General features: G+C 56.2%; 44 protein-coding genes and 1 pseudogene (2 of these 45 only partly in view). 19 read left to right on the top strand and 26 right to left on the bottom strand.

Annotated features, from left to right (window positions below):
- Positions 1 to 251 carry the 3' end of a glycoside hydrolase family 3 N-terminal domain-containing protein gene (locus HPC62_RS07020; RefSeq protein WP_172354365.1) on the top strand. 1,396 nt of this gene lie to the left of the window's left edge, so 251 of the gene's 1,647 nt are visible here — the last part of the coding sequence; its start codon lies beyond the left edge, outside the window; it ends in the stop codon at positions 249 to 251.
- A gap of 41 nt (positions 252 to 292) precedes the next feature.
- Here the strand turns inward: HPC62_RS07020 and HPC62_RS07015 are convergent, their stop codons facing one another.
- The 3 genes from HPC62_RS07015 to HPC62_RS07005 form a co-directional block, all read right to left on the bottom strand.
- Positions 293 to 2,542, bottom strand: coding sequence for a hypothetical protein (locus HPC62_RS07015; protein ID WP_172354364.1), 2,250 nt, complete (start codon positions 2,540 to 2,542; stop codon positions 293 to 295).
- Positions 2,543 to 2,796: 254 nt separating this feature from the next.
- The gene (locus tag HPC62_RS07010) at positions 2,797 to 4,110 is read right to left on the bottom strand and encodes an NF041680 family putative transposase (protein WP_172353244.1); all 1,314 of its coding nucleotides are present in this window, start codon (positions 4,108 to 4,110) and stop codon (positions 2,797 to 2,799) included.
- 733 nt (positions 4,111 to 4,843) lie between these two features.
- The gene (locus HPC62_RS07005) at positions 4,844 to 5,761 is read right to left on the bottom strand and encodes a M23 family metallopeptidase (protein WP_172354363.1); all 918 of its coding nucleotides are present in this window, start codon (positions 5,759 to 5,761) and stop codon (positions 4,844 to 4,846) included.
- A 311-nt stretch (positions 5,762 to 6,072) separates the two neighbouring features.
- On the opposite strand from HPC62_RS07005, the gene HPC62_RS07000 reads away from it, so the two are divergent.
- Positions 6,073 to 8,406, top strand: coding sequence for a cation:proton antiporter (locus HPC62_RS07000; protein ID WP_172354362.1), 2,334 nt, complete (start codon positions 6,073 to 6,075; stop codon positions 8,404 to 8,406).
- Between the two features lie 34 nt (positions 8,407 to 8,440).
- Here HPC62_RS07000 and HPC62_RS06995 read toward each other — a convergent pair whose 3' ends face one another.
- Positions 8,441 to 9,130, bottom strand: coding sequence for a hypothetical protein (locus HPC62_RS06995; protein WP_172354361.1), 690 nt, complete (start codon positions 9,128 to 9,130; stop codon positions 8,441 to 8,443).
- Here HPC62_RS06995 and HPC62_RS06990 point away from each other — a divergent pair.
- From HPC62_RS06990 to HPC62_RS06980, 3 genes are all read left to right on the top strand, one after another.
- Complete coding sequence (locus HPC62_RS06990) at positions 9,129 to 9,368, top strand: hypothetical protein (protein ID WP_172354360.1); 240 nt, start codon at positions 9,129 to 9,131, stop codon at positions 9,366 to 9,368. The two genes, HPC62_RS06995 and HPC62_RS06990, sit on opposite strands and share 2 nt — an antisense overlap.
- Before the next feature lie 844 nt (positions 9,369 to 10,212).
- Positions 10,213 to 10,917 carry a hypothetical protein gene (locus tag HPC62_RS06985; RefSeq protein ID WP_172354359.1) on the top strand — a complete coding sequence of 235 codons (705 nt, stop codon included), beginning with the start codon at positions 10,213 to 10,215 and terminating at the stop codon, positions 10,915 to 10,917.
- A gap of 144 nt (positions 10,918 to 11,061) precedes the next feature.
- On the top strand, positions 11,062 to 13,356 hold the full coding sequence (locus HPC62_RS06980; RefSeq protein ID WP_172354358.1) for a peptidoglycan D,D-transpeptidase FtsI family protein: 2,295 nt from the start codon (positions 11,062 to 11,064) through the stop codon (positions 13,354 to 13,356).
- Between the two features lie 72 nt (positions 13,357 to 13,428).
- On the opposite strand, the gene HPC62_RS06975 is transcribed toward HPC62_RS06980, so the two are convergent.
- Positions 13,429 to 14,856: an ABC transporter substrate-binding protein gene (locus HPC62_RS06975; RefSeq protein ID WP_172354357.1), complete on the bottom strand. Its 1,428-nt coding sequence runs from the start codon at positions 14,854 to 14,856 to the stop codon at positions 13,429 to 13,431.
- A 204-nt stretch (positions 14,857 to 15,060) separates the two neighbouring features.
- Entirely contained in the window at positions 15,061 to 15,219 is a 159-nt protein-coding gene (locus HPC62_RS06970; protein WP_172354356.1) for a hypothetical protein, read from the bottom strand.
- Positions 15,220 to 15,498: 279 nt separating this feature from the next.
- On the opposite strand from HPC62_RS06970, the gene HPC62_RS06965 reads away from it, so the two are divergent.
- Complete coding sequence (locus HPC62_RS06965) at positions 15,499 to 16,647, top strand: DUF1517 domain-containing protein (protein WP_172354355.1); 1,149 nt, start codon at positions 15,499 to 15,501, stop codon at positions 16,645 to 16,647.
- A 40-nt stretch (positions 16,648 to 16,687) separates the two neighbouring features.
- Here the strand turns inward: HPC62_RS06965 and pcrA are convergent, their stop codons facing one another.
- The 4 genes from pcrA to HPC62_RS06945 form a co-directional block, all read right to left on the bottom strand.
- Positions 16,688 to 19,039, bottom strand: coding sequence for a DNA helicase PcrA (gene pcrA, locus HPC62_RS06960; protein WP_172354354.1), 2,352 nt, complete (start codon positions 19,037 to 19,039; stop codon positions 16,688 to 16,690).
- 367 nt (positions 19,040 to 19,406) lie between these two features.
- On the bottom strand, positions 19,407 to 19,781 hold the full coding sequence (locus tag HPC62_RS06955; protein ID WP_172354353.1) for a DUF2237 family protein: 375 nt from the start codon (positions 19,779 to 19,781) through the stop codon (positions 19,407 to 19,409).
- Positions 19,782 to 19,997: 216 nt separating this feature from the next.
- Positions 19,998 to 20,954, bottom strand: coding sequence for an agmatinase (gene speB, locus HPC62_RS06950; RefSeq protein WP_172354352.1), 957 nt, complete (start codon positions 20,952 to 20,954; stop codon positions 19,998 to 20,000).
- Between the two features lie 229 nt (positions 20,955 to 21,183).
- Positions 21,184 to 21,414, bottom strand: coding sequence for a hypothetical protein (locus HPC62_RS06945; protein WP_172354351.1), 231 nt, complete (start codon positions 21,412 to 21,414; stop codon positions 21,184 to 21,186).
- Between the two features lie 456 nt (positions 21,415 to 21,870).
- Between HPC62_RS06945 and HPC62_RS06940 the strand changes: the two genes are divergently transcribed.
- Positions 21,871 to 22,692, top strand: coding sequence for an ABC transporter ATP-binding protein (locus tag HPC62_RS06940; RefSeq protein WP_172354350.1), 822 nt, complete (start codon positions 21,871 to 21,873; stop codon positions 22,690 to 22,692).
- 542 nt (positions 22,693 to 23,234) lie between these two features.
- Here the strand turns inward: HPC62_RS06940 and HPC62_RS06935 are convergent.
- Positions 23,235 to 24,548, bottom strand: coding sequence for an NF041680 family putative transposase (locus tag HPC62_RS06935; RefSeq protein WP_172353244.1), 1,314 nt, complete (start codon positions 24,546 to 24,548; stop codon positions 23,235 to 23,237).
- Between the two features lie 139 nt (positions 24,549 to 24,687).
- Positions 24,688 to 24,849, bottom strand: coding sequence for a hypothetical protein (locus HPC62_RS06930; protein WP_172354349.1), 162 nt, complete (start codon positions 24,847 to 24,849; stop codon positions 24,688 to 24,690).
- A gap of 53 nt (positions 24,850 to 24,902) precedes the next feature.
- Here HPC62_RS06930 and HPC62_RS06925 point away from each other — a divergent pair, with 53 nt between their 5' ends.
- Positions 24,903 to 25,226, top strand: a complete 324-nt coding sequence (locus HPC62_RS06925) for a hypothetical protein (protein WP_172354348.1) — start codon at positions 24,903 to 24,905, stop codon at positions 25,224 to 25,226.
- A 40-nt stretch (positions 25,227 to 25,266) separates the two neighbouring features.
- A complete protein-coding gene (locus tag HPC62_RS06920; protein WP_172354347.1) occupies positions 25,267 to 25,575 on the top strand; it encodes a Mo-dependent nitrogenase C-terminal domain-containing protein in 309 nt (102 codons plus the stop codon).
- Positions 25,576 to 26,067: 492 nt separating this feature from the next.
- Here HPC62_RS06920 and HPC62_RS06915 read toward each other — a convergent pair whose 3' ends face one another.
- From HPC62_RS06915 to HPC62_RS06900, 4 genes are all read right to left on the bottom strand, one after another.
- Complete coding sequence (locus HPC62_RS06915; protein WP_225910614.1) at positions 26,068 to 27,054, bottom strand: YihY/virulence factor BrkB family protein; 987 nt, start codon at positions 27,052 to 27,054, stop codon at positions 26,068 to 26,070.
- A 260-nt stretch (positions 27,055 to 27,314) separates the two neighbouring features.
- Entirely contained in the window at positions 27,315 to 28,364 is a 1,050-nt protein-coding gene (locus HPC62_RS06910; protein ID WP_390820341.1) for an iron uptake porin, read from the bottom strand.
- Between the two features lie 136 nt (positions 28,365 to 28,500).
- Positions 28,501 to 29,814: an NF041680 family putative transposase gene (locus HPC62_RS06905; protein ID WP_172354346.1), complete on the bottom strand. Its 1,314-nt coding sequence runs from the start codon at positions 29,812 to 29,814 to the stop codon at positions 28,501 to 28,503.
- A 74-nt stretch (positions 29,815 to 29,888) separates the two neighbouring features.
- On the bottom strand, positions 29,889 to 30,629 hold the full coding sequence (locus tag HPC62_RS06900) for a hypothetical protein (RefSeq protein ID WP_172354345.1): 741 nt from the start codon (positions 30,627 to 30,629) through the stop codon (positions 29,889 to 29,891).
- Between the two features lie 251 nt (positions 30,630 to 30,880).
- Here HPC62_RS06900 and HPC62_RS06895 point away from each other — a divergent pair.
- Positions 30,881 to 32,192 (top strand): annotated as a pseudogene (locus HPC62_RS06895) (NF041680 family putative transposase).
- A 97-nt stretch (positions 32,193 to 32,289) separates the two neighbouring features.
- Here the strand turns inward: HPC62_RS06895 and HPC62_RS24135 are convergent.
- Positions 32,290 to 33,303 carry an iron uptake porin gene (locus tag HPC62_RS24135; protein WP_315872760.1) on the bottom strand — a complete coding sequence of 338 codons (1,014 nt, stop codon included), beginning with the start codon at positions 33,301 to 33,303 and terminating at the stop codon, positions 32,290 to 32,292.
- A 768-nt stretch (positions 33,304 to 34,071) separates the two neighbouring features.
- On the bottom strand, positions 34,072 to 35,511 hold the full coding sequence (locus HPC62_RS06885) for a uracil-xanthine permease family protein (protein ID WP_172354343.1): 1,440 nt from the start codon (positions 35,509 to 35,511) through the stop codon (positions 34,072 to 34,074).
- A gap of 627 nt (positions 35,512 to 36,138) precedes the next feature.
- Between HPC62_RS06885 and HPC62_RS06880 the strand changes: the two genes are divergently transcribed.
- Positions 36,139 to 37,035 (top strand): antibiotic biosynthesis monooxygenase, encoded by an 897-nt coding sequence (locus HPC62_RS06880; protein ID WP_172354342.1) that lies wholly within the window; start codon positions 36,139 to 36,141, stop codon positions 37,033 to 37,035.
- 41 nt (positions 37,036 to 37,076) lie between these two features.
- On the opposite strand, the gene HPC62_RS06875 is transcribed toward HPC62_RS06880, so the two are convergent.
- The 3 genes from HPC62_RS06875 to HPC62_RS06865 all read right to left on the bottom strand — a co-directional run bounded on the left by HPC62_RS06875 (position 37,077) and on the right by HPC62_RS06865 (position 41,220).
- Complete coding sequence (locus HPC62_RS06875) at positions 37,077 to 38,369, bottom strand: MFS transporter (RefSeq protein WP_172354341.1); 1,293 nt, start codon at positions 38,367 to 38,369, stop codon at positions 37,077 to 37,079.
- A gap of 482 nt (positions 38,370 to 38,851) precedes the next feature.
- Positions 38,852 to 39,622, bottom strand: a complete 771-nt coding sequence (gene aqpZ / locus HPC62_RS06870; protein WP_172354340.1) for an aquaporin Z — start codon at positions 39,620 to 39,622, stop codon at positions 38,852 to 38,854.
- Between the two features lie 254 nt (positions 39,623 to 39,876).
- Positions 39,877 to 41,220 (bottom strand): sensor histidine kinase, encoded by a 1,344-nt coding sequence (locus HPC62_RS06865; protein WP_228721717.1) that lies wholly within the window; start codon positions 41,218 to 41,220, stop codon positions 39,877 to 39,879.
- A gap of 1,048 nt (positions 41,221 to 42,268) precedes the next feature.
- On the opposite strand from HPC62_RS06865, the gene HPC62_RS06860 reads away from it, so the two are divergent.
- Positions 42,269 to 42,583: a DUF3155 domain-containing protein gene (locus HPC62_RS06860; RefSeq protein WP_068512609.1), complete on the top strand. Its 315-nt coding sequence runs from the start codon at positions 42,269 to 42,271 to the stop codon at positions 42,581 to 42,583.
- A 555-nt stretch (positions 42,584 to 43,138) separates the two neighbouring features.
- Here the strand turns inward: HPC62_RS06860 and guaD are convergent.
- The 3 genes from guaD to HPC62_RS06845 all read right to left on the bottom strand — a co-directional run bounded on the left by guaD (position 43,139) and on the right by HPC62_RS06845 (position 46,190).
- Positions 43,139 to 44,500, bottom strand: a complete 1,362-nt coding sequence (gene guaD / locus HPC62_RS06855; protein WP_172354338.1) for a guanine deaminase — start codon at positions 44,498 to 44,500, stop codon at positions 43,139 to 43,141.
- Between the two features lie 182 nt (positions 44,501 to 44,682).
- Positions 44,683 to 45,621 carry a ribokinase gene (gene rbsK / locus HPC62_RS06850; protein ID WP_172354337.1) on the bottom strand — a complete coding sequence of 313 codons (939 nt, stop codon included), beginning with the start codon at positions 45,619 to 45,621 and terminating at the stop codon, positions 44,683 to 44,685.
- Positions 45,622 to 45,728: 107 nt separating this feature from the next.
- Positions 45,729 to 46,190: an acyl-CoA thioesterase gene (locus HPC62_RS06845; protein ID WP_172354336.1), complete on the bottom strand. Its 462-nt coding sequence runs from the start codon at positions 46,188 to 46,190 to the stop codon at positions 45,729 to 45,731.
- Positions 46,191 to 46,636: 446 nt separating this feature from the next.
- Between HPC62_RS06845 and HPC62_RS06840 the strand changes: the two genes are divergently transcribed.
- On the top strand, positions 46,637 to 47,488 hold the full coding sequence (locus HPC62_RS06840) for a universal stress protein (RefSeq protein WP_172354335.1): 852 nt from the start codon (positions 46,637 to 46,639) through the stop codon (positions 47,486 to 47,488).
- A gap of 106 nt (positions 47,489 to 47,594) precedes the next feature.
- Here the strand turns inward: HPC62_RS06840 and HPC62_RS06835 are convergent, their stop codons facing one another.
- Both HPC62_RS06835 and HPC62_RS06830 read right to left on the bottom strand, forming a co-directional pair.
- On the bottom strand, positions 47,595 to 50,096 hold the full coding sequence (locus HPC62_RS06835) for a glycosyltransferase (RefSeq protein ID WP_172354334.1): 2,502 nt from the start codon (positions 50,094 to 50,096) through the stop codon (positions 47,595 to 47,597).
- A gap of 89 nt (positions 50,097 to 50,185) precedes the next feature.
- Positions 50,186 to 51,889 carry a potassium channel family protein gene (locus tag HPC62_RS06830; RefSeq protein WP_172354333.1) on the bottom strand — a complete coding sequence of 568 codons (1,704 nt, stop codon included), beginning with the start codon at positions 51,887 to 51,889 and terminating at the stop codon, positions 50,186 to 50,188.
- 511 nt (positions 51,890 to 52,400) lie between these two features.
- Between HPC62_RS06830 and HPC62_RS06825 the strand changes: the two genes are divergently transcribed.
- The 6 genes from HPC62_RS06825 to HPC62_RS06800 form a co-directional block, all read left to right on the top strand.
- Positions 52,401 to 52,715, top strand: a complete 315-nt coding sequence (locus tag HPC62_RS06825) for a hypothetical protein (RefSeq protein ID WP_172354332.1) — start codon at positions 52,401 to 52,403, stop codon at positions 52,713 to 52,715.
- 88 nt (positions 52,716 to 52,803) lie between these two features.
- Positions 52,804 to 53,121 carry a hypothetical protein gene (locus HPC62_RS06820; RefSeq protein WP_172354331.1) on the top strand — a complete coding sequence of 106 codons (318 nt, stop codon included), beginning with the start codon at positions 52,804 to 52,806 and terminating at the stop codon, positions 53,119 to 53,121.
- A gap of 80 nt (positions 53,122 to 53,201) precedes the next feature.
- Entirely contained in the window at positions 53,202 to 53,540 is a 339-nt protein-coding gene (locus HPC62_RS06815) for a hypothetical protein (protein WP_172354330.1), read from the top strand.
- 179 nt (positions 53,541 to 53,719) lie between these two features.
- A complete protein-coding gene (thrS, locus tag HPC62_RS06810; RefSeq protein WP_172354329.1) occupies positions 53,720 to 55,552 on the top strand; it encodes a threonine--tRNA ligase in 1,833 nt (610 codons plus the stop codon).
- Positions 55,553 to 55,837: 285 nt separating this feature from the next.
- Positions 55,838 to 56,248: a DUF4332 domain-containing protein gene (locus tag HPC62_RS06805; RefSeq protein ID WP_172354328.1), complete on the top strand. Its 411-nt coding sequence runs from the start codon at positions 55,838 to 55,840 to the stop codon at positions 56,246 to 56,248.
- A 1,247-nt stretch (positions 56,249 to 57,495) separates the two neighbouring features.
- Positions 57,496 to 57,671: the 5' end (the start) of a GAF domain-containing sensor histidine kinase gene (locus HPC62_RS06800; protein ID WP_172354327.1), read on the top strand. 2,617 nt of this gene lie beyond the right edge of the window; only the first 176 of its 2,793 coding nucleotides appear in the window; the start codon lies at positions 57,496 to 57,498; its stop codon lies beyond the right edge, outside the window.

Below are 57,671 nucleotides of genomic sequence, written 5' to 3'. Positions count from 1 at the left end.
CGCCCACACTGCTGCAACTCTTTGTGCGGGGCAACCCGTTTCGCGGCAGCGCTGGACTGAGCCAGCTTGCAGCAGGGTGGTTTCAGCATTTGCTAGACACGCAGCAGTTGGCGGGGCTGGTGGTCTACGGCAGTCCGTATATCCTGGAGCAGTTTTTGCCGCAGTTACCCGTTGAGGTTCCCTATGTGTTCACCTATGGGCAGATGGCGCAGGCCCAGTCGATCGCCCTGCAAACCTTGCTAGTCGATTGAGCTAGTTGATTGAGCTAGTCGATTGAACAGATTGAACCCCGCTACGTCCGCGTCTCGTAGCACAGCACCCGCCGCCTGACGCGATCGCGCTCTTGAGGATGTTGAATCAGCCCGGCCACTCGCAGCGCCTCTGCCTGACGAGCCAGTTGGGCATAGTGGATGGCAATCGCCTCGTAGGCGCTGGCGCGATCGCGGTCGTCGTCTACAACTGTGCCGCCTTCATTGCCAAAGGTGAAGGTGCGGATTTCGGGGTCGGGAATCGTGCGGGCGAGTTCTAGGGCGCGAGCGAGGTAGGCGATCGCCTCTTGCGGCTGGCCGTCCTGGCGGGCCCGCTCCACCAAAGACAGCAGCAACCCAACGCGGATTTCGGGCGTGCGGCTCTGGTCGATGACCTTTAGCACCTGATCTGTGTGCCCGTCCCGCAGGGCGGCCTCTGCCACCGTTCCCAGCGACATCTCCCGGCGGTCGGGGTCGGGCGTGGCCAGGGCAAGCTGCAAGGCCAGATCGAAATGGCGCAGGGCCACGGTTTGCTCCACTAGCGACCATAGATAATAGCTGCTGGTGGAAAAGTCGTTGATTTCAACTGCGCTGCGCCGAACCAGGTTGAGCATGGACGGATCTACAGGCTGGCGGGCATTGGCCACTTCCAGCGCCACCGCTGAGGCTGCTTGCAGGCGATCGATCGGGGTCGCTAGCCCGGCGGCAGTGGTTCGTGCCTCGTTAAATAAGTCCGTGGCGGGGTCAATATTGCCCGTGAGCAGGAGTTGACGAGCGATCGCCGCCGTCAGCCGCACCTGCGTTAGCCCATCGGTTGGGTGAACCGCCTGACGCAATTCCAGTGCCCGGTCTGCCTGGTTCGCATTCACATAGGCTGTTGCCAGCGCCATCATAGCCTGACTGCGAATCTCCAGATTTTCTGGCGCAATGCTCATCCATGCCTGGTCTGCGGCGGCCAGGGCTTGTCGTTCGGCAGCCCGCTGCACAATCAGCAAGAGAACGATATCGCGATCGCCCGCCAGAAAAGGATCGGTTGGCGCAGTGGCGATGCGGATGGCAGGGTCATAGGCCGAAACGGCGATCGCCCGCTGCACCAGGTGGCGAACCTGAAAGGCTTGCCAATCGGACGGAACCTGCCGTAGTGCAGTCTCCACCTGCTGCATCACGGCGGCTGCTTGGTCTGTCTGCTGCTGTCCCCAGAGTTGCAGCGCCAGGTTGGTCAGCACGCTCGATCGCTTCTCGGCATCCGTCATTGCCTGCGCCACCGCCAGCGCCGGGTCGATGCGAACGCCCGCGTAGGTGTTGACCACGGTTTCTAGCGTGAATTCGGTATCATTGACTGATTTTGCAACGGTCACGGCTTCCTGAAACAGGGCCTCGCCCCCGGTCAGGTTGCGGGCGGTGTAGGCACTGGCGACTTCGGCCAGGGCGATCGCCCTCGCGCTGGGGTCGGCAATGCTCCGGGCTGTGGCCGCCGCAGACTCCCACTGGCTTTGCGTCAGTTGCATCCGCACAATCTCCAGCTTGGCCTGCCCCTGGGCATAGGGCACGTCAGTAAGGCGCTGGGCAATTTGCTGCGCCAGTGTAATCTGTCCGGCTTTGGCATAGCTGGCCGCGACTTTGGCCAGGGCGCTGCGGCGGCGGGTTGGGTTGGGGTGAACAATGGCGCTGGCGTGACGGTTTGCCTGATTCAGCAGCGCGATCGCCCGGTCTACCCGTCCGGCCGATACCGCCGCATCGGCAATCGGCACTAGCGCATTGACCTTAAATTCGTCGCCTTGCACTGTCTGCACTGCCCGAGCCGCCAGTTCCAGCGTTGCCCCCGCCGCCTCCAACTGGTCTAGCGCCAGATAAGCACGGGCGATCGCCAGCAGGGTTTGCGATTTCAAAAAGCTGTAGCCTGCTCCCAACGTCCGGGTTTCCCGCACGGCTTCTGCCAGCATCGGCAACACCAGACCGGGCTGGTCGCGCTCGTCAGCCTTCTCGATCAGGGTTCGCCAGGGATTGGGGTTATAGCCCGGTTCTTCGGTAATCAAGCCCGCCAGACGCAGCGCTTTTTGGGGTGCGGGCAGGCTGCCAGCCAACTTCAGCAGGGCAGTCATCTGGTCGCTGGCGGACTCCAGCCGTTCGGCTGCCAAATCTGCTTCCAGGCGGCGCATCCGGCTAAAAAAGTGGCGATCGCTCTCTGTGTCCTGCTCTTGCAAACAAAACCCAGTCATGGCGCGGGTGGGCTGTGGCTGTGCCTGCGCTGGAGCAAGGGCAAATTGGTGCAAGTTTCCAAACACTAAAATCAACAAAAATCCGCTGGACTTGAGCCATCTAGAGGATTGAAAAAAGGGCGATCGCATAGGGAATAAATGATGACTAAAAATCGAAAGTTTCTTCATAGAAGCTGTACAGACATTGCCAAATCCATTTTCATCTCAACGTTCAAACTTTAGTTTGGACTAACTGGCATCACAATAATGCTCAACAGGATGCCATAAAGAATCTGCTCAACCGTTCATAACAGTTGAACTTAAGGAATTGGATACAATCCTGCTCGCAGTTAAGCTGCTGTTGCAACCGGACTGTTCAGGGATTGTTCGGATGTCTTGCGTTTCGAGGCTCGTTTTTTGACCATCGGATAGCAGGGACGAGGAGTTGGCTTGTGCCCCTTGCCTCGTCCTGGCGATTTACCACGAGGTTTAGGCGCAGGAGCAGGGGTGCCAATCGCTGCCAAAATGCCTGCAAACGCTTGTGCGACCCGACCCGGAGTCAACGTTTCTTGCGGTGCCTGCCAGGGCAAGGGGTGGTCAGTACAGTCCTTTCGCGCTAACCACAACTGCCAACTGAGCAACGGCATCAGGCTGCTCCACTGTTCGGTTGCCGATACAGAACTGAACTGGGGATGTGTCCAATATAGCCTCTGCTTGGCAAAGCGATACCAGTGTTCAATGGCAAAGCGACGGAGGTAGTGCAACCACAGGGTTTCTAACGGAGGCATCTGCTCACCCAGCCAAACTAACCACAAAGGAGCCAAGCGTCGCGTGCTGCTCTGTGTCTCCAGCACCTCCACGCGCAACACTTCCATTGCCCGTTTGGGGGATTTGCGGAAATGGTATGCACTCCAACGACTGACCCGCACTCGTCCCCAGTTGGGATCATCGACTTCAACGGTTTCGACCGGGACACTCCAAGTGTCAGGGTCATTGAGTTTCATCTTATGTCCATGCTTGGCAGGTGCGCCTCGCCCTCGATACGCTGGGGGCGCGCCATAGACACATCGATTGGATGTAACCCGCAGCAGCAAGTCTGCCTCAATCCCTGCCGTTTGGTTGACAAAACTGGCATTGCCGTACCCTCGGTCGTAGATCGCCAACGGACGCACCGCTAACTGCCGAGTCACTTGTTTGAGTTGGAATGCCGCTTTACTGGCGGGTGTTTCAAAGCTGGTGATGCGCTCATGCCGCAATGGTAATGCCCAACTGCCCCTGTCTTCAGCAATCCAGGCTAAGGTACTGTAGTTTTGTCCGGCTATCGGGGCATGTCCTGTTCTGCCTGATAAGGTGCGGTCTTTCAAACGCCTGGCAGCAGGACGGTTCCACCGACTCGCATCACCTGCCAACAACGGTTGCTGCTGAGTCGGTATCTGCTGCACCAACAGCTTCAGCACCTTTGATCGGGGTAGGCGGCTATCGCGCAACGCTTCATAGGTGCTCGACCACTGGCGACGAAAGACAGGACTCTGCGATAGCCTCACAAACGACACGATGCACGCACTCACTAACACGGCATCCATCAGATCAAACAGGGCATCTCTGGCGTTTCCCAAGCTGGCATACAACGTTTGGCGAAATTGCTGAAGTTCGTTGAAAATCATGGGGTCAATGTTGGTTGTACTTCATTGACCTTACGGCAGTCGGTGCTTCTCATTGACTGCCTTCCTCTTCACCATTAGTCCAAACTAAAGAAACTTTGTTCACAGGGCTTAAGCCTGGAGAAGCGCTTTGGAGAGGGCGATCGCCCTTACAAACCGGCTTCTCACCGATTCACTCGTCCATTGATTAAGTAGGGTTATGTCTAAAGGCAGGGATTGGCGTAAAGTTTTATAACAAAATTGCTGTGTCTCTTGTTACAATCTCCTATAGGGAGGAAAGCGAAATATTCCGTGCCTGTTTTGAGATAGCCTGTTTGGGATAGCTTATTTCAGGGCAGACTGCTCGGAATGTTTCCGGCTGTATTCTCACGCCCTTCTGCACGAATTGGGAACGCGCAGTTCGGGTTTTCTCCAAGCTAAAAAGACAACGTCATCAAACATGGTAGGGGCTGGCTCATTGGGTCAGCCTTTTTTCATGTTCTGAAATTTGCCTTGAAATCTGCTACTTGAACACCGCAAATTGCCACCGGAACGTCCACAAAAATCCTGCAAAAATCCTGTAAAAACCCTACAAAAACCTCATAAAAAGAAAGAAACCCCCGGCCGAAGCCGGAGGGTTCAATCAGGGTGCATCTACCTATAGCTTCAGAGTTCAGGGCAGCCTATCCGGAGAAAACGAGGCCAATCTCGCCAATTTTCTGGTCAATTTTGCAGAAAATCAGGCTGCACGGCAGGACTATTCAAACCCCTGATTGCGCCAGGGCACCGGATCGACGGACTTGCCATTGACAAACAGCCCCCAGTGCAAGTTGGGCCCGGTCGCAGAACCCGTCGCGCCGATCGCCCCAATTCGCTGGCCCGGCTGCACAAAGTCGCCCTCCCGCACGTCGATGCGGCTAAGGTGGATGAAGATGCTGCTAACGCCCTGGCCGTGGTCAATCCCAACCGAGTTGCCGTGCAGCACAAAGCCATCCTCTACGCGCCCCACCAGCACCACCCGTCCCGCCGCCGGAGCCACCACGGGTGAACCCTGCCCACCTGCATAGTCCACGCCGCGATGATAGTAGTTCTCGGCAAACACGCCATTATAGTAGCGCCGCACGCCATATTCTGAACTCACCCGTCCACTGGCGGGACGCGCAAATGCGCCACGCCAGTATTTCTCCGGCGATACGATTTGCTTTAGCGCATCCACGCGAGAAAACTCGTACTCGGTGCCGCCAGAGCCGCCGCCTCGCACCCGAATCCGCTGCACAGGAAACGAGCGATCGCGCAGCGTGATCGCCACATTTCGCGGTTCCCCCATACCCGACACCTGGATCACCTTGCGCCCCGGCCGGTCGAGCGGCGTGGTGGGCAGCAGCGCCCGATAGCGATTTCCACTCAGTGGAAACACGGGATAGGCCGTGCCGTCCATCGTCACAGTGGGTGCGACCTCACCAGGAACCGTGGGCCGCAGCACAACGGCGATGGTATCTCCCAGGCGGGGATTGGTCGGCGCGATTTGCAAATCGGTTGCCTGGGCAGGCGCGATTAGAAGGATGAGCAGGGCGATCGCCCCTAGCCCAGCCCCCAGAAGCATCTGACGGCCCTGACGGAGCTTGCGAAAGGCTGCGGTTACCGAAAGCGACCGGACTTTGAAGAGAGGAGTCATGGCAAGGCGCTAAAACTCGACAGTGGTTGCCCAGAAGGTTACCATCGATCGCCCGTCCAAGTCTAAGTCCGAGTCTAAAAAGATTGCGTCTGGCTGATCCCAGAGTCTTAGAAGCCATGCCAAAAGGCTCCGTCTAAAGCGATCTTAGAAAGATGTTAGAAATCTGCATTAGGAATCTGTGGGCATTGGGCGATCGCCGTTCCGCGAAATCGGAGATTGCCTTAAAGTGAAAGAAGGTTAAGTTTTTTATTTTTCTGAGTATTAGGTTAAGAACTCAGACACACTCGAACACACGAGGAACCCTTCAGTCCGTGCAAGAAGATTTTCGTCTCATTGTGGATTTAGTCGTGGTGCTGGCGGCGGCAGCCGGGGGTGGTCTGCTGGCGGCGCTTCTGCGACAGCCCGTACTGCTGGGATACCTGCTGGGTGGGGCAATCGTCGGGCCTGCAGGGCTAGGGCTGGTGAAGGAACTGATCCAGGTGGAAACGCTGGCCCAGTTTGGCGCGGCGTTTTTGCTGTTTGCGCTGGGGGTGGAGTTTTCGCTAAACGAACTGCGGAAGGTGCAGGCCATTAGCCTTGGCGGTGGGGCGCTGCAAATTCTGTCTACGATTGGCATTACGGCGCTGGTGTCAGTTGGCATTGGCTGGGTCACCTCGCCGACGCAGGGCATTTTCCTCGGCTCGATTCTGTCTCTGTCTTCCACGGCGGTCGTGCTGAAGTGCTTGATGGAGCGCAACGAAACCGAAACCCTGCATGGGCGCGTCATGCTGGGTATTTTGGTGGTGCAGGATTTGGCCTTGGGGTTGATGCTGGCAGTGCTGCCTGCGCTGGAGGCTCCATCGGGCGAAATTGGCGCGGCGGTGGGCGTGGCGCTGCTGAAGACCGCGATGATTGCGGGCGGGGCGATCGCCGCTGGGATCTGGCTAATTCCACCGCTGCTGCGCCTGCTAGCCCGCACCGAAAGCCGCGAACTGTTTCTGCTGGGCGTGGTGGCGCTGTGTTTGGGCATTGCCCTACTGACGGAGTATCTGGGGCTGTCGATTGAGATGGGCGCGTTCATCGCGGGTCTGATGATCTCTGAGGTGGAATACGCCGACCAGACCCTCACCTACGTAGAGCCGATTCGAGATATCTTCGCCACGCTGTTTTTTGCAGCCGTGGGCATGTTGATCGATCCCCGCTTCATTTGGGAGAATCTGGAGCTAATTTTGGGGCTGGTGGCGCTGGTCTTTGTTGGCAAGTTTTTAATTATTGCGCCCCTGGTTCGCGCCTTTCGCTATCCGCTGAAGACAGCGCTGATCACCGGCCTGGGGCTGGCGCAGATTGGCGAATTTTCCTTCGTGCTGGCAAGCAAAGGGCAGGTGCTGGGTCTGGTGTCGCGCCGGGTGTATCTGCTGATTTTGGGCACGACCGCGGTCACGCTGGTGTTTACGCCGTTTGTGCTGCGGCTGGTGCCCAAAGTGTTTGCCTGGGCAGAGTCGGTTCCGGCGCTTCGCAACTGGCTGGAGGGCGGCGAAGGCCCCCAGGAGATTTCCGAGGCGCTGCCGCAAAAAGATCACGTCGTGGTCTGTGGCTATGGGCGGGTGGGTCGCACCATCGTCCGCCTGCTGCGGGAGAACAACTACCCCGTGGTGGTGATTGACCAGTCGGAGCAGCGGATTCAGAAACTGCGAGAGGAGCAGATTCCCTATGTCTATGGCAATGCGGCCAGTGTGCATGTAATGACGGCGGCGGGCGTAGAGCAGGCGCGGGGGATGGCGATCGCCCTGCCGGATGCCATGAGTACACGCCTTTGCCTGAAGCGAGCGCTCGAACTAGCGCCCGATTTAGACGTGGTGGTTCGCGCCGCGCAGGACAAAGACATTGAACTGCTGTATCAGCTTGGGGCGCGAGAAGTCGTGCAGCCAGAGTTTGAGGCCAGCCTGGAGCTTTCGGCGCACCTGCTCATTGGCACAGGGCGATCCACGACCGAGGTGCTTCAGGAAGTAACCGAAATTCGCAATAGCCACTATCGAGAACTGCGCCCCCAGCAGGATTCCAAAGACGTATCTCGCGATCTCCAGGCCGCCACACAGGACATGAACAGCAGGTGGTATGCCCTGCCTGACCAGTCTCCGCTGACGGGTATGACGCTCGAAGAGGCAGACCTGCGGCGGATTGCAGGCGTGAGCCTGATGGCGATTCAGCGGCGAGAGGGCGATCGCATCGACTATCCCGACGCGCAAACCGTTCTGCAATCGGGCGATCGCCTGCTGCTGGTGGGCGATGCGTCAGAAATTGCCACCTTCAAGGATCTGGCCACCGGGGAAGTGCCCGTGCCCGCCAAAGACCTCTCCTGCCAGTGGGTTGCCGTACCCGATGCCAGTCCGCTAGCGGGGCAGACCCTGGGCGACCTGGATTTGACGCAGACCTACGCTGTGCAAGTGCAGGCGGTGCGCCGAGAGGGACAGTTCATCCGCTTTCCCGACGGCTCCATTGAAATTCAGGCGGGCGATCGCCTGTTGCTCTGCGGCACGCTCTATCACCTCAACCACGCCTACCAGTGGATCACTGCCGCCTCGCCCATCTTGCCTGCGCTGTCTCCGCCCACGCTCAGTGTCCCGGTGATGGATACCGTCCCACGGGGCGATCGCGAGGCTTCTTAAATCAAGCGCAGTTGCAGTTCAACGCGGTTGAACCCTAGCTGGCCCGTGAGCTAACCTGCGGCCCCGCCCAGAGATGCGTCTTGATCAGCCCAAAGGTCAGAGGCTGATCTTCCGTGGCGACGTGCGTTCGTCCCCGCAGATCGACCGTGCAGTAGTGAACTTCGGGATCGCCCAAATTGCAGCAGCGAAACAGCGCTCGATCAGGATATTGCTGACTCCAGCCCAGCAACACTGCATTGGTATAGTTCACAAAGCTGGGCGCAAGCGTGTAGACATTGCCCGAAAACTGCTCCCACACCACGGCATAGTCCGATGCATGGCTGGCAGCAAAGCGCGATTCAAACTCTCGACACAGGAGGCGATCGCCCGTTTCTGACCAGGCAATTGGAATGGCGATCGCAATACTGCCCGCCAGATCCGACTCACCCTGCTCAGCAAAAGGATTATTCGACAGGGGCGAAGTCGGCGATACGGTTCGCAGCTCGCGGGTCTGCAAATTTTCCACAAACAGGGCGCTGCTGACCCGGCTGCGGCTGATATCCGTGCCGACCTGCATTTGCAATCGGCTATAGGCGATGTACTGACCATCTGGCGACAGCAGCGCCGACGTGCGATAGGTGTGTAGACTGGCGGCTGGCGCTTCGGTTTGGGTCGTCAGCACCCAGTTCCAGGGGACGGGAAAGGGGCTGTCGATCGGGTCAAGCTGGACAGGCGGTTGGTTCATGGTGGGCAAGCAACTCAAAAACGGTGTTTTCAAAAAGGCAATTCAAAAAGGCAATTCCTTAAAAAAGGAGCAAACTGCTGAATCACAATTCAATAGAGAAGTCCGGATGATTGCCTGTTTTAACCCAGCGCCGCAAGCACTTGTTAGCACAAGTGTCAGCATGGGGCTGCAATCAAATCGCTGCTTGAACCTGATCCAAATCCAGTCCCAGCATCAACGATTTGTCCAGTTGGATTAAACAAATTGGGTTAATAAAAAGTACAAGAATGCCGGGTTCAAACCCATACAGGTTCAACCCACTTGGAGCAAAAGCTCAGGTGTACTCAGGCTTTAGGGTTTGTTAGACCTAACACGATTGAATGATTTCTGGCAGGCACAGCCTGTGAGCAATCCGTGAGCAATCTTTCAAACCTTAAGCACTAATTTCAAGCGCGTGAATCCTCTCTATTAGTCTGTTAGATTTTCGGCAAAAACCTTTGTCAGACTTTAAGCAACTGAAAGGAAGCAGCAGGGTGACAGGCGGTAAGGACGAATAGCCTCTGAACCTAAAGCTTCTAAGACCTGAGGATCAAAGGCAACAGATCAAATCGAAGGCAATAGATTCAGAGGTAACGGAGAAAATGAAGACCGTCTGCGAGTGTGCTACTGAGCAAATTCCACACACCATATCTTAGGTATAGCAACTCTTAGCAAGATTGATGAATGTCGCGTCGAACTTTGTAACAACTCAAAGTAATGCTCAAAGTAACAGCTCAAAGGCTGGTTGCCTGACACAAGTCCCGAAAGCCCAGAAAATTCGTTGTCTTGGGATCGAAGCCCATAGCTCCTGAGTTGGAGCCGGAGGGCTTGGTCAGAGGAGCTTTTGGGCCAGCGTCCCCTACGAGAAATCAGGGGTTTCCAGAGATGTGTCAGGCAGTCAGGCTCAAAGGCAAAGCTTGGAGTCACAGAGTCAGAATCGCGATTTTCGGAATGGAATTTTTAGAGAGATGCAGGGAGATTTTCTTGAGTGGGGCTTGTTCCGCTCCCGAATTCTTCCACTATGATTGGAACAACGCCGCGCTTGGATCGCCTGTACTTGAGTTATGACCGCTGCACCCCGTCCTCCTGCCAGAAGCCGTCGCCCTCCTGTGCCTACTCAAACGGCCCGTCGTCCAATTTCCAGGCGGTTTGACGCAGCATCGGCCCATAGCGGTGGCAAGCTTGCCCCATTTCCCCAGCAGGGAGAACTGGCTCCGCTGCCTCCGCGTCCTGTCCGAAAATCGCCGCCAGTGGAGTTGATTGCGTCACCCCGATCTGGGGCAACACTCCAGCCTGCTTCCCTCAATCCGCCGCCGAGGCTTCAACGAACTGCGCGGCGGCTGGCTCGATCGGCGCAGCGGCAGGGCGATCGCCCAGTGGTTCAGTCCATTCCGGTGGCTCGAAAACCGCGCTGGCTCAATCAGCTGTTGCGGACGCAGCGGGCCTCGACAGTGATTACCACAGGGCTGGTGACGCTGAGTTTCGCAATGTACGGCTGGACGGTCTATATCCAGCATCTCTGGCGCGGCGAATTTGACCGGATGCAAGCGCTAGAACGACAAGAACGCCAGCTAACGGCAGCCAGCGAAACCCTGCGGCAGCATCTCGCAAACCAGGCTGAGCGCCCCGACTCTGGGCTGATCTTGCCCACGCCCGAAAGCGCGATTTTCCTGCCTGCACCGTCGCCCGCTCCTGCCCAAAGCCCAGTCCAAAGTCCAGCCTCGGAGCCTGCTGCACCCCTGCCCGCAGAAGTGCCAATGGCCTATTAGCCGATATGAGCCAAGGCGACTTGGGTTGGCGCGGGATCGCTGGACAGACTCAGGCTGATGCAATCTGGCTTCCCGTCCCAACAGGGCATTTTCATTTTCAGTGTTTTGTCAGTATTTTTTGGCTCAGTATTTTTTGGCATTGTCATGACCCAATCGGTTCCCCCACCCTCTGGTCTTCGACGATCCCAGCGTGCGGCTGGTAAGCGTTCTTCTAGTCCTGCAAGTAAACCTGCAAAGACGACGGGACGACCAGCTACCAATCCGCCCCGTCGTTCTCCTGCCGTCTCTGTCCGCCGCCTGCTGCGACAGTGGGGGCGATCGCTGAACGCAGCCTGGCAGGTTCTCCATGATCTGGGCGAGGGGCGATTCCCACAGGGATCGCTTCGCAAATCTCCCGGACAAGGGGCAACTCGGTCTGCTGCCCAGCGGACGGCCCGTTCAGTCGTATCGCCTCAGCGGCCGTTGCGGCGTGCATCGCTGGCGGGCCCATCTCTGGCAGGCGCATCTCTGGGGGGTGCATCTCTGGGGGGTGCGTCCCAGGGGCGATCGCCCCGTCAGAGAACACCTGGTCCAGCAAGTCCGGGCCGTTCTGCTCGATTCCCCCAACCCCGTGTGAACCCGTCGGGATCGCGCCCCCAGCGGGGGAAACGGCAGACAGCCCCTCGATCGGCGGTTCGCCCAGCGTCGAAGTCTGTGCGTCTGCATCGGGTCGATCCCGCCAGCCATCCCTCAGCGGCGCGGATGCTATTGGTGTGGGGCGTGTTGACCCTTGGCGCAATCGGGCTGACGGCCAATCTGTTTCGCTTGCAGGTGCTTCAGGCAGATGTCTTGTCCAGCCGCGCCCAAGCTCAGCAGACGGTGAGGTTGCAGCCGATTTTGCCGCGCCGCCCAATTGTCGATCATCAGGGTACGTCGCTGGCGGTGGATCGGCTGGTTTACATGCTCTACGCCCATCCCAAGCTGTTCAAAAAGTCCAAGGATGAGGTGGCCGAGGCGATCGCCCCCATCCTCAACCAGTCCTCGGTAGATTTGGCTAATCTGTTCGACGAGCAGGACAGCGGCATCGAGGTTACCTTCGGACTCTCGGAAGATGCCGCCGACCGGATTCGGGCCCTGCGGCTGGACGGGCTAGAACTGCTTCCCCGACAGCAGCGCTTCTACCCGCAGCAAGACCTACTGGCGGAGGTAGTGGGCTATGTCAATCTAGATCGAGAAGCGCAGGCGGGTGTGGAGTATACCCAGCGGGCGGCCCTGGAGCGGTCGAACCAAGTGGCTCGCTTTTTGCGCCGCGGACAGGATCTCGTTAAGCCTGGCGAAATTCCCAACTATATGCTGAAACAGGACGACCTGCGGCTAAAAATCACGGTTGATCGACGGCTCCAGCAAGCTGCTCGCAAAGCGCTTAAACAAAAAATGGCTGAGTTTAGCGCAAAGCGGGGCGCGGTGCTAGTGATGGAGGTACAGACGGGGGCGCTGCGAGTGATGGCAATAGAGCCATCCTTTGACCCCAACCAGTACTACACCTACCCGATGGATCAGCTCCGCAACTGGCTGCTGACCGATCCCTACGAGCCGGGTTCAACCTTCAAGCCAATCAACGTGGCGATCGCCCTAGAAGCCGGCACCGTCCGCCCCAACGACAGCTTCTATGACGAAGGGCGAATCTACATCGGCCCTTGGCCGATTCAGAACAGCGACGGCGCGGCGCGGGGTTCCCAAACCGTCGGGGAAATCGTCGCCCACTCTAGCAACGTCGGCATGGTGCGAATCATGCAAACGCTGAAGCCAGAGATTTATTACGACTGGCTGGCAAAGATCGAACTGGCCAAGCCCACGGGGATCGATCTGCCGTTTGAAACAGCCGGCCAGGTGAAAAAACGGGATCAGTTCCTAGGCGATCCGGTGGAGGTGGCAGTGACTGCTTTTGGGCAAGGCTTTAGCCTGACCCCGGTGCAACTGCTGCGGCTGCAAGGGGCGATCGCCAACGGCGGTTTCCTGGTCACGCCCCACGTCGTCGAAGGCCTCTTTGACAGCAGCGGCAAGCTCCACTGGCAGCCCCAATACGCGCCGCCCAAGCAGGTTTTCTCGCGTGAAACGGCGCAGGCCGTGCTGGGCATGATGGAAAAGGCCGTCGAAGAAGGCACAGGCACGCCCGCCCAAATTCCTGGCTATCGCATTGCTGGCAAAACGGGGACGGCTCAAAAAGCCAGCGCCACGGGCGGCTACGACAACGTTGCCCGAATCACCAGCTTCGTCAGCCTGTTTCCGGTTGAGGCTCCCCGCTATGCGGTGCTGGTGGTCATCGATGAACCCCAGGGCGACAATGCCTACGGCTCCACCGTTGCCGCGCCCATCGCCCGCGACGTGATGGAAGCGCTGATCCGCATTGACCTGATTTCTCCCAGCAAGGCTCCGGATACGACGGTCGTGGAGCAGTAGCGCAATGTGGAGCAGTAGCGCAATAATGAGTGGCGCAAATGTGAGTGGCGCAAATGGCGCGTCCATTCCCCTTCACGGCTGAGACACGGGATAAAAGCTATACCCAAACTGGGACTGACTGGGGACGATTTCCACGAGCTGCATGGCCTGGTTGCGATCGCCCGATGGTAGGAACCGCACCACACCCGTCGCCCCTTCAATGGTATCAGCGTTGGAGCGCAGAGATTCCGCAATGGCAGCGCGATTGGTTTTGCCAATAGAAATGGCCCTTATAAGGGCGATCGCCGCATCGTAGGCCATAGCGGTGCGCCAGTTCACGTCACCCCCCCAATATTGCCGCGAGGAGCGCACAAAGGGCGCATTGGGGTCTGCCAGCAAGATCCACGGCACGGCGACCACCATGCCCACCGCCGACTCGCCGCCGACCTGCAACACGCGGGGATTGTAAAGGCTATCGCCCCCCAAAATCGGCAGCCGCCGTCGATTAATCGCCACAACTTGCAGCGCCGGGTCGAGCGTGGCTGTGTTGGCCGCCAGCACCAGCACCTCTGCACCCTGCTGGGCAGCTTGGTCAAACGAAGCCACCGAATCGAACCCCGCAGCCGACAGGTCAAATTCGCCCACAACCTGCCCCCCATCGCTAAAGACAGCCGTCGTAAATTCATTTTTGAGGGAGGTGCTGTAGGCGCTTTGGGAATTGTAGAAAACCGCAGCCCGCTGAACCCGCAGCCGCTCTAGCATATGCCGAGACAGGGCCGCAGCAGTAAAGCGATCGCTCGGCACGGTGCGAAAGATGTACTGCCCTGCGCCCGAAAGCTGAACCGACGTGCTGGTGGGCGAGATCATGACCAGTCGACCGGCTTCATAAACCGGGGCAGCCGCCAGCGTGGCATCGCTGCCAAAGTGCCCAATCACGCCCAGCACCGAGCGATCTTTGACCAGCGCATCCGCCACCTGCGGAGTCACATCGGGGCTATTGTCGTCGTTGACAATCATCACCTTGACGGGCACGCCGTCGATGCCGCCTGCACGATTCACCTCATCCTGAGCCTGGGCCACGCCCCGCAAGATTTCCAAAGCCGAATTTGCGGAGGTGGCAGTTGGGACGGCCACAGCAATAGTGTAGGAATTTTGATCCCCAATGCGGGCATTGTTTAGATAGATCAGCGCCTCCGGGTCGTTGCGGTTTGCCTGGAGGGAGGCCTCCAAGTTGGCGATCGCCCCCTGATAGTCTCGATTGGCCAGGGCTTGCACGGCCGCCTGCTTCTGAGAGGAGGCTCCTTCGGGAAACAGCAGTTGCGCCCCGGTGCTGAGGCGATCGCTAATACGCCCTGCCCCGCCGCCCTGCCCTGGACTGCTTGTGGAGGGAGAACCGCCCTGCCCGATGCCCACGCCACCAAAACCCAGATTTCTGCCAAACCACCAAATGCCGCCTGCTAGCAGCAACAGCGTCACCAGCAGCGACAAAATCAGAGGAAGCGTTTCATTTTTCTGAGACATAGGCGTTTGGGTAGGGCACTCAGCCGCAAGATAACCGCGTAAAATCCGTTCTTTTATCCGTTCTTTTATCAGTTCATACTTATCAGATTACGAGACCTATGACGAATTGGCGGCCGATTCTGCCGATTCTACGGAAGCAGGCAGCATGGGTAGAGAATGTTGCCCAACGCCCATCGTCGCCTACCTCCATTCTTCCCAAAAGCGCTACGGATAAAATCGCTGCAAGCCTTCCAGACGCTTTGGCTGGTAATCTAAAAATTGCTTGTAACCGTTGTAAGCCCTAATAAAAAGACCGACCCAAGCGGCTTCCAGACGCTTTGGCTGGTAATCTAAAATCGCCAATCTAAAATTCAGAATTGACATTAGTTTGAGATTACTTGACGTTCTCTCTGGCTCGTAGGATTATGCGAGACATCCCAGGCTCCGCGCTTCGCTGACTCCCCTCGGCTAGGCAGTGTCTTAAAACTTTCTAGGTCGTTGATTGCCTTGAGTCGATCCCCCTAAATCCCCCTTATTAAGGGGGACCTCCGGAGTGTTTCGGCTCGGTTCCCCCCTTTTTTAAGGGGGCTAAGGGGGGATCAAAAGGCTTTAAAACACGAACACGCCCTAGACGCGGCCAAGAATTCGCCAAAGACAAACATCATGGCTAAACACATGACCCGGTTTCGCAAGATTCGCCAGACGGTTCAATTTGGCGCAACGACGCTGCTGGCACTGGCGCTGGTCAATGGCCTAAGCGTAGACGGGACAGGCGGGCTAAGCGGGCGAGAGTTTCTAACGGGCAATCCCCTGCGGCAGGGCTTTGCTCGACGCGCTGAGGCGGCTTCGGGTGGTCGCTATCGCGGCGGCACATTCAACCGTCCGTCGGGCGGCGGATCGGCTGGGGGCGGCTATTCCGGCGGGGGGTATTCGGGCGGCGGCTACTCTGGCGGTGGCTATTCCGGGGGCTATGGCGGTGGCTACACCTCGCCTGACTATTTCCCCGTACCGGGGCGCTACTATCCGCCGCCCGGCCCCATTTATATTCCGTCCAATCGGCCACCCGTGATCGTTGCCCCCGGCGGCGGCTATGTCACGCCCGTTGGCGGCGGGGGCGGGGGTGGGCTGTTTCTGCTGTTTTTCCTGCTGCCTGCGGGGCTGATGATTTTTTCCACCGTGATGTCGGCCATGCAGCGCACGGGGCGATCGCGCATTCCGGCGGCTCGTCCGGGGCGCGGCGAACTGGAGAACGACATTGTGACGGTGACGCTGCTCCAAGTGGCGCTGTTGTCCCAGGCGCGATATATCCAGGAACGGCTGAACCAGTTAGTGGCAGGCATCAATACCGACACGAAGGCAGGGCTGTCGGAGGCGCTGCGAGAAACGGTGCTGGTGCTGCTGCGATCGCCCGAAAACTGGACCCACGCCCGCGCCCTATCCAAGACCGTTTCCAGCCGCGAGGAAGCTGCCCGCCTGTTTGAACAATGGTCTATCGAAGAGCGAGGCAAATTCACCTCCGAAACCCTGGTGAACGTGGGCGGCAAAATTCGCCGACAGCCGCTTGACCTCAACCCCAACGATGACCCCGCCGCCTACATCGTGGTGACGCTGATTGTCGGCACAGAAGACGACCGCCCCCTATTTGGCCCCATCCACACGGTCGAGGAACTGAAGCTTGCCCTGCGCCGCCTGGGGGCCATTCCGCCCGAATACCTCGCCATCTACGAACTGCTGTGGACTCCCCAAGACCCCACCGACAGCCTCAGCCGCGAGGAACTGCTGACGGGCTATGCCGATATGGTGCAGGTTTAGGGTCTAGCAGGTCGAGGGATTCGGTAATCAGATAAAGGGATTAAATCACTCGCTGCAAGGTTGTGATCTTCGGGTCAATGATCTTCTGCCCCTGCCCCGGAAACTTGATAGCAAGGCAGATTTTGTTGCCTGCGCCGAAGATGTGAGTCACCTGGCCCGCGCCGTAGGCTTTGTGAACGACGCGATCGCCCACTTTCCAATCATCCGCGTGGGTGTTGAGCAAGCTTTCCTGGGCCCGCTTCGCCTTCACCTCGCGGATGGGGGTTGCCAGTTTCTTGGGCAATGCGCCCACCGCGCTGGTTAGCAGCAGTTCTTTGGGCAGTTCTGCCAAAAACAGCGATGGTGCGGCGGGTTCCCGCGTGCCATATAGTCGCCGCTCACGGGCATAGCTGATGAACAAACGCTCCTTGGCGCGGGTAATGCCGACGTAGCAGAGGCGGCGCTCTTCCTCCAGCGAGGCGGGGTCTTCCATCGAGCGGAAGTTGGGAAACAGGCCCTGCTCTACGCCAACGAGGAACACCACGGGAAACTCCAGTCCTTTGGACGAATGCAGCGTCATCAGCGACACCTGGCGCTGGTCTTCCTTCGTATTGTCCAGGTCAGAGGCGAGGGACGCATTGGCCAGAAACATCAGTAGCGTCGCGCCTTCGTTCTCTTCCTCAAATTGCAGCACCGCGTTATAGAGTTCCTGCACGTTTTGCAGGCGATCGTCCGCTTCGTTCGTGCCTTGCGCCTTCAGGTCTGCTACATAGCCCGAATCCTCTAGCACCCCCTGCACGATTTCCGCGGGCGGCGTGTCTTCCAGCTTCGCTTGCCAGGTCTGGATAGTGTTGGTAAAGCCGCTGACCGCCTTGGCAGAGCGCCCCGCCAGCGTGCTGACTAGGGTTTCATCGGTCAATACCTCCCAGAGCGTGCGATCGAGGTCGCGGGCAGCAGACTCCAGCCGATCGATCGTGGTCTTGCCGATGCCGCGCCGGGGCGTGTTGATAACGCGCTTGAGGCTCACGGTGTCTTGCGGATTGGCGATCGCCCTCAAATACCCCAGCACATCCTTAATTTCCTTGCGGTCATAGAACCGCAGCCCGCCGACGATGTTGTAGGGAATGCCGTAGCGCCCTAAAAATTCCTCAAACGCCCGCGACTGCGCGTTCGTGCGATAGAGAATTGCAAAACTGCCCCAGTGCAACTCCGGGTTATTTTGCTCCAGTTGGCGGATCTGGTCGATCACGAATCGCGCCTCATCGGTTTCGTCTTCCGCCCGAAACAGAAAGATTGACTCGCCCGCGCCCCGCGTCGCCCGCAGCACCTTGTCGATCCGCTCGGTGTTGTTTTCAATTAGCTCATTAGCCGCTTCCAGAATGTTCGCCGTCGAGCGATAGTTTTCCTCCAGCTTTACCATCGTCCGCGTGTCGTCATCCGGCAGCCCATCGCCAAAATCGTCCTGAAACTCCAGCAAAATCCGAAAATCCGCTGCTCTAAAGGAATAAATCGACTGGTCCGCATCGCCCACAACAAATACAGAGCGGTATTCCCAGTCTTTGAAATTTTCCGTCTCTTCGCCGTTCGTCACCAATAGTCGAATCAGGTCATACTGCGTGCGGTTTGTATCCTGATACTCATCCACCAGGATGTGTCTGAAGCGTTTGTGCCAGTATGCCAAAACCTGTTCATTTTGGCGGAATAGCTGGACGGGGATCAGGATCAAATCGTCGAAGTCAAGCGCGTTATTTGCGGCGAGTGCTTTTTGATATTCAGCATACACATTGGCGATCGTCCGGCCGCGAAAGTTGGGCTGTTCCCGTTCCAAATCAGCGGGCGACCAGCCCTGGTTTTTGGCATTGCTAATGGCGTAACGGACCGAGCGCGGATCAAATTTCTTGTCATCTAGATTGAGCTGATTGATGACAATATCCTTCACCAATGCCTGCGCGTCGGATTCGTCAAAGATGGAAAAATTGCGGTTCCAGGAATAGCCACCAGGATGCCGAAACTTTTCAATGTCAAATCGCAAAATGCGGGAACAGAGCGCGTGAAACGTACCGATCCACAGGTCTTTGGTAATCGTTTTATAAACAAAAGACTTCAGCCGCGTTTGCTCATGTTCGGGCAGTGCCTCCAGGGGTTTACCGTGCTTGCTCTGGGCCTCGCGCTCGGCAAACAGCTTTTCAATCCGCTCCTTCATTTCGCGGGCGGCTTTGTTGGTAAACGTCACCGCCAGAATATTTTCGGGGTCTACCCGATGGGTCAGCACCAAGTTGGCGATGCGGTAGGTCAGCGCCCGCGTTTTGCCAGAGCCAGCGCCCGCCACCACCAGCAGCGGTCCACAGTAATGCTCGACGGCACGGCGCTGGGACGGATTGAGGTGGGCGAGGAAGTCGGCGGTTTTGGGCATGGGGTGAGGGAGGGGGAACAGGGAGCGCGGAATGCTGGAGGTGAGGGAATGTCGGGATGGAGCAGGGGTTAAATCCAAGACCCCAATGTCTTTCACCCGTCGATCTGACGCATTTTCTGAGGTATTTAATGATTAACCATTCTGACCCGATTCGTGAAACTTCCGCGAAACTTCATTGTAGAAACTTCAGGGGCAGAAGCTTCAGGTTTGGGTGCGGGCGATCGCCCCTAGCGCCAACTCCCCCAATGGCGCGACAAGTGAAGCTGCCGCAAGCCCCAATAAGACTTCCCTGATCGCCCAAAATTCAGAATCGCAAATCCAAAATTGCAAATCCAAAATCCAAAATCAATACCAGCCAAACGCCCCATCACCCCGCCAAGTCCAGCGCATGTTTCTCCAACTCGGCCATCGACACATACTCCAGCGCCGAAGCATGAGTCGCAGCTAGCACGACCGGCGGCGCAACGCCAGCATCCAGCGCTTCTTTCCAGCGGGAAGCACAGAGACACCAGCGATCGCCCGGTTTGAGGCCAGGAAACCCGTAGGCAGGCATGGGCGTACACAGGTCATTGCCTTGGGCTTTGGTGTAGTCGAGGAATTCCTGAGTCACCTCAGCGCACACGACATGGGCCCCAAAATCGCCCGCCCCCGTGCTGCAACAACCATCCCGATAGAAACCCGTCATCGGCGAAATCGAGCAAACCTCCAGCTTGCTGCCCAGTACATTTCTTGCGTCTGCCATGAATTCCTCTCGCGTTAAACTCTGCGCTAAATCCGCTAAATTCAAAGACTGCAAACGGCAACAGCGACACCGCTACCCTTTTGTAGCCTACGGGTTGTAGAAACTAGCGTCAATCAGGCAACACAAGCGGAGCAGACTGCGAGAGTTGCGCCATGCAGGGGGCAGCAGTCCTAAAGGCGTATTAGAAGACGGAACACCGGAACCCAATCCGACAAACTAACGCTTTGACAGAGCCACCAGCGACAGGAACTCGTAGCCGATTTGTGCGCCGAGGTGGGCTGTCACCTGGGAATGATCCATCGCAGGCAGCACTTCTACCACGTCGCCGCCGACCCAGGTGAGTCCCGTGCAGGCTCGCAGATAGCCGAGTCCCTGAAAGCTCGTGGGCCCGCCGACTTCGGGGGTGCCCGTGCCGGGGGCAAAGGCAGGGTCAAAGAAGTCCACATCGAAGGAGAGAAACGCCTTGCGATCGCCCACTTTTTCCCGCACCAGCGCCCCGATTTCCTCCGGCGTGTGGTGCATCAGTTGCGTGGTGGTCAGCACGGTGAACCCGGCGTGGCGCGGCGTATCCAGATCGTCGGAATCGTAGAGCGGGCCGCGCATTCCCAGTTGCACCGAGGCTTCGGGAAGGATTAGCCCTTCCTCCACAGCGCGGCGAAACGGCGTGCCGTGGGTGTACTTATGTCCAAAGTAGCTGTCCCAATAGTCGCCGTGTGCGTCGAAATGCACCAGCGCCAGCGGCCCATGAGCCGCAGCCAGCGCCCGCAGTTCCCCCAGCGCCACGCTATGGTCGCCGCCAATGCTGAGCGTCACCACGCCCGCTTCGGCCAGAGGTTGGATCGTGCGGGCGATCGCCCCCAAGCTGTCCTCAATAAACCCCGGCACCACGGGCGCATCACCGTAGTCCACACAGGACAGTGTTTCAAATACCATCACGTCTAGCTCAGGGTTGTAGGGCCGCAGCAGCGCCGACGCACCGCGCACCGCCTCTGGTCCAAACCGCGCCCCCACCTTGAACGTCGCTCCCGTATCAAACGGCAGCCCGACAATGGCCACATCTACATCCGCCGGATCTTGCACGTAGGGCAGTCGGGCAAAGGTGCGAACCCCCGAAAAACGCGGCGATTCGAGCGAGTTGGCAGGCTGATAGCGGGGCGGTTTGAGAGAAGGCATGAGAAAAACAGCAGGTAGAAGACAGACGGCCAGAGCGAAAGCATCCGGAGAATGCACTGAATCATGCACTCGCAAGGCAATGGCAAGGCACTGACAAGGCAATTCGGGCGATCGCCCCTATAGCCTGCTTCTATTCTGATACAGGTCGGATCTGATACAGGCCGGGTATTAAAGGTTGCTGGCGTATTTGGAGGGCTGAAGTGAGCGATCCTCAACCCCCTGCCATCTCCTAGCGCCGCGAGGTATCTCTTGGCAAGTCAATCCGGTCGATGGGCGTAATAGGACGAATCAGGTCAGACCGCTGCACCGTTTGCGCTGAATCCTGTCGAGCGGCAAGCTGAACCGGACGGGCGATCGCCGCTCCTTGCAAACTGATGAAAACCGCAGCAGCGTAGGTGAGCCAGACACCAAACCGCACACCAAGCTGCACACCGAGCCGCACACCAGAGTCACGTTTCATGGGTCAGATTCCTCTCAAAAATAAATGCACCAAAAAAAAGCGCCAGAAAAAATGCGCCAGAAAAAATGCGCCAGAAAAAATGCGCTAAAAAGATCGGCTCTCAATGCACCCAGATGTAATACAATTCACCACAAAAGCACTACAGCCCGTGCCTTCTCAGCCTATCGATTCCCCCCAACAGGCACACTTCCCCCATCGGGTACTTTTTAGGGCGGCTACATAGGGGCGATGATTGCAGCCACTCCTTGCAAACGCAAATCGCAAACGCAAATTGCAAACGCAAATTGCAAACACGAGTTGCAGAATACAAAACAGGTCATACAATCTGTTTGCAAACTCCCAACGATTCATTACGAGCTAGCGCTGGAAATTTGTAAATTCGCGAGAATATGGGCGTGGGGAGCATTCAGGCAGTTTATTCACCACAGATTCATTCGCAACAAGGAAAGCTGGGTTATGCTGCTTCGACTTGCCAAATCCGCTGCCGAGTCAGCTCCTTTTTTCAGGGCAGATAGCACTGCGATCGCCCCTCTGCTGGCCGCGCCTCAGGTGGCAACCTCTCCAGTGGCGACCTCTCCAGTGGCGACCTCTCCAGTGGCGACTTCTCCAGTGGCGATCGCCCTGCGCGACATCGATCTGGTCTTTCGCAGCGAAGGAGAGCCGTTTCAGGCGCTTCGGCACATTAATCTAGAAATTCCCCGTGGCTCAGTGCAGTTGATTATGGGCCCAGCAGGCGCAGGCAAAACCACGCTGCTGCAAGTCGTAGCAGGGTTGCTCTCGCCCACCGCAGGACAGGTCGAACTGCTAGGCACCAATCTGACCCAGTTGTCCCGCGCCGCCCAGGCCCACTTCCGCAATCGGCATCTCGGCATCGTGTTTCAGGATTACAATCTGCTCCGCAGCCTGACGGCGCTGGAAAATGTGGAACTGGCGCTGAATATCAAAGGAGTTTTTGGCCCCAGTGCCCGCACCGAAGCGCGATCGCTCCTCGATGCCGTAGGGCTAGAAAGCCGCGCAAACGTTTTGCCCCGGCAGCTTTCGGGCGGACAGCAGCAGCGGGTCGCCGTGGCGCGGGCGCTGGTGGGCCGCCCCGACCTGATTATTGCCGACGAGCCGACTTCGGCGCTGGATTCGGCCAACGGGCGCAAGGTCATGGAGTTGCTCTGTCGGCTGGCGCGAGAGCAGGGCAGCACCGTGCTGATCGCCACGCACGACCCCCGCGTGAGGGAATTTGGAGATGCGATCGCCCATCTCGAAGACGGTCAAATTCAGGCGTAGAAAATCTCAGGAAATCTTTGAGGCAGGCCCAGAATACTGTTTATCAGGCAAGAGCAAGCCTTTTCTGGAATGCCGGAAACGGGGCGTATTTTACTGTCTTGGCCGATCTGATGCAGCACCAGACGGTAGCGTTGGACAGCCCGGATGAAGCAAGACCCAGCCGCACCGTTTGATATAGTCCAGGCTTCACTGCTGAATCTCTGCGTCCTGTCAAACTGAAGCTCCTGGTCTGCAACAAAGCAGCGCGACAAGACTCGACTTGGCGCTGCCATTTGCTATCGAACGCATATCCAGCACGTTCAGGATTGACGCATTTGCGATCAGTTTTCTGGATTTTGGAAGATCTCTCGCAGGTGCAGCCCGTGAGAACTCGTCCCACTGCATAAGTCCTAGCGTTTCAAAAAATGATTCAGGGCTGGATGCTTTGAACTTTAGTTTGGACTAACTGGCATCACAATAATGCTCAACAGGATGCCATAAAGAATCTGCTCAACCGTTCATAACAGTTGAACTTAAGGAATTGGATACAATCCTGCTCGCAGTTAAGCTGCTGTTGCAACCGGACTGTTCAGGGATTGTTCGGATGTCTTGCGTTTCGAGGCTCGTTTTTTGACCATCGGATAGCAGGGACGAGGAGTTGGCTTGTGCCCCTTGCCTCGTCCTGGCGATTTACCACGAGGTTTAGGCGCAGGAGCAGGGGTGCCAATCGCTGCCAAAATGCCTGCAAACGCTTGTGCGACCCGACCCGGAGTCAACGTTTCTTGCGGTGCCTGCCAGGGCAAGGGGTGGTCAGTACAGTCCTTTCGCGCTAACCACAACTGCCAACTGAGCAACGGCATCAGGCTGCTCCACTGTTCGGTTGCCGATACAGAACTGAACTGGGGATGTGTCCAATATAGCCTCTGCTTGGCAAAGCGATACCAGTGTTCAATGGCAAAGCGACGGAGGTAGTGCAACCACAGGGTTTCTAACGGAGGCATCTGCTCACCCAGCCAAACTAACCACAAAGGAGCCAAGCGTCGCGTGCTGCTCTGTGTCTCCAGCACCTCCACGCGCAACACTTCCATTGCCCGTTTGGGGGATTTGCGGAAATGGTATGCACTCCAACGACTGACCCGCACTCGTCCCCAGTTGGGATCATCGACTTCAACGGTTTCGACCGGGACACTCCAAGTGTCAGGGTCATTGAGTTTCATCTTATGTCCATGCTTGGCAGGTGCGCCTCGCCCTCGATACGCTGGGGGCGCGCCATAGACACATCGATTGGATGTAACCCGCAGCAGCAAGTCTGCCTCAATCCCTGCCGTTTGGTTGACAAAACTGGCATTGCCGTACCCTCGGTCGTAGATCGCCAACGGACGCACCGCTAACTGCCGAGTCACTTGTTTGAGTTGGAATGCCGCTTTACTGGCGGGTGTTTCAAAGCTGGTGATGCGCTCATGCCGCAATGGTAATGCCCAACTGCCCCTGTCTTCAGCAATCCAGGCTAAGGTACTGTAGTTTTGTCCGGCTATCGGGGCATGTCCTGTTCTGCCTGATAAGGTGCGGTCTTTCAAACGCCTGGCAGCAGGACGGTTCCACCGACTCGCATCACCTGCCAACAACGGTTGCTGCTGAGTCGGTATCTGCTGCACCAACAGCTTCAGCACCTTTGATCGGGGTAGGCGGCTATCGCGCAACGCTTCATAGGTGCTCGACCACTGGCGACGAAAGACAGGACTCTGCGATAGCCTCACAAACGACACGATGCACGCACTCACTAACACGGCATCCATCAGATCAAACAGGGCATCTCTGGCGTTTCCCAAGCTGGCATACAACGTTTGGCGAAATTGCTGAAGTTCGTTGAAAATCATGGGGTCAATGTTGGTTGTACTTCATTGACCTTACGGCAGTCGGTGCTTCTCATTGACTGCCTTCCTCTTCACCATTAGTCCAAACTAAAGTCGGAAATCCTTGATTAACAAAGCTTTCAGGCTCCTTTACAAATTAGCTCTAAGGATCAGCCTCGCTTTCCTCCAACGCTGCATAAACGGTTCGCCCACGCCGAACGATCTCTAGAACTGCACCTTGGTCGTAATAGTCCTCACCCCGCTCAAAGGATTTTTCAGTGGCGGCTTGGCGAATCTCGTCTTCCGAAAGCGATAGCTGCGTCATGGAATTTCCCTGCGTCAAGCGTCGGCGCACATTTCGAGGCGCTGAATCTCAAGGTGCTGAATCAGGTTGCTGAAAAATCTGCTGAAAAATCTGCTGAAAAAGTCGGGCGGACAACTTCTGAGCAGCCTCAGCCGATGGGTATTCTTGCTCCACAGTACGGCAAACGAGCAACAAATTCACCTCAGCTTCAGTCAACTCTCAGAGAGCTTCTCAATTCCTTCATTGATCCCCAAGTTGCGCTTCCTAAGCTTGAGATGAGGGCAATTCCAACAGCAGAACTGCTCTCTCAGAGCCGCTTTCGGCAATCGGATCAAGATTTCTCAGAAAAGTTCATCATTTCTTACCGAATGCTGCGTGAAATTGGCGGATGGAACTGAGTAGTAATCAGTAGAGAACTGCATCGAACCTGTGAGTCCTATGAACGCCACATCCTCTCTTCATCAAGGTAGTCATCAAGGTAGCGATCGCCCCTCGTGGCTCCAGCCCCTCCGCAACTGGCTGGATAACCTGCAAATCCGCGATCGCCAAACTGCCCACTTCATTTCTCGGCTCATTCCCGCCCAGTGCCCCTTCGAGCGCGACATCATCGTGCTAGGTCGCAAAGTCGGGCACATTCCGCCCCTGTGCAAGCTAAACCCGCTATACGAACAGTTTGTCGGGCTGCGATTCCGCTCACTGTGCTATTTGGCCGATCAATGCGGCGAAGACATCAGCGCCTACTGCTAGGTCGAACAGCGTCTAGACGTTAACCCCCCCCCAATCTCCCAACACTTCACCCCGGAGTTTCACTATGCAACCCACCACCCCCCAAACCAAAGCCGAATTTCCCTTTTTCCTGGAATCTAGCCTGGGCATTCTGGGCTTCCTGCTGCTGATTTGCCTGATCTAATTCGGTTTTGGTTTCTTAATTCGGTTTCTTATACGAGGCCAGAAGTGTTGAATCTTGATGGTAAAACTTTACAAAAAGCACTCTCAAGAGGCGGATTATTGAGAATGGAAGCAATAAGTAGGTCATTACAGGCAGAATTATAGATCTTTTGTACTGGATTCAGCTATGAACTTGCCCTGCTAACATTGCGTTCAACACTTCTGATACGAGGCGATTCAAGCAATCCGAACAGCGATTTAAATCAACAACCTGGATAAACCTTGGTTGAGCAATTGGTTGAGCAATTGGCTAAGCCACTGGCTGAGCCACTAGAGGAGCAACTGGCTCTGCTAATCTCTTACCTCTGCGCTCCGCTGCATTTCTTCCCGCATTTCCTCGAAGTGTAGCTGTCGCCGCTGCTCATATTGCTCCATCGCTTCGCCCACGGTGACGTTGATCTCGTCCCCCAGCAGCATGACCAGCGATGTGAGATATAGCCACAGCAGCAGAATAATCACCGCACCCACTGCTCCATAGACGCGGTTATAGTCGGCAAAATTTGCAACGTATAGCCGAAATAGATTGGACAACACAGCCCAGAAAATTGCCGCCAGCAGCGCCCCCGGCAGAATGGGCCGCCGCTTGTCCCAACGGCTGGGGCCAAAGCGATAGACCGCTGCAAATGTCAGGGAAATCAGCAGGAGGGCCACTGGCAGCGGCAGCAGTTGCCATAGCGTCAGCAGCCAGGGTCGCAGCGTAGGAGCCTGAATCGACACCTGGCGCACCAGCAGATCCCCGATAAACACAATCGCCAGCGCCAGCATCAGCAGCACCAATCCGCTAACGGTCAGCCCCAGAGAAACAAGCTTGGCTTTCCAAAAGGGACGGAGGCGATCGCGCGGAATTTGATGAATCTGATCCAGGGCGGTCATAGCCGCACTCGCCGCCCCCGATGCCGCCCAAATCGCCACCAAAAAGCTGAGAGAGAATAGAGTGCGATCGCGGGAGGTACTCAGTTCCTCAGTAAAAGACTGGATAATCCGCCACGCCTCCACAGGCACCACTTCGCTGACCTGCTCCATCAGGCGCAGAAAGGTCGTGTTTAGCGGCTGAAACAAGCCAATCGCCGTTAAAATTGCCAAAATCGCTGGGAACAAAGCCAGCATGGCGTTGTAGGCCATCTCTGCGGATAAACCCGGCAGGCGATGAGCCGCGGCCCGCTGGGCGACTCGGCGCACCACAGCCGGACGCAGGTGAGTGAAAAACTGGAAAAATCGGGGGGGGATGGGCATGAAGTTTGTAATGACAGGCGCAATAGCAGGCGCAATAACAGGCACAGAAATTCCGTAAACGCTACGGCTCAAATCATAGCGAGTCTGCGCTTCACAGCCTCACATTTTGCAGCCTATCCTAGCAGACGGCTTTATGGCGACGCTCCGAGGACAGAAAAACGGACCTCCACAAGCTTCCACTTCAGGAAGCTCGGAAAGACCCGATTCGTAGAACTGTCCTGCCACAGCGCTCTAATAGCGAACTAATAGCGAAGCGGTCAGTCCATCAGTGCATGAAAAAACTCACGGAAGAAATTAGAAAACCGCTAGAACGAGAACTGGAATCGCAGGTTGCCGACATACACAGTCGGGTTGCTGTCGAAGTTATTGGCGTTCCAGATGGCATAAAAGGCCGGAACCAGAGAGATGTTGTCGCTCACAGGATAGCGATAAGACACCTCAAGCTCTGCCTGGGTGCCCCCATCGCCGCCGCCCGACAGCAAAAACTGCTCACCCGCCAAATAGTCATGGGGAATCAGGAACGAAATCACGCCCAGCGCACCCCGCTTGAACAAATCAGGGAAGCCCAGACCGACCTGGAAGGACTGTACCCGCACCTGTCGGCCTTCCTCGCGGGCGACCGGGTTCACATCCACCCGTCCCCAAGAGTAGCGGGCAAACAAGCCAATCCAGTCGGCAATCTGCCAGTCAAAATTGGCCATCAGCGTGTCTGCGCCAGAATCATTCAAAAATCCACCAAAGCCATCGTCGATATAGCCGTAGGGCACTGGCTCACCCACGGCCCCGCCAATAAAGCCGTTATAAGGCTTCAGGCTAGAGCGGGCATAGAGCAAACGCAGGTTGAAGTTTCGGGATGGGGAGAAAGCAAGCTGAGCCGTGATAATGTTGCTGCTGTTGAACAGGCCATCACCAGGATTACTGGACGTATTGAACCCAAGGGCAGGGTTCAAGAACTCAGCGTTTTCGGCCAGATAGCCCACAGTGAGTTGCAGTGGGTCAATAATTTTCCACCGAATGACAATGCCGCTGCCCCGGTCGATGGCGCTCAGCAGGGTGCTGCCCGAAGAGTTGAAACTAGAAGCACCTGTCTGGAAGAAGGTAAAGCGGTTGCCATCAAAATAGCGATAGTAGTTGAGGCGGGGGCCGATATCCACCTGTACTGCGTCGCCAATGGGGAATGAGTAGAACAGTTCCCGCACGACGACGTTGTTGGGTGTACCAGCGCCTTGGTCGGTAAAAGGAACCCCCCAGCTATTGAAAAAGCCAGACGACACCAGCTCATTGGCAGGCGAGTTGCCGTTTCCAACCGCAAGCTGCGTGACGAGTGAATCGCGTCCTGTGAAGGAAGTATTCAGGTTCAGGTTGACGTAGTAGCTGACTTTAGTTTGGACTAACTGGCATCACAATAATGCTCAACAGGATGCCATAAAGAATCTGCTCAACCGTTCATAACAGTTGAACTTAAGGAATTGGATACAATCCTGCTCGCAGTTAAGCTGCTGTTGCAACCGGACTGTTCAGGGATTGTTCGGATGTCTTGCGTTTCGAGGCTCGTTTTTTGACCATCGGATAGCAGGGACGAGGAGTTGGCTTGTGCCCCTTGCCTCGTCCTGGCGATTTACCACGAGGTTTAGGCGCAGGAGCAGGGGGGCCAATCGCTGCCAAAATGCCTGCAAACGCTTGTGCGACCCGACCCGGAGTCAACGTTTCTTGCGGTGCCTGCCAGGGCAAGGGGTGGTCAGTACAGTCCTTTCGCGCTAACCACAACTGCCAACTGAGCAACGGCATCAGGCTGCTCCACTGTTCGGTTGCCGATACAGAACTGAACTGGGGATGTGTCCAATATAGCCTCTGCTTGGCAAAGCGATACCAGTGTTCAATGGCAAAGCGACAGAGGTAGTGCAACCACAGGGTTTCTAACGGAGGCATCTGCTCACCCAGCCAAACTAACCACAAAGGAGCCAAGCGTCGCGTGCTGCTCTGTGTCTCCAGCACCTCCACGCGCAACACTTCCATTGCCCGTTTGGGGGATTTGCGGAAATGGTATGCACTCCAACGACTGACCCGCACTCGTCCCCAGTTGGGATCATCGACTTCAACGGTTTCGACCGGGACACTCCAAGTGTCAGGGTCATTGAGTTTCATCTTATGTCCATGCTTGGCAGGTGCGCCTCGCCCTCGATACGCTGGGGGCGCGCCATAGACACATCGATTGGATGTAACCCGCAGCAGCAAGTCTGCCTCAATCCCTGCCGTTTGGTTGACAAAACTGGCATTGCCGTACCCTCGGTCGTAGATCGCCAACGGACGCACCGCTAACTGCCGAGTCACTTGTTTGAGTTGGAATGCCGCTTTACTGGCGGGTGTTTCAAAGCTGGTGATGCGCTCATGCCGCAATGGTAATGCCCAACTGCCCCTGTCTTCAGCAATCCAGGCTAAGGTACTGTAGTTTTGTCCGGCTATCGGGGCATGTCCTGTTCTGCCTGATAAGGTGCGGTCTTTCAAACGCCTGGCAGCAGGACGGTTCCACCGACTCGCATCACTTGCCAACAACGGTTGCTGCTGAGTCGGTATCTGCTGCACCAACAGCTTCAGCACCTTTGATCGGGGTAGGCGGCTATCGCGCAACGCTTCATAGGTGCTCGACCACTGGCGACGAAAGACAGGACTCTGCGATAGCCTCACAAACGACACGATGCACGCACTCACTAACACGGCATCCATCAGATCAAACAGGGCATCTCTGGCGTTTCCCAAGCTGGCATACAACGTTTGGCGAAATTGCTGAAGTTCGTTGAAAATCATGGGGTCAATGTTGGTTGTACTTCATTGACCTTACGGCAGTCGGTGCTTCTCATTGACTGCCTTCCTCTTCACCATTAGTCCAAACTAAAGTCAAAGCAAAGGCTGATTTTTGCATGATTGAGCAACCTCGAATGGAGCATCACATGCTCGCCTCGGTCAAGCAGATCAGGCTTGGAAAAGGTGGAATACAAATAAAAGCGATCGCTCTCTGCTCCTCCAAATCGCGCATGAAGCTGTCGATGGATCGCTTCATTTCGCCGACCATAGCTCAAGATATCAATCCAGCGATGCTGCCGATTGAGTTCCACCCTCAACGTATTTGTCGCAAGCGGCAAGTACATCGCATTAATGCCGTGCGTCTCTCTCACAGAATCAGCCATATCCTGACTGATTGTAAACAGATAGTCCAGGCAAGAAATGGCGGCAGGATTGAGGTGATTTGCGCTAAACCCATCCAACAGGTAACCAATTCTGACATCAAACCGTTTCAGCAGAGGGCCGAGCGTATGCATCGACAGTAGGAACTGCGACCCAAGCCCTACAATAAGCAATACATTTATCCCAGAATCCAAACTGGGCAACTGCTCTAACTCATACCAGGAGCGAAACAGGCGATGCCGATATCGTCGAGTAAAAGACACATAGCGATCGGAAACTTTCAGCGAACCCAGCCGAATTGACTGGTTATGAGTGGGGTAGAGAAAGACAGGCTTAAAAACACTGGATAGAACTTCTTCTAGATTCTGACTGACTGACCAACCTACATGTTGATTATCAGGAGAATTTTCAGACAAGACGTAGAGATTCAGCCCCATATACAGCAACAGCTAAGAGTTTTAGAAGATAGAAATCAAGATATTGTTAGCCCGAAGAATACCAATACGACATCGCTGTAAAACGTTGCCTTACTATCTACAGCCACAATCTACAGCCACAATCTACAGCCACAATACGAAGGCCTATCAGCTATTAATAACTTTAGTTTGGACTAATGGTGAAGAGGAAGGCAGTCAATGAGAAGCACCGACTGCCGTAAGGTCAATGAAGTACAACCAACATTGACCCCATGATTTTCAACGAACTTCAGCAATTTCGCCAAACGTTGTATGCCAGCTTGGGAAACGCCAGAGATGCCCTGTTTGATCTGATGGATGCCGTGTTAGTGAGTGCGTGCATCGTGTCGTTTGTGAGGCTATCGCAGAGTCCTGTCTTTCGTCGCCAGTGGTCGAGCACCTATGAAGCGTTGCGCGATAGCCGCCTACCCCGATCAAAGGTGCTGAAGCTGTTGGTGCAGCAGATACCGACTCAGCAGCAACCGTTGTTGGCAGGTGATGCGAGTCGTGTGCTCTTCTGCTGCCAGGCGTTTGAAAGACCGCACCTTATCAGGCAGAACAGGACATGCCCCGATAGCCGGACAAAACTACAGTACCTTAGCCTGGATTGCTGAAGACAGGGGCAGTTGGGCATTACCATTGCGGCATGAGCGCATCACCAGCTTTGAAACACCCGCCAGTAAAGCGGCATTCCAACTCAAACAAGTGACTCGGCAGTTAGCGGTGCGTCCGTTGGCGATCTACGACCGAGGGTACGGCAATGCCAGTTTTGTCAACCAAACGGCAGGGATTGAGGCAGACTTGCTGCTGCGGGTTACATCCAATCGATGTGTCTATGGCGCGCCCCCAGCGGATCGAGGGCGAGGCGCACCTGCCAAGCATGGACATAAGATGAAACTCAATGACCCTGACACTTGGAGTGTCCCGGTCGAAACCGTTGAAGTCGATGATCCCAACTGGGGACGAGTGCGGGTCAGTCGTTGGAGTGCATACCATTTCCGCAAATCCCCCAAACGGGCAATGGAAGTGTTGCGCGTGGAGGTGCTGGAGACACAGAGCAGCACGCGACGCTTGGCTCCTTTGTGGTTAGTTTGGCTGGGTGAGCAGATGCCTCCGTTAGAAACCCTGTGGTTGCACTACCTCCGTCGCTTTGCCATTGAACACTGGTATCGCTTTGCCAAGCAGAGGCTCTATTGGACACATCCCCAGTTCAGTTCTGTATCGGCAACCGAACAGTGGAGCAGCCTGATGCCGTTGCTCAGTTGGCAGTTGTGGTTAGCGCGAAAGGACTGTACTGACCACCCCTTGCCCTGGCAGGCACCGCAAGAAACGTTGACTCCGGGTCGGGTCGCACAAGCGGTTGCAGGCATTTTGGCAGCGATTGGCACCCCTGCTCCTGCGCCTAAACCTCGTGGTAAATCGCCAGGACGAGGCAAGGGGCACAAGCCAACTCCTCGTCCCTGCTATCCGATGGTCAAAAAACGAGCCTCGAAACGCAAGACATCCGAACAATCCCTGAACAGTCCGGTTGCAACAGCAGCTTAACTGCGAGCAGGATTGTATCCAATTCCTTAAGTTCAACTGTTATGAACGGTTGAGCAGATTCTTTATGGCATCCTGTTGAGCATTATTGTGATGCCAGTTAGTCCAAACTAAAGTAGCTGAAGGTGAGTTGGGGCTGGTCGCGGAAAACGCGGCTGGGGCGACCGTTGGCATCTCGAATGGGCGGCGCAAAGGCGTTGGGCGCGAAGGGGTTGCGCTCTGTCAAAATGCGGCCATCGGGGAATGCCTGGGTCAGGTTCATCCAGGCATTGCCGCGCAGAACGGTGGTGGTTGAAAACTGGTTGGCTTCGAGTGCGGCAACGGCTTCCTCCAGCGCGTCTACCCGACCCCGCAGCACAGCCAATTCTGCGGCAAACTCTCGCTGGAGGGCTTCGATTCGTGCCAGGGCTTCTGGGTCGAGGGAGTCGAGCCGGCCCACGACCGCATCCAGGCAAGAGGCCAGACCCGCAGCAAATTCATAACGAGTCATGGCGCGGCCGCCTCGAAACGTGCCGTCAGGGTAGCCTTCCAAGCAATCTAGTCCACCTTCTGCCTCAGAGTTTGCCAAGTAGGCCAGGGCTTCGTAGGCCCAGTCGCTCGGCTGTACATCGGAAAACTGCTGAACTGAGGTGACCTGCGCCATCGCAGGGCTGACATCCACTGGCAGTGTACCGCTCAGTAGCATGTCTACTGGGATGGCGATCGCCTCGCTGGTGATCTCTGAGGCCGACAGGTCTGCGGCACTGGATGCGCCGTCCATTTCGGGGGGCAGCGTCGAAGGAGCCTCCAGCGGCTCTACCTCTGGAGATAGCTCTGGTGAAACTTCGAGTAGGTCAGTCGTTGCAGGGGCGGACTCCAGATCGGCGACTGGAGACGGCTCAGACAAAGCTGTGTCCAAACTTGCATCCAAAGTTGCGTCCAAATTTGCGTCGGCCAACCTTACCCTTCCCAGGTCTGGCATAGGCAGGCTGGAATCGACGGCTGCACCGGCAACTGGGGTATCCAGAGCGGGCTGCGTCTCAGCTTCGGAGGGTGCAACTGGGCTGGCGATCGCCCGGTGATCCATTCCAAATGCCCCCGCCACGACCAACGCCGCTAGCAGAGGTCTAAACACCTCAAATCTCATTTCAAAAGCTCCTCAAGCACCACGATGAACGGTCGAGAACGGTCTGATAGCTTGCTAGAAATTAAGTACGTCTTAATGCATTTCTGTTGGACTTAAAGCATTTCATGTATCCTTGCAATGCATTTTTTCTAAATATCCACACCCAATAGAAATCGAGACATGAAGACTTAGAGATATAACTTTCAAGCAAGCCAGAAACATTTCATATAGGCTAATCTCAGCCGAATCTCGAATTTGTATTCCGAGTCACATTTGCAAAAGAATATTCCGGTTTACTAATCCAAATCCGAAACGTTAAATTGCGTCGTGATTTCAGATCAAGGCATCGACAAAAGTAATTGACGAAAAGCCCAATCCCAATGTTGTTCAAGACACTTGCTGAAAGAACCTTTCAGAGTCAGGGATGGATTTAAGAGGATGTTTGAAAAGTCTTACTGTTTGTAGCAAAGCGTGCAAGATCCCCCTAAATTCTCCTTTAAAAAGGGAGACTTTAAGGCAGTTTCCCCCCTTGTTAAGTGGGGCTAGGGGGAATCTCTGAGTGCTTAATATTACAGGCAGTACCTCCTCAAACACCCTCTAAGAATCCTTAGAAAAGACCTCTTTCGAGGCTTTTCAATCAATTCGTAATCTGCTTGAAAAAGAAGGCATGGCGCGCGCTTACTTCACGACAACCATGCCTTCTCTAGAAACACTTTTGCGAGGGCTAAACTGCTTCGCCTACTCAAATCAAACTCGAATCAAAATAGAGCATCAAGCCTATGATTCTTCAACGAAGCCCTGCGAAATTTCCTCTGCATCATCCTTGCGAGGCAGCAACCAGCTTAGCAGGATTGCCGTCAAGCCGCCTGTGGAAATGCTGGAACCAAAGAGATTTCTGAAAAGAGGCGGCTTGCCATCAAAAATCTCTGGGGCATACAGCACACCCAAGCCCAGCGCCAGAGAAACGGCAACAATGATCATCGACCGACGATCCAGATTTGCAGAAGATACGATGTTCAAGCCTGCAACGGCGATTGAGCCAAACATAATCAGCGTTGCACCGCCCAGCACAGGCTGAGGAATGGCCTGGAACACGCCCCCTACGATGGGCAGCAGACCCAGGATAGCGAAGATACCAGCGACAAAGAAGCCCACATAGCGGCTGCCCACACCTGTCATCTGAATCACGCCGTTGTTTTGGCTGAAGGTGGTGTTGGGGAAGGTGTTTAGCAAAGCGGCGATCGCCGAGTTGACCCCATCTCCCAAAACGCCGCCCTTGATCCGGCGAACATAGAGCGGCCCCTTCACGGGTTCGCCAGATACGGCCGAAGTCGCAGTCAAGTCGCCCACGGTTTCAATTGCCGTCAAAACGTACAGCAAAATAAAGGGCAGGAACGTCCCCAGGTCAAAGCGCATCCCATAGCGGAACGGAATGGGCAGGCTGAAGAATGACAGATTGCTCAGGGCGCTGAAATTGACCAGACCCATGAAAGCAGCGATGATGTAGCCCACCAGCAAACCAATGGCGATCGCCCCCATTCTCAGGAACCGATTCCCAGAGACGGTGAGAATAACCACGATCGCCATCACCAGTCCACCGAGCGCTAGATTTTGCCAGCTTCCAAAACTGCCGTCCGCTGCTCTCTGGGCCGCAGCACCACCCGCCAAGCTCACAATCCCAGTTCGGATCAGCCCTAGACCAATAATCATCACTACTGTGCCCGAAACCACCGGGGTAATGATCTTGCTGAGCAAGTGCAGAAAACGGCTCAGGATAATTTCCACCGCAGAGCCAAAAAAGCACACGCCAAAAACAAGCGCCAGCGCTTGCTCTGGGGTGCTTCCGCCCTGAATTGCGCCTGTGCCCGCGCCGATGATGGGGCCCAAGAAGGCAAAACTCGTTCCCTGCAAGCTGAGCAGTCCAGAGCCGACGGGGCCGATTCTGCGGCACTGAATAAAGGTGCAAAGACCGGACGCAAAGAGCGACATGCTCACGAGGTAGCTTGTATTGACGGGATCTAACCCCAAAGCGCCTGCAATAATCAGCGGTGGCGTAATGATTCCGACGAATGATGCCAGCACATGCTGAAGTGCCACAAATAGGGACTCCCCAACCGGAGGCTTGTCGTTTAGTCCATAGAGCAATTCCGATTTGATAATTGGCTCGCCCGATGCGGAGGCTTCCTCCAGCGTTAAATCATGATCTGCTTGTGTCATTCCCCTTCCACATCTCCTGAAATAAAAGCTAGAACAGAAATTTATAAAACAAGGGTTTGCATCAAAGATTCGCAATCAATCAGAATTTTATTTGTCTCAAAAGATACGAAATTCATCTGTAAATCACCTGAGATAGGTGTAGACAGATGGAGTCGAAAACGGAGTCGAAAACCGGCTTTTGACAGGGCAGCATAGAACCTTAAAAAAATTGGGGCAATCAGACCTTTGTCCAACAAAAACTGCTGTCAGGACTGTTCCCCAAGACCTGTACACAGAAGCTTGCACGACGTATCCCGCTACCTCTTGAAGAAAGCGCCATGCAGGCAAAGGCTTACCGATGATACTTGTCATCAAGGCGCGAGAGAATTGCATACAAAATACTGTATACAGCCCACGGCTATAACTGTAATCGAGCGATCGCCTAGACGCTGTAGCTTCAGATACGAAAGCTTGCCTCCTTCCTACAAAGCCACGGTTGGACGCTCATCGGATGCGGTTGGGAGATAGAACCCTGCCTACAGCCGGGTATCTCGCAATACAAAAGATCGCCAAAACCTGCGGCTACGATACTGAGCTTGATGGCGCAAGCGAATAGATGTTTTGGGAGGCGTGATGCATAGCGTCGTAATGCAAGGTGTTTTGTTCGATCTAATCCGTCGATTGTGGGGAGGGGGTTGGGTTCGGGGTGTATTGGCGATAGGGCTGGTGCTGTGGTTCGGGTTTGGTGGGGCGATCGCCGCCTATGCCGACAAAGCGCCCCAGGTGCTTCTGTTTGACACAGAGCCAGAGGCGGTTAGCGTCCTGTCGGTTTACGAAACCACACCTGACACCCAGATCAACGCCGTTTCTACCGTACTCAAGTCCAGCAAGGCGTTCTTCAAGGGTGCAGAAGGTTTTAAGGGGCTATCGGTGTTGCAGAGCGAGGACGGTTCTCGCGTGGTTGCCCTGACTCAGTGGACGGATGCCGCTAGCTATGAAGCGTTTATGTCCCAGCCCGTAGAAGACTATACCAAGTACCAGAAGGAGTATCAGAAAGAGTCTTCCAAAGGCGGTCAACCTCCTATTGCGGTAACGCCTGCCAAGACAGAAGTGTTTGAACTCGCGGATATGCAGATTCCCAGCGGCATGGTGCCTGTGATTCGCGGGCAGGGGGCGCTGGTGCAACTGGGCGAGGTCTCCGTAGCAGACACAGAGGATTTGCCAGAGGTGCTGTCTGAGGTAGAGCAAGCGCTGCCAGCCGTCACCAAAATGTATCCTGCCCCGCGATCAGTCATGCTGCTGAAGTCTGTTGATAATTCGGAAGCCTTGCTGATGGCCTATTGGGGCTATGCAGAGGAATTTCAAGACCTGACCCAGGTTCCAGCGGTGGATGCGCTGTCTGGATTAGGAACTGTGGAGGCTGAGGATGGTGAGGCAGGGGCGATCGCCCTTCACGCCCCTCCCACAGTCGATCAACACCTCTATAAAGTCGTGAACGTAATCGCGCCCAAGCCGCCCAAGCAGTACAGCAAGAAGTCCTACTAGGGTTGAACCCGTTCTGCAACCAATTCTGAAAAATTCTGTGATTAGGATTCGGGCTTGGACGAGAGCGCTGAGGGGGTGACTGTGGAATGGGCGATCGCCGGATTCATTGCCTCAAAAACCCACAAAATTCCCACACACAGCAGCGAACTCGCCCCCACAACGAGCCAAAACACATGAGCCACCGATGCTGATTGATCCATTGCCCAGCCGCCCAGCACCGGCCCAATAAAATACCCAATCGTCCAGCACTGAGAGCTAACGGCCATATACGCCCCTCGTAGCGTATCGGGAGCCAGATCAGACACAATCGCTGAAAAGAACGGCTTGTAAGCCACTGAGCCAATCGACAATAGACACAGCGCCACCACTCCCCAGATAAACTGACCCTCCACAAAGGAACCCGTCGCCCACAGCAGCGAAAACCCCGCCCCCCACAGCAGCATCGCCGCCATCAGCACCCGCACCCTGGGATAGGGCGTGAGCAGTTGCGCCAGCGGCAGTTGCAACACCGCCCCCACGCCGATATAGCACCAGGTAAATAGATTGGCCGTACTCGACACCGACACCCCTGGTGTAGGGTCAGCCCCTGCCACAAAATTCGTGAAGTAGAGCGGAATAGTGCTGGTAACCAGCGCCACATAGGTTGTAAAAAACACATTCGCCGCCATAAACACCAGCAGCAGCTTATCTTTTAACGCAACCAGAATGCCCTGTTCTGCCGCGCCCGGTTTTGCCTGGGGCTGTTGTCCTGGCTGCATGGTGAACTGCATTAGCAGCAGATAAGCTAGGAAAATCGCCGCGCAGCCTAGAAAAATGGTCTGCGGCATGTCCTGAATCACGCCCAGCAGAAGGCTGCCGCCAAACACCCCAGCCCCCACGCCGACATATTCCGAAACGCCCATCAGCGCAAAGGCGTGATGACGCTCTTCTGGCGGCGCAGCATCCATAACCGCTGCATTAGAAGCCGTCCAATAAAACCCCAAACTAATGCCCAGCACCAAGCTCGCCACAATCAGCAGCGGCAAGGTCGTGGCCACGCTCAGCATCAGCGATACCCCAATCCCCAGCGCCGCCGCCAAAACCAGCACCCGCTTGCGTCCCCCGCCAGACAAATCTGCCAGCGTGCCGCCGATGAAGTGACCGCTGACCTCGCTGACGGCACTCAGTCCCACTGCAAAACCCACAGAAGCCGCCGACAGGCCAATGTGATTCACAAACAGAATTGGGATATAAAAGCTGATTAGTCCGTAGGCAATCTGGCAGAGCAGCCGACCAATTGCCTGAATCCAGACAAATTGGTTGGCTGATTGGACAGAGCCAAACAGAAGGTTCATGGGCAGTTTCTGGGGTTACGAGGTTTCTTCGCAAGATTTCTTTAAGAGTAAAGGACTGGCGGATACGTGGCTACTCCTCTGGTTCGAGCTGTCAAAACCCGCTGACACAGCCTGTGGACAAACACCACGGTCTGTAATATCAATTCTTCTAATCTTCTAACTTCTAAGTGGTGCGACACCTGAAATCGCTGGAAGCTCTGCAGACGCTCGACTATCCAAAATCGCAAATCCAAAATCGCAAATCCAAATAGGACTTACGCAGTTGGGCGATTTCTCGTGGGCGCAGCCCGCGAGAAATCGTCCAAAACCCAGAAAACCTATCGCAAATGCGTAAGTCTGACCAAAATTGAGAATCAATGTGAGCCAAGACGTGAGCCAAGACTTTCAAACGTAAAATGCCCGGAGCCAGGCCCCAGGCATTTGTCTTGAAGGTGTTTAAGAGTCGTCAGCAGGGGTTAGCCTGCTTCAGCAGTTCCCATTTCCTACACGACTTCCCGCTCGCGCGCGTACTCTTCCGTTGTTACAGAAGGCTCAAACACGCTGTAGTAGAGCCATCCAGCCAGAACAGCACCACCGATGGGAGCCAGCCAGAAAAGCCACAGTTGGGAAACGTGAGACAAACCCGCAAACAGGGCAACACCCGTGCTTCGAGCAGGGTTGACCGAGGTATTCGTGACGGGGATGCTGATCAGGTGAATCAGCGTTAGCGCCAGACCGATGGCAGCGGGGGCAAAGCCTTTGGGGGCGCGGCGATCGGTGGAACCCAGGATGACCAGCAGGAACACAAAGGTCAGCACAACTTCGATTAATAGAGCCGACCAGAAGCCATAGCCACCGGGGGAATGCACACCCCAGCCATTCGTTGCGAGCGGGTTGGAACCGGAGAGCCCAAAGCCGGGACGGTCTTGGGCGATTAGGTAAATCACGCCGCCAGCTAGAATTGCACCCAGCACTTGAGAAATGATGTAGGGCAGCAGGTCTGCACCAGAGAAGCGCTTGCCCGCCCACAGACCAAAGGACACGGCGGGGTTGAAGTGTGCGCCAGAAATGTGGCCGAAGCCATAGGCCAGGGTGAACACCGTTAGACCGAAGGCCAGGGAAACACCCAGAAAGCCCAAGCCGAGGGCGTTGCCGCCGTCACCATAGGGAAAGTTTGCTGCCAGCACGGCGCTGCCGCAACCGCCCAGCACCAGCCAGAAAGTGCCGATAAATTCGGCGATTAGCCGCTTTGTAAGGGGAACAGGAAGGGACATATTTACACAAGCTCCTCAAAAGAATGTGGCTAGAGATCTAGACACTTAATCTGTGAATTTAAACGGAATCGCGCAAAGTCAAGATTGCGCTTAGTGTCAACCCCGATAAGGCGGAAAACAGATTGCTTTAGAGCAACAACATTCCATTTGGTAGCAGGATATACGTAACCGCATGGAAAGACAAGTTGTTGTGCGACACAAACGTCGCAATTTCGTCAGGAAATATTGATAGCTTAAGGAACTCATTGGAAAGCTTAATCCTGGCTGGCGACGTGGATTGGAAGCCAAACCAAAAAGGCAGTGCCGGGTGAAGTGCTGGGTTCGATTAATCCACTCTCGTCGGCTGGGCTAAAGACCTGGATTTCGCCCTGCATTTGAGACATGAGATCGCGGGCGATCGCCAATCCTAGCCCCGTTCCAGGAATCTCGCCCTGGGACTGCACGCCGCGAAAGTGTCGTTCAAACAGATGCTCAAAGTCGGCTTTGGGAATGCCGGGGCCGGTGTCGAGAATGGCGATCGCCTGCTGTCTGTTCCCCCTCTCCGACTGGCGCTCGATGCCGCCAACCAATCGCACCGTGCCGCCCGATGGCGTGTATTTCAGCGCATTGTCTAGCAGGTTATTCAGAACTTCTTGCAGGGCGCGGCGATCGCCCCACACGGGCGGCAAGTCGGGCGGCAAGTCAGTGTGCAGCGTCAGACCCCGCTCCTGGGCGATCACCTTAGCAGAATTGACCAGCGGCGCGACCACTGCCGCCAAATTCAGCGCTTCGAGCTGCACTTGCCCGGTCACGGAGCGGGGTTCTGACGGAGTGGGGGCTGCCTGGGATGGCAACGCTAGGGGCGCTCTGCCAGAATGAACCTCTGCATCACGGGATGGCGATACGGGACTGGCTTCGGGCAGAGAAGCAGGGTCGAGATCGATGACAGTATCAAACTGGCGCAGCAGATCTTGCAGGCGATCGCTCTCACGCACGATGCCCTCTGCCACGGTGCGGTTTTCGTCTTCCGGCTGGACGCGACGCAGCAGCAGTTTGCCAAAGGTGCGAACTGCCGTCAGCGGATTGCGAAACTGGTGCAGCAGGTCATCCATCTGGTCGCGCTGCTGGCTTTGCAACACCTGGCGCTGGTGTAGCTCAAACTCAGCCCACTGCGATCGCTGATCGAGCAAGCGGGCGATCGCCAGCGTTTGGGCAATATGCTCGACCTGGCTCTGCTCCTGTTCTCCCCAGAGGCAATCCGAACACGCCGTCACCAACAGTCCCATCATCATGCCTTCATAGACGAGCGGCAGGACAATTTTCTGGGAGTATAGCCCTGGTTCGGCAGCAGGGCCGGCAGCACGCTGAAAGGCAGGGTTTGGTGTTCCTGACGGGCGCTCCGATTGCTGCGGCGTTGAGGCAGAGTTAGGAGGGGAGGCGGGCGATCGCTCTGCATCCGCCAACAGCCGTTGGGGGGGTAAGGGGGTGCTAGACGGCCCGCCCGATAACAGCCGCAGAATCTGTTCCTGGCTCCAATCCACGGCTTCTTCGGGATAGGCAGCGACGGGCGTTAGATCAGCGTCGCCGCCCGCTGCCGGGTCATCTGTTAAATACACCACGCTCAAAGCAGCCCCAAGCCCCTGAGTCAGGGCCGCAATCTGCGACTGACAAAGCAAAACAAACTCAGGGCTGGCTGGCATCAACATGTTGCAAGCTATTACAGCATTTCTGAAGCTGAGAGGATGTTTGAAAAGTCCTACTGTTTGTAGCAAAGCGTGCAAGATCCGCCTAAATCTCCTTAAAAAGGGGGACTTTAAGGCGGTTTCCCCCCTTAACAAGGGGGGCTAGGGGGGATCTCTGAGTGCTTAACATTACAGGCGATACCTTTTCAAACACCCTCTGAGAGGGGCACAAAACTCTAACTTTTCTAGGGTGGTGTGTACCTTACCCCTCAAGGAAATGCGATATGCAGTTTCAAAAGGGATTGCAGATGCTCGATCCCCATTAGCCACTCATTATAGAAGCGATATGAGCGTCAGACGGATTAAAAACGGGGTAGAGCAGGCTCTAGGAGTGCCTTGCCAATTGACTTACATGCAAGCACACGATCAACAAATTGGCTCGGTGATCCCACTGTTATAACCCTCACCCCAAATCCCTGTCACGGAATTTTGTCAAGGGTAGTCATACAACTCCAGAGAGGGACTTCCAATCCGGCTTTCCTTCTCCCTTGTTGGAAGAAGGGGTTGGGGGATGAGGGCAAACTTGCAGAACTGGGATGCGCTCAAGTGGCTTTGCTTACACGTTGGATCAAGAAGGCTGGATCTGGCTGGATCTTCTAGATGGATCTTAAGGAGGCATCTGCTCAGGGACTGTGCCAAGCACCTGTACCATCAGACAGATGACAAACAGCCAGGCCTGAGCAGGGCTTCGGCAAGTTTATAGTGCCTTGGACGGGTGGCAGAGTATAACGAAATATTAAGCCTCGCCGCAGATAAATTAAGCAATCCTGCGAAATATCGAGGCTTCTAAGCCGACATCCCTAAGATTTTATGTCGGTAGGTTAAAAGAAGTTGAAATTTTGAGACCAGGACACTATACTGGCGACGGTTTAGTTTTTTGTAACTACAGTTACATCTATTCCTAGAGAGAGAGGAGGTCAGGAGGTTGGCAAGGAGACGTAAGCGTAAGAGTCGTCGCCGCCTAGAGGGGCGTAGAATCCTGGAGTTGGTGCCTCAGTACAGTATTGAAAGTGGCGAAGATAAACCCGTCACGGCTGCTAGAAAGTTCATTCAGGCTGAGGGCATTGCGCCACCGGCCTTACTGCTCGTTAAGCGAAACGAACATACTACCGATCGCTATTTCTGGGCAGAAAAGGGGCTTTTTGGGGCACAGTATGTTGAGGAAAACCATTTCCTGTTCCCCAGTTTGCGGCTGTCGGAAGATGAGTCCGATGAGCTTTCACTCGCTTCAAGTCGGTAGTCTCGCTTCGGTTCTCAGCTAGCGCAAGTGGTTTGAATCGTTCATCCGCATCTCTAAAGCTCCTGTAACGTTCAGGTGTCGGGCGCTGTTCAATCAACGTAAGCGGCGAATAGCTAGATCAGCGAATAGCTAGATCAGTAGCTAAAGCCTGCTAGCCCGATCGCAAGGATGCTCAGGGCAGTTTGAATCAGAACCTGTAAAGCTGCAAGCGCATGAATTGAGACAGCTTAGAGAAAATCAAAGCAAGCGGTTTTCAAATTTCATCAGAAATTGCTGGCTTTTTCAACTAGTGGGACGCGGGGCTATGCATGTAGCTCCGCTTTTTTTTGGAGCTTTGGGTTGGGGTTGGAGAGGTGGATTGTGGGCGATCGCCCAGGCGTTGAACCAGGCGTTTACTACGTTTGCGTTTTAAGTTGAATATTAGATTGGGGACTAGTTGGGTATTAGTTGGGTATTAAGTTGACACTAGGAATAACACCGTTACCAGACAGTCGGTGTATTTTATGTAACCAACAGGCATTTTTGCCCGAATGCGACGAAAACCGTTGCAAAGCTTTACGGTTTTGCATCTCGCTCGTAGGCAAGCTGTCCGGCAATATAGGTCGCGGCGATCGCCCGCTCGTCTGCCAGGATCATTGTGGCAAAGACTGAATCCGCCATCTCCTGAAAATCAGCGGGCACGGCGACGGGGTTTCGCTTCGCCAGGAGCGGTGTGGATTGCAGATCTAGCGCCACCAAATCAGCTTCTTTGCCCACCTGGAAGTTGCCGATTTTGTCGTCTAGCAACAGCGATCGCGCTCCCCCCAGCGTCATCATGTAAAACGTCTGGAACGCAGACAGGCGATCGCCCCGCAGTTGGGTCACTTTATAGGCTTCGCTGGCCGTCCGCAGCATCGAGAGGCTCGTACCGCCGCCCACATCGGTCGCCAGCCCCACCTGCACAGGCGCTTCGGGCGATTTGGCCTTTTTCAAGTTGAAGAGTCCGCTGCCCAGAAACAGGTTCGACGTGGGGCAAAAGGCGATCGTTGCGCCCGACCGCGACAGCCGCTCAAATTCGGAATCGCTGAGCTGGATGCCGTGGGCGAAAATCGAGCGATCGCGCACTAGCCCAAAGGATTCATACACATTCAGGTAATCGGTACACTCTGGAAATAGCTCTAGAGTAAACGCTACTTCTTTAAGATTTTCTGACAGGTGCGTGTGTAGGTAGACATCAGGAAACTCCTCCAGCAGCTTGCCCGCCGCCCGCAGTTGCTCTGGCGTAGAGGTGATGGCGAAGCGCGGCGTAATAGCATAGAGGAGGCGATCGCACTTGTGCCAGCGCTCAATCAGGGCCCGACTGTCTGTATATGCGCTCTCGGCTGTATCCGTCAGATACTCCGGCGCATGGCGATCCATCATCACCTTGCCCGCTACCATCCGCAGGTTGCGCTGCTGCGCCTCTTCAAAAAAGGCATCCACGGACTCTGGAAACACCGCTGCCAGCACCAGAGCCGTCGTCGTGCCGTTTTTTACCAGTTCCTCTAAGAAAAAGGCCGCCATCTGACGGGCATAATTCTTGTCTTTGAACTTTGCCTCCGTTGGAAACGTGTATTTGTTCAGCCACTCCAGCAGTTGCTCGCCGTAGGCCCCGATCATCTCCGTCTGGGGGTAATGCACATGGGTATCGATGAATCCTGGAACCAAGAGGCGATCGCGCTGATGGGTCACGGGCACATGGGGATACTCCGCCCGCACCGTGGCATAGTCGCCCAGCGCCTTGATGCAGCCGTTCTCCAAGACCATCAGCCCATCGTGGATGTAGCGGACGCTTTCTGGCTCCGGCACGTAATATGGATCATCCAGAAAATCCAGAAACGCGCCCCGAATGGCATGAAGCGTCGCATCGCTAGAAGGCGTGGCGTAGGCAGTGGTCATAGGATAGAAAGGTCGGGAATCGAAGGGCAAGGGGCAGGAGGGGGTAGGTTTCTAGGTTCAGAAACTGCGAGGAACGCAGCCCAGAATTTGCCCCCCGCAGCAAACGCCTATGCCCAGATTAAGACGTTTTGCACAGGCTGCTGTAGCGCTGCTATCAGTCGGGCGCTGAAAAACCTCGCCCCTCAGAAACCGGGCAGCGAGACCGATCGCGCCTGCAAAAAGGCGCGTAACTCTTCGCGGGTGGGCAGGGAGGGCTGTGCGCCGGGTCGCGTCACCGAGATCGCCGCCGCCGCCGCCGCCTGAGTCGTCGCCTGTCGGAGCGTTAGGCCAGCCGCCAGCCCGGCCGCCAGCCCGCCGTTAAAGCAGTCGCCTGCGGCCACCGTATCCACAGCCTGCACCGGAAAGCTGGGAATTTCAAAGGTTTCGTCCGCCGCCATGCAGACTGCTCCGGCTTTGCCCAGCTTGCTAATAACCGTGCCCACCCCCCGCTCGTGCAGCACGGCCGCCGCTTTTTGAGCCGACTCTAGGTCGGTCACCGGGAACCCCACAAGCTGGCCCGTTTCCACCTGGTTGGGCGTAATCAGGTCGATCAGCGGAAATAGCTCGTCAGGCAGATCCGTGCGGGCGGGGGCGGGGTCGAATAGCACCGTCACCCCAGCAGATTTAGCGGCCCTGGCTGCGGCAACCACCATCGGCAGGGGAATTTCCAGTTGCAGCAGCAGCACCTTCGCCTGGGGCAAAATCTCCGTCAGCCGCGCCACGTCCGTTTCATCGACGCGACCATTTGCGCCAGGAATCAGAATGATGGTGTTCTCGCTAGCATCATCAACAGCGATCATGGCGATGCCAGAGTGAGTGCTGGAGTCAATCAAGATGCGATCGCACGTCACGCCGCTCTCTTGCAACCCCCGCAGCAAGTCCTGTCCAAAACCGTCGCCGCCCACGCGCCCCACCATCGCCGTTGGCACACCCAGCCGCGCCACCGCCACCGCCTGATTTGCGCCCTTGCCCCCCGGCACGGTTTCAAACCTATGCCCCGTCAGCGTTTCACCCGGTTTGGGCAGACGCGGCGTGCGGGCGACGAGATCCATATTGAGGCTGCCAAAGACGATGACGGACATAGGGAGGGGAAAGACGGAAGAACGAAGAGGGAAGAACGAAGAGGGAAGGGGTTGCGTTTTTGGATTGTTCCTTGCTGTGTTGAGCAACTTATCATCCTGACCCTTGATCACAGACTCGCCAGTCGCATCAGCGCACTCTTCACTGCTGGCGGCAGCACGCGCATGATCTTGCCCTTTTCGCGATCTACGGCGACAAGCGTAACCTGGGCTGTGGCGTAGAGGATTTCGCCATCGGGAGACTGGATGCGATAGTCGCAGTTGAGGCGCACGCCGTCCATCTGCAACCGAGTGCGGACGATCGCCCCTGCGCCCATCTGAATCGCCCGGTGATAGCGCAGCGAGAGTTCGACGACGGGCAGTTCGCAGCCGATCGCCACGAGGTCTTCATAGTTTACGCCGATGGAGCGCAGATACTCGATGCGGGCTTCTTCGAGCCAGGCGATGTAGGTGCCGTGCCAGGCCACGCCTGCATAGTCGGTGTGGTGGGGCTGGACGCGCACAGGATAGTCGAACCAGCTATCGCTGGCGGCGACGGCGGGCTGGATGGCGTGGGTGGGGAGTTCGGTCATGGATGGGCTGCAAACAGATCAAAAGTCTTCCGAAAGCGGCCGAGCGCTGGGCGCGGCCTCCTCTATGCTATCAACGCGATTGGGGCGATTTGCCAAGAGAATGCAGCCTGACACGGGCACAAACTGCAAAATATTCAGCAGTGGAATTATAAGGCGCTCGGCATGGCGGGCGGTATTGCCACGTCAATTTTTACATCATTTCCGCCGCAGCCCAGACCGCCGTATTTTAAGCTGGAATACGGATATTGCAAGGGATTCGGGCTTTGGGGCGATCGCCCGCTGATTCATTCAATTGGGCATTGTCGGAATGATTCGGAGAACGTTCCGATGTATGTTTTGCGAATGGTCTTGAATGGTCTACTGACCTAAACATTCTCTTTAAGACACCCCTAAAACACCCGTTCTGACTTAACTTGTTCTGACTGAAAAGCTGTTAAGAGGCAAGCATGATCGAGAAAATTTTGCTGGCAGATTCTGGCACTGGGCATACCGAGGAAATGCTCAAGAGCCTAATGGAAATCCCAACTGTTCAGGCGGCGACGGTGACTGTGCTGCACGTCGTCCCACCGCAGGTCACCTCCGATGAGATGGTAGCCAAGTGGGAAGAGGGCGGCCGGGTTTTGTCGCAGGCGATCCAAAATCTGAAGCTCGATTCGGCGCGGGTGACGGCAGTGCTGCGGGAGGGCGAACCCAAGGACGTAGTGCTAAAGGTGGCGGATGAAGTGGATGCCGACCTGATCATCATGGGATCTCGCGGCCTGAAGCGGATTCAGTCGATTCTGGAAAATTCCGTCAGCCAGTACGTGTTTCAGCTAGCTTCGCGGCCAATGCTGCTGGTGCGGGATGATCTCTACGTCAAGAAAATCAACCGCATCATGGTAGCAATGGACAAGTCCGACTCGGCAAAGGAAACGCTGAAGCTGGCCATTACCTTCCTGCGCGACATCAAGGGCGGGCAACTGGTGCTAGTGCATACCAACCCAGAGATGAAGCTCAAGCCGGGTGAAATTGCGGCGAACCCAGACGAAGATCCGGTGCTCATTCCGGCGATCGCCGAAGCCAAAAAATACGGCATTTCCTACAAAACCGTCGCCCCCGAAGGCAAACCTGGCGAACGCATCTGTCAGCTTGCGGAAGACCTGAACGTAGACCTGCTGATGCTCGGTTCGCCCGATCGCCGCCCCACCATCGCCAAGGGATTGCCCGATCTGGATCGGCTGCTGGGGCAGTCGCTGTCGGACTATGTGCGGGTGTATGCGCCATGCCCCGTGCTGCTGGTGCGAATCCCGAATCCGTAGCCAGGAGGCAGTCGCAGAGGAGCGGGTCATTTGAAGAAACCTTAGCCTGCCCCTTTGCCTGTCATTTCAAGTCGCTGTGCCGGAATCGTTCACAACAGGACGTGCCTTAGCCGATCGCCCTCAGGTAGGCGGCGCTGAGTCGATTCAGGTAGTTCTTCAGGCTAAAGTTCTGGGCAACCTGTTTTCCGGTTTCGGCAAGCTGGTCGCGCAGGGGGCGATCGCCCAAAATTTGCTCCAGCTTGGCCTGAATATCTGCCACATCGTAGGGATTCACGTATAGCGCCGCCGGGCCGCAGACCTCTGGCAGGCAGGACGCGCTCGACGTGACCACCGGACAGCCCATCGTCATCGCCTCGATCGGCGGCAGCCCAAAGCCTTCGTAGAGCGACGGAAAAACGAAACAGTACGCCCCCTGATACAGATAGCGCAGGGCATCGCCGGGGACATATTCCAGCAGGCGCACGTCCTGCTTTGTGCCGGGGTCAAACAGGTAATCCAGTCGCCCCAGGTCGTCCTCAAAGGACCAGGCCTTTTTGCCGACGATGACCAGCGGCAGGTCAGTTTCCAGCGCGGCATAGGCCTCCAGCAAGCGCCCGACGTTCTTCTTGGGTTCGATCGCCCCCACAAACAGCAGATAGTTCTGATAGCCCAGCCGATAGCGCTTCAGGAAGTCGCCGATTTCCTCCGGCGTTGCGTCTAGCGGCTTGATATTCACGGGCTGGTAGGTGACGACGATCTTGTCGGGGTCGGCATCAAAGTAAGACAGCACATCTTTTTTGGTGTGTTCCGACACAGCAATGGTCAAGGTGGAATCCTTGAGCGATCGCTTCACCTTGTTATAGAAATCCTTCTTGTTGTCCAGCGTCGTATAGGGCAGGCGCAGCGGAATCAGGTCGTGAATCGTGGTGACTTTCTTTGCGCCGGGAATGCTGACGGGCAGAGGAAACGTGGCGTGCCACAGGTCGATTTTTTCGGGAATCGTCACCTGAGTAGACCGTCCAAACAGGTTAAACGCCGCATTGGCGACGCTATAGCACTTCGGCAAATTGTACGACCGGGCAAGCTGAATGAAATCTTCGGTAAACTTGCCCTGCTTTAGCACCACCTCGCCCACCGCTTCCCGCCGCCACGCCCGATAGAGCGACGGCACAGAAGATTTCAGCAGGTCTTTGACCAGCATCAGGTTTTCTACCAGTTTGCGCCCGCCCACGTCCTGCTCGTCAAAGAACAGCACCTCGTCCAAAATCGGGTCTTTTTTGTTGCTGTTGCGGCTGAGCAGCACGTCCACATCCGCCCCCAGCACCGTCAGCGCCCGAATCAGGTTCACCGCGTAGGTGCGGATGCCCGTGCCCGTGGTCAGTTGCAGGTTATATCCATCAACGAGAACTTTCAGGCCGGCGAGGACGGGTTCGGCTAGGGGCGGATCTGGAGGGCGATTCCCGCAGGGATCGCTTCGCGAATCGCGCTCCACCCGTTCCACTGAATCCGCCTTGGCTACTGCGGGCACCGCCAGTTCCTTCAGCGCCGCATCTATTATCGGCTGCCCGTCTTCCTGCCGCTCGCTGATGTTGCCCCAGGTAGACCCCTGCTCCGTAATCTGGAAGCTTCGCACCAGTCCGGGTACGCAGATCAGGTACTTGCCCCGCTTGGGAATGGCATGGGGCGACCAGGCAGTAATCCACCAGTCTTCGTCTGCGCCCTGGCCCGGCTTGCCGCCCGTCGGCTTGGGTGCGCCCAGATACGGCGTAGGAATGGGCATGACCCCGGCCCAATAGTCCCGGTGGGCGTGCAGGTGTTGCCCTGGCATAGAGCGCTTGAACAACACCTCGTAACCCGCGATGCTGCCTTTGGCAAAGGTGGGATGCTCCAGCGCGTCACGCCCCGCCAGAATCGGCCGCTCCACGGGATCTTGGATTTTCTCCAGAATCTTGAACAGGTCGGGATGCACGTCCACATCGTCCTGGAAGTAGGAAATCCAGTCGATGGCGGGGTCGGCTAGCCAGTAGCCGATGCCGACGTTCATGGCGTTGGGCAGGCCGCGATTTTCGGGAATGCGGATGAGGGGAACGCCGTGTTCGTCGGCGATGCGCTGGTTGGCGGCGGCGTTTTCGGGACTGGAGGCATCGTCCACAATCACCACGGGCGCACCCAACTGGCGGATCTGCGGGAGCGATCGCCCCAGGCTCTCCGGTCGGTTGTAGGTGGTAATCGTCACGCCATAGCGAATCGGCTTTACCTTGCCCCGCTGCTGCGCCTCCACCACCGCAAGCTGGTTCAGCAAGGGCTGGAGATGCACCCCTGCTGCTTTGGGCGCGTTTTCCGGCGGCTGTTTGGCAAACACCACAAACACGGCGTTTGCAAAGAGCGGCTGAAACGTCCGCAGCACCTCCAGCGCAAAGGGCGGCTCGATTTCCGCCACCATGCCCTTGTGTATCACCACATAGTCAAAGTGGGACGGCGGCAGCAGGTAGGTGATGTTGTAGTGATAGTTGCCCGGAAAGAACTCCATGAACTCGTTTGGCGCAAGGATGGCATCGAGTTCGCGGGCGTGTTGCTTCAGGAAATCGCGGGTTTCGATCCAGGCGGGGTCGGTGAGGGGGAAAGGCATTTTAACCAGAGACAGGATGAACCAGAGACGGGATAAACCAGAGATGAGGGGGCTTCTCAACCTCCCATCATCCCATCATCCCCGCTTTCCTACGCTCTTCCCCTCAGCCCTACCTCCGAGGGCACTGTGCGCCAGAGTTGTTCCAGATGGGTAGCAGGCATGGTCAGGTAAAGCACGTCCCCGGCTTGCAGCGTGACATCCAGCAGGTTCCAGCCGTGGGTGGTTTTGCGTTCGGCCTCCAGGTACAGCGGCACAAAATCGACATCCATCGCGGCTTCCTTGAGGGGGCGATCGCAGAAGGGATGACCCGGCGTGATCAGCGTCGCCAGGGCCACCCACAGGCTATCGCCGGCCATACCGTTGCCCAGAATGCGTCCGCCCAGCGCGGCGGCGGCAAAAGAGGGAGCCGCCAGATCCGCCGGACTCAGCACGGCTTCAAAATCAAACACCTGCTCTGCCAACGGCGCGAACTGGGGGTCTTGATTGCGAACGATGACGGAAATGCGCGGCGCAATCCCTTTGGCCGTCAGGGCAATTTCCAGATTGGCTACGTCATCGCTAGTGACAGCAATCAGGGCCCGCGCTGAGGCGATATGGGCATCCTGGAGCGTGCAGGCCAGACTGGCATCGCCAAGAATCACGGGCACGCGCAGCGATCGCACGGCGCTCAAAAAGCGATTGCCCGGATCTTTCTCGATTACCACCACGCGGCCACCGCTGGCGTGGAGCTGGCGCACAGTCTGAATACCCACGCCGCCCAGCCCGCAGACGATGTAGTGATTGCGGCGGGGAATGGGGGCAGACTGCCAGAGCTGCCGCAGCCGCGTCCCCAGCACCAGGTCATTCAGCAGGGCATAGCAGATGCCAACCACGCCCGTACCGATCAGCATCATCGACACGGTGAACAGCTTAATTTCGGGCTGCGCTCCTTCCGCCACGCCTTCGTTGCCGCCTGCCCCCGTAATCATGCCCACCGAAAAGTAGAGGGCATCGATGAAATCTGCGCGGACATGCTCGGTGTAGAGCAGGGTGGCCCCCAGAATAGCCGCGAGCAGGAGCAGAATCGCCATTACCGTCGGGCGGACATGCTGCTGAAACTGGCGCAGGTGGTTGCCCCAAACCAGCAGCGTTTCGCTGAGCGATCGCCCGCTAACCTGGGCTTCGGGCTTGGTGGCCACAATCAGGCGATCGCCCCATTGCAGCAGTTGCCCATGCACCACCCCCGACACCAGATCCATGCGGCTATTTTCTGGCAGGTAATAGATCAGCATCCGCGAGCGGTCTTCCCAGAGTTCGCTCAGCGGCCGCCCCAGCCAGGGATGGGTTTCGTCGATAAATTCTTCCCGCATCGGCCAGACCTGATCAAACAGGCGCAGTTGCCCAATCGCCCGACTGCCCATCGCGGCAAAGGCAAACACCGGAGCCGCCAGCGCCGCCACGCTCATGCTAACGTGATCGGGCAGCGTGTGATCGAGGCGATCGCCCAGGCTGGTATTAAACAAGCGGTTGATAATGCGAATGCGAGGATTTAGCACTCGCGCCTGCGTCAGCACGGCCAGATTTTGCGCGTCGTCGCTGCTGGCCAGCACCAGCGTATGGGCCTCTTGCACACCTGCTTCTAGCAGAATTGCCGCCGATCGCATGTCGCCCACGATGATGTCTGCCCCGCCCTGCTCTGCCTGAGCCAGCGGGCGACTGTTGATCCCCACCACTGCCGCACCCTGCTGCTTTAGCAGGCAAAAGATCTTGTACCCCGCTCGACCCAGACCACAAACGATAATTCTTGGTTTCATGAATTCCTGATTGTCAGCCATACGCTCTGTCAGCGGGACGCAAGGGTTGATGGTTTATGCCTGAACAGGCGATCGCCCGCTGCGTTCCAACGTCTCGAAAAACAAACTCAAAAACCAGTCTCGAAAACAGCCCAGAACAGCCTTTAGTCACAAGTTCTGATCTACTGATCTACCAATTCTTTGGCAGGCGGTGCGGGCAAACTGTAGCCCCAAGCACGATGCTGCAAATGTTTACCCAATGTAAAGCTTTGGGACTTGGAGGTTTACAGTTCTCAGGGGGGAGGAGGGAAGAACGAAGAGGGAAGAACGAAGAACGAAGAACGAAGAGGGAAGAACGAAGAACGAAGAGGGAAGAGGGAAGAGGGAGGGTTCTTGGGGTGTGTTGAGGGATGAGATGGGGCGATCGCTCTGTTGCTGTGCCTGTTCCCTGATAGCGCCGCACCAGACTGGGCACACTAAGCAGAAGTCTTTCAAAAGACACCCCACAAGCCATTCACACTTGGTGATTCCTATGCGTCCTCGCTCCACCCCTGGCGCAATTCGCCCTAAAATCAGCACGATGCCCCGCCCCAAAACCGAAGCCGCCGCGTTTCTGGATTTGTATAAACTATCGGTCGAAAAGAAACGGCTCCAGCAAGAGCTTCAGTCGCTAGACGCACGCCGTCAGCAAATTGGCGATCGCCTCGCGGCGCTGGACAGCCAGATCGCCACCCTTGAAACCCGCGTCGAGGCCCTGCGCGAACAGGAGGAGCCGTCGTCTCGTCCGGTGCCCGGATTGGCTCACCCCATTCCTGACAGTTTCGATATGGTGTTTTTGGAATATTAAGTCATGGTTTTGTAGCTATCGGTGGAATCTTTGCGAACTCTGAAATTCCGGGTTTAACAAGTCAAGGTCACTCAGTCAAACCAGCGCTATGACCACCCTAGAGCTAATCACCAGCTTCGCGTTTGCATTCGTTGTTGTCGGTCTGTTTTTTGATTTGGATTCCACCGTCAAGCGGATCGATCGGCGCACCAAACGCCTGGAGCTTTGCCTGGATCTGATTCTCGATCGCTTGGAAATCGACACTCCGTTTCAGCTTTCCGAGCGAATCAAACAAATTGCGCTTGATCCCAAACGTAAAGTCGAAGCGATTCGGCTCTACAAAGAAGAGACAAACGTAACGCTGCGAGAGGCAGTTGATGCCATCAACGCATACATCGCGCAGCACCAATCTTCCAGTAATTCGTAGAGTGCGCTGCTTGACGCATCTTTGCTTATCGCGTGTTTAATCATTCAAATCATTCAAATGAATGCAAAGGGCGATCGCCCATGAGACAGTCCTCAGCCAGCAACCGGGTCGCTGCTTTTCTCTGTGCGTTTCTGGTTCTCGCGCTGTCGGGGATGATTTACCTCGATGGGCAGGGATTGGGCTTTCCAGACGGATTTTTGACCGAGCTAGATCGCGCCAAAAAGCTGCTGGGTCAAATTTTTCTCTGGGTCAGTGTGCCAGTTGCCCTGTGGCTCGGCTGGCTGGGCTGGGTCGCGACGCAGCAACCGATTGGGCCGCCTCTCCGCAGCACGATCCTGGGCTACGGGGTGTTTCTGCTGATATTGCTGGGCATCTATGGCTATTTGGGGCAGACCCTCGATGCTGGCGGTGGCGGGTAGCGACGGGTTTGGAAGTCGCGATGGCTTGGGAAGCTGATCTCGAAAGCAGCAAGGGAGGCGATCGCCCCGATTCCGCCCAGCCTCAGAACTGCGGCAGAACCTCGGTCAGCCAGCCTCGCGTGTAAGATAGAAAGCGTTCATTCCATTCCTGCTTTTTTACTCAAACCGTCAGCCAATCCATGTCGAACGCCGTTCCTTCTGCACAACCCGAAGACGAATCCGCCCAAAAGATTTATCTGCCTCGCACCAGCGAATCGGAAACGCTCAAGAAGATTCGGCACACGACTTCCCATGTGATGGCGATGGCCGTGCAGAAGCTCTTTCCCAAAGCCCAAGTCACCATTGGGCCCTGGATCGAGAACGGCTTTTACTACGACTTTGATAGCCCAGAACCCTTTACCGAAAAGGATCTGAAGGCCATCAAAAAAGAGATGACCAAAATCATCAATCGCAAGCTGCCCGTGATTCGCGAAGAGGTCTCGCGGGAAGAGGCCGAGCGCCGCATCAAAGCACTGGGCGAACCCTATAAGCTAGAAATCCTGGCGGATTTGAAGGAACCGATTACGATTTATCATCTGGGCGACCAGTGGTGGGATTTGTGCGCTGGGCCCCATGTGGAATCGACCGCTGAGCTGAATCCAGATGCGATCGCCCTAGAAAGCGTGGCCGGAGCCTATTGGCGCGGCGATGAAACCAAAGCCCAACTCCAGCGCATCTACGGCACCGCCTGGGAAACGCCAGAACAACTCGCGGAATATCACCGCCGCAAAGAAGAAGCCCTGCGCCGCGACCACCGCAAGCTGGGCAAAGAACTGGGACTGTTCATCTTCACCGACATCGTGGGGCCGGGGCTGCCCCTGTGGACTCCGAAGGGAACTCTGCTGCGATCGCTCCTCGAAGACTTCCTCAAGCAGGAGCAAATCAAGCGCGGCTACCTGCCCGTCGTCACGCCCCACATCGCCCGCATCGACCTGTTCAAAACCTCCGGGCACTGGCAAAAGTACAAAGAAGACATGTTCCCCATGATGGCGGACGATGACGAAGCCCGTCAGGACGAAGAGGGCTTTGTGCTCAAGCCGATGAACTGCCCCTTCCACATCCAGATTTACAAAAGCCAACTGCGCTCCTATCGAGAACTGCCCATGCGGCTGGCAGAATTCGGCACGGTCTATCGCTATGAGCAGTCGGGCGAACTGGGCGGCTTGACCCGCGTGCGCGGCTTCACGGTGGATGATTCGCACCTGTTCGTCACTCCGGAGCAGCTCGATCAGGAATTCCTCAACGTGGTGGATCTGATCCTCAACGTGTTCAAGAGCCTCCAGCTTAAGAACTTCCGCGCCCGCCTCAGCTTCCGCGACCCAGAACAGGATAAATACATCGGCTCCGATGAGGTCTGGGACAAGGCCGAGGGCGCGATTCGCCGCGCAGTCGAAACGCTGGGTATGGATCACTTCCTGGGCATTGGCGAAGCGGCGTTCTACGGGCCAAAGCTGGACTTTATCTTCCAGGATGCGCTCGATCGCGAGTGGCAACTAGGCACGGTGCAGGTGGATTACAACCTGCCGGAGCGATTTGATTTGGAATACGTCGCCGAAGATGGTTCCCGCAAGCGCCCTGTGATGATTCACCGCGCCCCCTTTGGCTCGCTGGAGCGGCTGATTGGGATTTTAATTGAAGAATATGCGGGCGACTTTCCGCTGTGGCTGGCTCCGGTTCAAGTGCGGCTGATGTGCGTGACGGAGGAGCAGGTACCGTTTGCCCAGTCGGTGGTGGAGCAGATGCGATCGCGCTCCATCCGCGCCGAACTCGACACCAGTGGCGAACGCCTGGGCAAGATGATCCGCAATGCCGAAAAGGACAAAATCCCGGTGATGGCGGTGATCGGAGCCAAGGAGATGGAAACCCAATCCCTCAGCATCCGCACCCGCGCCTCCGGTGAACTCGGGGCATTACCCGTGGCGGAGGTGCTAGAACGGCTGACGGGGGCGATCGCCCACTACGGCAATTTTTAAGGGCAATTTTTAGGGGCAATTTTTAGGGGCAATTTTGAGAGGGCCGATGCGGTCAGGGTTCAGGTCGCCCATGTTGCCCTAAATCAGATTCCTCCCCCGGCTGCCGGATGTCACCCGGATTACCTACAGGGACGCAGCTCACAGCGGATATTAGGGGCTGGGGCTTTGCCGTGCGAATGCAGTTCCGACCGCTGTCTCAAGCAGATAGATGGTTGGGATGACAGCAGAATGGCGATCGCCCAATATTTAGACTCTCCCATCTAGCTACCCTAAATCGCCTTACAAATGAAAGATAATAATGTAACCGTCATCAAAGGTATTGACGACGCGGCCGCCAAAGCCCTGCAAGCCGCCGGCATCGAAACCACCGAAGCCCTGCTAGAAAAAGGCGCAACCCCCAGCGGGCGCAAGCAGTTGGCGCAAGCAACCGGATTGCCCGAAGCCGATCTGCTGCGCTGGCTCAACCTGGCAGATCTGTATCGCATCAAAGGCATCGGGCGAGAATATGCCGACCTGCTCGAACTGGCGGGCGTAGACACCGTGCCCGAACTGGCCCAGCGAAACCCCGAAAACCTGCATCAGCAAATTGTCCGCTTGAACGAAGAACGGAATATCGTCAAGCTATTGCCCGAAGCCGTCCTCGTTGCCAATTGGGTCGCTCAGGCAAAGGAACTGCCCCGTGTGATTCAGTATTAATCTGTTCAATTAATCCGTCTCAATCTGCCCCATCAAATCTGCCTCATCAAATCCGTCCTATCAAATTTGCCCAAATCTGCTGCATGATGAAGCCGCTAAGCCGCTGCGGCCCTCGTCAACGCTGCGGTTTGGCCGGTGGTTCCACGCGCACCTCTCCGAACCTTGACCCTGCTTGCCCTGTGGGATAAACACCTCCCCCGTTGAGCAAGGCCAAACCGTATTTGGGCATTCCCAGATAGACTTGCCCGCTGACGGGGCATTCTAGATCACGTCAGGGAGCGTCATCGGTTTTGTAGATCAGGGCATGTTTAGCCCAGAGGATTTATGGGGGCGGCCCGCGCTATCCCAAAAAACAGACCCCGCCCCCTGCCCATTCGACACACTCGCTCGACATCCATGCCTGGGGTTTGACTGCTAGGGCATGTTTTAAAACCCTTTGATCCCCCCTAGCCCCCCTTAACAAGGGGGGAACCGGGTCAAACCGCTCCGGGAGTCCCCCTTTTGAAGTGGGATTTAAAGGGATCGACTCAAGTCAATCAACGACCTAAAAAGTCTAAAGTCCCCCTTGTTAAGGGGGATTTAAGGGGGATCGACTCAAGTCAATCAACGACCTAGAAAGTCTAAAGTCCCCCTTGTCAAGGGGGATTTAGGGGGATCGACTCAAGTCAATCAACGACCTAAAAAGTCTAAAGTCCCCCTTGTTAAGGGGGATTTAGGGGGATCGACTCAGGGCAATCAACGACCTAGAAAGCTATAAAACAATGCCTAGGCTATCTCCGTCCAGATGCAGCTTATAAAACGTTCTGTCCCAACAGACAGCTTTCGGCACTCTCGCTAGATTTAAGCTGTGATTAGACTTAAACTGGCACTCAGCAGCAGGGTGTCGTTGGGATTTCGGGGTGCCGTGCCAATTGGGTTTTCAGTCGATACAATGAGTCGGTTCAGCGCATCGGGTTGCCCAAGCTAGCCCCCAAAGGCCAATTGTGGGCTTGATACAGGCTTGATGTGGGCTTGATGTGGAAAGAGGGTGTTCTTAGATTTGTACCAGGCTATTTCACGCTAGAGCGATCGCCCTAGCCTGTCCAATCGCTCTGCCCTACAGCGGTTTTGCGCTAGCCACCTATCTGCCCGGACTACCCAGGCTTTTCGCAGATTGTTCCCTGTAGATTTCTCTGTAGACTTTTCCCAAGACTCTTCCCAAGGTTCTTCCCAGATAGTTATTACCCGCGCACGATCGTCACGCTGACATGGGTTCTTCCAAAAAGCCGTCAAACCCTGAAAAACAACTGGCGACTCTAAAGCAAACTCTTCAGGCTCTGCGTGAGGAGGAAACTGAAGATGTGCTGGTAGAAACGGCGATCGCCTATGTCGAGGAAGAATGCGACTATTCGCTCATCTGGATTGCCTCCTATGACCGGGTGGG

It is taken from the genome of Thermoleptolyngbya sichuanensis A183, from assembly GCF_013177315.1.
GTDB lineage: Bacteria > Cyanobacteriota > Cyanobacteriia > Elainellales > Elainellaceae > Thermoleptolyngbya > Thermoleptolyngbya sichuanensis.
This window is presented reverse-complemented; position numbering and strand designations above follow the sequence as displayed.

What these genes read in the sequence shown, in the direction of transcription:
- HPC62_RS06880 (WP_172354342.1), top strand. Translation starts at nt 36,139, where the DNA reads ATGCAAGGTGTTTTGTTCGATCTAATCCGTCGATTGTGGGGAGGGGGT.
- HPC62_RS06980 (WP_172354358.1), top strand. Translation starts at nt 11,062, where the DNA reads ATGACCCAATCGGTTCCCCCACCCTCTGGTCTTCGACGATCCCAGCGT.
- thrS (WP_172354329.1), top strand. Translation starts at nt 53,720, where the DNA reads ATGTCGAACGCCGTTCCTTCTGCACAACCCGAAGACGAATCCGCCCAA.
- HPC62_RS06815 (WP_172354330.1), top strand. Translation starts at nt 53,202, where the DNA reads ATGAGACAGTCCTCAGCCAGCAACCGGGTCGCTGCTTTTCTCTGTGCG.
- HPC62_RS06955 (WP_172354353.1), bottom strand. Translation starts at nt 19,781, where the DNA reads ATGGCAGACGCAAGAAATGTACTGGGCAGCAAGCTGGAGGTTTGCTCG.
- HPC62_RS06875 (WP_172354341.1), bottom strand. Translation starts at nt 38,369, where the DNA reads ATGAACCTTCTGTTTGGCTCTGTCCAATCAGCCAACCAATTTGTCTGG.
- HPC62_RS06945 (WP_172354351.1), bottom strand. Translation starts at nt 21,414, where the DNA reads ATGAAACGTGACTCTGGTGTGCGGCTCGGTGTGCAGCTTGGTGTGCGG.
- HPC62_RS06835 (WP_172354334.1), bottom strand. Translation starts at nt 50,096, where the DNA reads ATGCCTTTCCCCCTCACCGACCCCGCCTGGATCGAAACCCGCGATTTC.
- speB (WP_172354352.1), bottom strand. Translation starts at nt 20,954, where the DNA reads ATGCCTTCTCTCAAACCGCCCCGCTATCAGCCTGCCAACTCGCTCGAA.
- HPC62_RS06935 (WP_172353244.1), bottom strand. Translation starts at nt 24,548, where the DNA reads ATGATTTTCAACGAACTTCAGCAATTTCGCCAAACGTTGTATGCCAGC.
- HPC62_RS06990 (WP_172354360.1), top strand. Translation starts at nt 9,129, where the DNA reads ATGGTGGGCAAGCAACTCAAAAACGGTGTTTTCAAAAAGGCAATTCAA.
- aqpZ (WP_172354340.1), bottom strand. Translation starts at nt 39,622, where the DNA reads ATGTCCCTTCCTGTTCCCCTTACAAAGCGGCTAATCGCCGAATTTATC.
- HPC62_RS06985 (WP_172354359.1), top strand. Translation starts at nt 10,213, where the DNA reads ATGACCGCTGCACCCCGTCCTCCTGCCAGAAGCCGTCGCCCTCCTGTG.
- HPC62_RS06930 (WP_172354349.1), bottom strand. Translation starts at nt 24,849, where the DNA reads ATGACGCAGCTATCGCTTTCGGAAGACGAGATTCGCCAAGCCGCCACT.
- guaD (WP_172354338.1), bottom strand. Translation starts at nt 44,500, where the DNA reads ATGACCACTGCCTACGCCACGCCTTCTAGCGATGCGACGCTTCATGCC.
- HPC62_RS06830 (WP_172354333.1), bottom strand. Translation starts at nt 51,889, where the DNA reads ATGAAACCAAGAATTATCGTTTGTGGTCTGGGTCGAGCGGGGTACAAG.
- HPC62_RS06970 (WP_172354356.1), bottom strand. Translation starts at nt 15,219, where the DNA reads ATGTCAATTCTGAATTTTAGATTGGCGATTTTAGATTACCAGCCAAAG.
- HPC62_RS06940 (WP_172354350.1), top strand. Translation starts at nt 21,871, where the DNA reads ATGCTGCTTCGACTTGCCAAATCCGCTGCCGAGTCAGCTCCTTTTTTC.
- HPC62_RS06840 (WP_172354335.1), top strand. Translation starts at nt 46,637, where the DNA reads ATGATCGAGAAAATTTTGCTGGCAGATTCTGGCACTGGGCATACCGAG.
- HPC62_RS06965 (WP_172354355.1), top strand. Translation starts at nt 15,499, where the DNA reads ATGGCTAAACACATGACCCGGTTTCGCAAGATTCGCCAGACGGTTCAA.
- pcrA (WP_172354354.1), bottom strand. Translation starts at nt 19,039, where the DNA reads ATGCCCAAAACCGCCGACTTCCTCGCCCACCTCAATCCGTCCCAGCGC.
- HPC62_RS06975 (WP_172354357.1), bottom strand. Translation starts at nt 14,856, where the DNA reads ATGTCTCAGAAAAATGAAACGCTTCCTCTGATTTTGTCGCTGCTGGTG.
- HPC62_RS06820 (WP_172354331.1), top strand. Translation starts at nt 52,804, where the DNA reads ATGACCACCCTAGAGCTAATCACCAGCTTCGCGTTTGCATTCGTTGTT.
- HPC62_RS06805 (WP_172354328.1), top strand. Translation starts at nt 55,838, where the DNA reads ATGAAAGATAATAATGTAACCGTCATCAAAGGTATTGACGACGCGGCC.
- HPC62_RS06900 (WP_172354345.1), bottom strand. Translation starts at nt 30,629, where the DNA reads ATGGGGCTGAATCTCTACGTCTTGTCTGAAAATTCTCCTGATAATCAA.
- HPC62_RS06905 (WP_172354346.1), bottom strand. Translation starts at nt 29,814, where the DNA reads ATGATTTTCAACGAACTTCAGCAATTTCGCCAAACGTTGTATGCCAGC.
- HPC62_RS07010 (WP_172353244.1), bottom strand. Translation starts at nt 4,110, where the DNA reads ATGATTTTCAACGAACTTCAGCAATTTCGCCAAACGTTGTATGCCAGC.
- HPC62_RS06885 (WP_172354343.1), bottom strand. Translation starts at nt 35,511, where the DNA reads ATGACACAAGCAGATCATGATTTAACGCTGGAGGAAGCCTCCGCATCG.
- HPC62_RS06995 (WP_172354361.1), bottom strand. Translation starts at nt 9,130, where the DNA reads ATGAACCAACCGCCTGTCCAGCTTGACCCGATCGACAGCCCCTTTCCC.
- HPC62_RS06920 (WP_172354347.1), top strand. Translation starts at nt 25,267, where the DNA reads ATGAACGCCACATCCTCTCTTCATCAAGGTAGTCATCAAGGTAGCGAT.
- rbsK (WP_172354337.1), bottom strand. Translation starts at nt 45,621, where the DNA reads ATGTCCGTCATCGTCTTTGGCAGCCTCAATATGGATCTCGTCGCCCGC.
- HPC62_RS07005 (WP_172354363.1), bottom strand. Translation starts at nt 5,761, where the DNA reads ATGACTCCTCTCTTCAAAGTCCGGTCGCTTTCGGTAACCGCAGCCTTT.
- HPC62_RS06845 (WP_172354336.1), bottom strand. Translation starts at nt 46,190, where the DNA reads ATGACCGAACTCCCCACCCACGCCATCCAGCCCGCCGTCGCCGCCAGC.
- HPC62_RS06825 (WP_172354332.1), top strand. Translation starts at nt 52,401, where the DNA reads ATGCGTCCTCGCTCCACCCCTGGCGCAATTCGCCCTAAAATCAGCACG.